We start from the raw sequence: 57,538 nt of genomic DNA on the forward strand, positions 1-57,538 counted from the left end.
GGCGTCGTGTCAGTCAGCATCGACTTCACTGAGCCACCGCTTTCGCGAGCAAGCTCGCTGCCACAGGTATTCACATCGGTCAGAAGTGGAAATTGGTGCTCAACAGCGCCGTGCGTCCCGCCGCCTGATTGGCGAAGTGGGTCGAGAAGGCTTTGTCGTAATAGGTTTCGTCGGTCAGGTTCTGCACGTTGAGTTGCAGGTCGACGTTCTTGGTCAGCTTGTAGGCCGCCATCGCGTCGTAACGCACGTACGAATCGACCATCGTCGTGTTGGCGACACTGCCGTAGACGTCGTCGACGTAGAACGCGCCACCACCGATCGTCAGCTTCGGCGTGACCTGATACGTGGTCCACAGGCTGGCGCTGTTTTTCGGCGTGTTCGGCAGATCGTTGCCGTCGTTGGCGCGACCCAGCGGGCCACCGTCAACCTGTTCGCTGTCCATGAAAGCGTAACCGGCGAACACCTGCCACTTGTCGGTGATCTTGCCGCTGGCCGACAGTTCGAAGCCTTGCACGCGAGTCTTGCCGGCGTTCTCGTACGAACTGGTATCGACTTGCACGCGAGCGTTTTCCTTCTCGGTGCGGAAGATGTCGGCGGTCAGCGACAGGCGATCATTGAGCAGATCCCACTTGGTGCCGATCTCGTAGTTCTTGGTGGTTTCCGGCTCCATGTCGCTGCTCAGCAGGTTGCCGCTGCGATCCGGGGTGCCGCCCAGTGGGTTGCCTTCCTGACCTTCGCCCAAAGTGTTGCCCGGCGGCGTCGCCGAGGTCGCATAAGAGGCGTAGATGCTGCCGTTTTCCGCCGGCTTGTAGACCACGCCGAACTGACCGGTGACGAATTCGCTGGTGTCATCACCCTTGGAGGTGGTGGTCCCTGCGGCGTTGTAAGTTTTGTAGTCAGTGTCGAAGTGGTCGTAGCGCAGGCCCATGTTCACCAGCCACTGCTCGGACAACTCCAGCGTGTCGAACACGTACAGCGCGTAGGTGTCGGCCTGGGTGTCGGTGCCGGCGTAGTTGCGCGAGATCGCACCGTTCCACGGATCGTTCGGATTCGGGTTAGACAGCGAGGTGCAGTTGTAACCGCTGGCAGCGCCGATCAGGCCCGGGTTGCAGTTGGTGGTGACAGCGCTGGTGCGCGGCGTGGTGTCGGTGTTGACGTTGTACGAGGATTTCTCGCTCTGCTCGCGGGTGTATTCGACACCGGTGGAGAAGCTGTTCTTGAAACCGGCCACGTAGAAGGTGCCGAACAGGTCGGTCTGGTTGGTGGTGGTTTCGGTGTTGCTCACCCGCGTGTTGGCCCGACGCCAGACGCTGCCGTTGTTGACGTTGCCCTTGCTGTCGTCCGGCTGGGTGAGAATGTAATCCTGCATGCTGCTGCCGTGGCGCAGGGTGTTCTTGATGGTCAGCGCATCGTTCAGGTCGTGCTCGATGGCGAAGGTCGCGGTGTCGGTGCGGCCCTTGCGGAAGTCGCGATCCAGACCGTAAAAGTTGTCGTGATCGCCACCGGCGTACGGCTTGTCCGGGTTGGACTTGGTGCGTGCGGCCGAACCGCCGGTAGGAATGGTGTACGGGATGCCCGAGTCCGGGGTGTCGTTGCTTTCCAGATGGTAGTAGTCGAGGTTTACACGGGTATCGGTGCCCAGACCGAAGGCCAGCGACGGCGCGATGCCCCAACGGTCGTAATCGACCTTGTCGCGACCGGCGACGTTGCTCTCGTGGCTCATCAGGTTGAGACGGCCAGCGGCGCTGTCGCTGAACTGATAGTTGCCGTCGAGGGTGTAGCGCTGGGTCTGGTCGGAGCCGTAGGTGAAGCCACCGTCGAAGGAGTTGCCCAGATGGGCTTTCTTGCTCACCAGATTAATGCTGCCGCCGGCTGCGCCGCGACCGCCGATCGCCGAGTTCGGGCCTTTGCTGACTTCGATGTTTTCCACGGCGAAGATTTCACGGCTCTGCGAACCGGTGTCGCGCACGCCGTCCAGATAGGTGTCGCCCTGGGCGTCGAAGCCGCGGATGAACGGACGGTCGCCCTGCGGGTTGCCGCCTTCACCAGCACCGAAGGTAATGCCCGGCACGGTACGCAAGGCGTCCTGCATATTCAGCGCGCCGGTGTCCTTGAGCACTTGTTGCGGGATGACGGTGACCGAGCGCGGGGTGTCGACCAGCGGTGCGGTGTACTTGGGCGAGGAGGCTTTTTCGACCTGATAGGAGGTCGAGTCCTGGGCTTCGCCGGTGATGGCGGTGGCGTCCAGGGCAATGGCGTTGCCGGAAGTTTTGCTCTCGGTTTTTTCCGCCGCGAAGACCATCTGCCCAGCCGAGCCGGCGGTGATTGCGACACCGATTGCCGAGGCGAGCAGACGTGGTGAACTGACCGGTAATTGTGCGTTTTGACGTGCCATTTTTATTCCCCTCCCCAAGGATTTGAGGCGGCGGAATATAGGGTAAACAGGTATTCGTATCAATTGCGAAACATTGTTATTCGCATTGAATTTACATTCTTTACAATTTGCCCTTACGGTTTCTGCCCGTTCATTCGTCTTGCGGGTTTTACACGGTCAATAAGAATCAATACCATTGCCGCCTTCTTGCCATCAGGTGACATCGCCATGCTGCTGCACATTCCCGGGCTGTTCGCAAAAGACGAAGTGCAGCGCATCCGCCTGGCCCTGGAGCAAGCGGATTGGGCCGACGGCAAGATCACCGCCGGCTTCCAGTCGGCCAAGGCCAAGCACAATCTGCAACTGCCCGAAGGCCACCCGCTGGCCAAGGAAATCGGCGCGGCGATGCTCGAGCGGCTGTGGAAAAATCCGCTGTTCATGTCTGCTGCATTGCCGCACAAAGTCTTCCCGCCGCTAGTGAACTGCTACACGGCCGGCGGCAGTTTTGATTTCCACATCGACAATGCCGTGCGCCAGCCCAAGGGCAGCATCGAGCGGGTGCGCACCGATTTGTCGGCGACGCTGTTCTTCAGCGAGCCGGAAGATTATGACGGCGGCGAACTGGAGATTCAGGACACCTACGGCACCCAGCGCGTGAAGCTGCCGGCCGGCGACATGGTGTTGTATCCGGGCACCAGTTTGCACAAGGTCAACGCGGTTACACGTGGTGCGCGTTATGCCTCGTTTTTCTGGACGCAAAGCCTGGTGCGCGAAGACAGCCAGCGCGCGTTGCTGTTCGAAATGGACGGGGCGATTCAGCAGCTTACGCAGGACATGCCTGATCACCCTTCGCTGATCCGCCTCACTGGCACTTATCACAACCTGCTGCGGCGTTGGGTCGAGGTATGAGTTTCCAGCTACGCCGCGAGGAAGTCCTCGATGCGGCCGGGTTGGCGGCGATGCTTGAAGAAAGCCCGGCCCGCGCTGCGCAGGCGATTTTGCTGGCGGCGGGCGAGGGTGAGGTTGAAGCGCAGGCGCTGCTTGGGCAGATCCTGCTGGATGGCCAAGGCATCGCCCAGGATCAGCCATTGGCGCTGCGCTGGTTCGCTATTGCCGCCGGTCGCGGGCATCTGATGGCGCGCAACATGCTCGGGCGTTGCCATGAGCATGGTTGGGGATGTGCGGCGGATGCCTCGGTGGCGGCGCAGCATTATCGAATCGCTGCCGAGTCAGGTCTTGATTGGGCGATGTACAACCTGGCCAACTTGCTGGCGACCGGGCGCGGGGTGACGGTTGATCATCAGCAAGCGCTGGCGTTGTATCGGCGCGCGGCTGAGTTGGGCCATGCGAAATCGATGAATCTGCTGGGGCGTTATCTGGAGGAAGGGCAGGTGTGTCCGGCGGATCCGCTGGCGGCGCGCGAGTGGTATCGGCGTTCGGCCGAGGCAGGGGATTTTCGTGGGCAGTTCAGTTATGCCGCGGTGTTGGCGGCGGAGGGTCGGGTTGATGAAGCGGTCGATTGGCTGGAGAAAGCCTTGGCCGCCGGCAATCTGAATTTCCTGCGGGTGGCGAGTCAGACGCTGGCTGATGCGACAGGCTTGCGAATTCAGGCGATGGCTAGTCGGTATGCCGCTCGGTATGCAGAGTTGCAGCGCGGCTGAAACCGCCGAGCCCTCACCCTAGCCCTCTCCCAGGGGGAGAGGGAACCGACCGAGGGATGCTTGGGAGGTACGCCGACCTGCAATGGTTTTGCCGAATCCATAATCGCCAAGGTGGTTCAGGTCGATGTCGGACGGAAGACCACTCGGTCGGCTCCCTCTCCCTCGGGAGAGGGCTGGGGTGAGGGGCTATGGTATCTAGTACAAAAAACCTCCCCAGCCGAACACCCACAAAAAAGCCCACAAATTCGTGGGCTTTTTTCTTGCAGCTTGCAGCTCGAAACTTGCAGCTGCTCCTTAAACGTAAAAGGACTTCAGCGGCGGGAAGCCATTGAACTCGACCGCGCTGTAGCTGGTGGTATACGCACCGGTCGACAACCAGTACAGACGATCACCAATCGCCAGGTTCAGCGGCAGGCCATACTTGTAGTTCTCGTACATGATGTCGGCGCTGTCGCAGGTCGGGCCGGCGATCACGACTTCTTCCATCTCGCCTTTCTTCTCGGTCCAGATCGGGAACTTGATCGCTTCGTCCATGGTTTCGATCAGGCCGGAGAACTTGCCCACATCGGTGTACACCCAGCGCTCGACGGCAGTGCGCGACTTGCGCGCAACCAGTACCACTTCGCTGACCAGAATACCGGCGTTGGCAATCAGCGAACGGCCTGGCTCCAGAATGATTTCCGGCAGGTCGTCACCGAAGTCTTCTTTCAGGAAGCGGATGATCTCTTCGGCGTAGGTTTCCAGGCTGTTGGTGCGGGTGATGTAGTTGGCCGGGAAGCCGCCGCCCATGTTGATCAGCTTCAGGTGAATGCCGTCTTCTTCTTTCAGGCGTTCGAAGATCACTTTGACCTTGGCGATCGCCGCGTCCCAGACGCTGATGTCGCGCTGTTGCGAGCCGACGTGGAACGAGATGCCATACGGCACCAGACCCAGGTCGCGGGCGAGGATCAGCAGGTCCATGGCCATGTCGGTCTGGCAGCCGAACTTGCGCGACAGTGGCCAGTCAGCGGTGGTCGAGCCTTCAGTGAGGATGCGCACATAGACTTTCGAACCCGGTGCAGCCTTGGCGATGTTGCGCAGGTCGGCTTCGGAGTCGGTGGAGAACAGACGCACGCCCTTCTCGTAGAAGTAGCGGATGTCCTTGGATTTCTTGATGGTGTTGCCGTAGCTGATACGGTCCGGGCTGACGCCGCGATCCATGACTTTGTCCAGCTCGTAGATCGAGGCGATATCGAAGCTCGAACCCTTGTCTTTGAGCAGGTCGATGATCTCGACGGCCGGGTTGGCCTTGACCGCGTAGTAGACCTTGGCGAATTCGAAACCGGCGCGCAGGTCATCGTAGGCCTGGGCGATCATCGCGGTGTCGATCACCACGAACGGGGTTTCCTGTTTGTCGGCGAACGCCTTCATTTTGTCGAATGTAGCGCGCGCGAAATAGTCTTCGACCTGGATCGACATGCTGGGTGCTCCTATGGGCAAACTCGTAAAAACAATGGGTGCATGAACGCCCTCCGTATCCCCACTTTGGTTCGCCTACTTCCCAAGGCATTGCCGCCGAAAGCAAAAAGGCCTGGGGGATGTGCAGCTGTCCCTTGGCCTCGCTGTCTCGTCGTCAGTACTTGAGCCGGATGGATCGTTTCCAGCATGGACGTTCGGCGCGAACTTTAGGGCGTGAGGGGCGCGAGATCAACTAAAAATGTCGCGTTTTTGCACGCTTCTGACGTGCGTCGCGTTCATCACTCCTTCTACCCGACCGAGATGACGGGCAGATGTTCCCGACGAATTTTCGAGTGTTAAACATATCTGCACGTTCGTGGCTTTTGTCGGCTAGATCGCAGATAGGTGTGATAGCGGCAACATCGGCGACGTTGGCGTCGAGAGAGGGTGTTGAAGGGGGATTTGGACCTTGAAGAAGCTGAATTGACGACGCTCTTGCAGGAGAGGCTGTTGAGATTCTTTGTCACCCTGCGAAGATCAACCAAATCACGCAATCCTGTGGGAGCGAGCTTGCTCGCGAAGGCATTTTCACAGTCGACATCGTTGTTGACTGACATTTCGCTTTCGCGAGCAAGCTTGCTCCCACAGGGTCTGTATTTTTAGGCGACGACGGTCTCAGCCGGCGAGACGATACTGGTCTTCATCCCCCGCGAACGTCCCGAGCTGAGGTATGCCGCAATCGACTCCTGCGTCACTTCCCCGAGGAATACCCGTTCGGCATCCATCACCGGCAGCCAGGCGCGGTTGAACTCGTACATGCGCGACAGCAGGATGCGCAGGTGCTCGTCGTACGCTGCGGTGGCGTTGAACTCACGAAGGAATTGCGCGCAGGTGCCGGTCTGGCGGTGCAGGTCGCGACGGCGCACGTAACCCAGTGCCTTGTTCTCGGCGCAGGTGACCACCACGTAGCGACGGTCATGTTCGTCCATCAACTCCAGCGCATCGGCCACTGGTGTTTCCGGGCTGACCGACGGCGCGTTGTCAGCCGCGTCTTCGGCTTTCACCAACAGCAGGCGTTTGAGCGTGCTGTCCTGGCCGACGAAGTTGCTGACGAAATCATCCGCCGGATGCGCCAGCAGGGTGTCCGGATGGTCGATCTGCAGCAGCTTGCCGGCGCGGAAAATGGCGATCTTGTCGCCCAGCTTGATCGCTTCGTCGATGTCGTGGCTGACCATGATCACGGTCTTGTTCAGCGCGCGCTGCATCTCGAAGAATTCGTTCTGGATCATCTCGCGGTTGATCGGGTCGACCGCGCCAAACGGTTCGTCCATCAACAGCAGCGGGGCGTCAGCCGCAAGCGCACGAATCACACCGATACGCTGTTGCTGACCACCGGACAATTCACGCGGGTAGCGATGCAGATACTGCTTGGGCTCGAGCTTGATCATGCTCATCAGTTCGCGAGCGCGGTCGTGGCATTTCTGTTTGTCCCAGCCGAGCAGTTTCGGCACCACGACGATGTTCTCTTCGATGGTCATGTTCGGGAACAGGCCGATCTGCTGAATCACGTAGCCGATGTTGCGGCGCAGGGTCACCTCGTCGAGATCGGTGGTGTCTTCGCCGTTGATGAGGATCTTGCCCGAGGTCGGTTTGATCAGGCGGTTGATCATTTTCAGCGTGGTGCTTTTGCCGCAACCCGATGGCCCGAGGAACACGCAGATCTCGCCTTCATTGACGGTCAGGCTTACCGAGTCCACGGCTTTGACATCTTTGCCGTTGCTTTGGAAAGTTTTGCTGAGGTTTTGAAGTTCGATCATTTCAGGAGTCCTTTTGGAGTCAACGAGCGTTGCAGCCATTGGAGAAACAGGTCGGCGAAAATCGCCAGAAGACTGACCAGCAGCGCGCCGACGATAAGCATCGACATGTCACTGCGGCTGATGGAGGCGAGGATCAGCACACCGAGGCCGCCGGCGCCGATGGTCGCGGCGATGGTCATCACGCCGATGTTCATCACCACGGCGGTGCGCACGCCAGCAAGAATCACCGGCACCGCGATCGGCAGTTCAACCATGCGCAGGCGCTGGCCGAAGGTCATGCCGATGCCACGCGCGGCTTCGCGGATGCCCGGCTCAACGCCGGTGAGGGCGAGGTAGGTGTTGCGCATGATCGGCAGCAGCGAATAGAGGAACACGGCGGTGATCGCCGGCAGCGGCCCCAAGCCCTGGCCGAACTTGGAGTAGAACGGCAGCAGCAGGCCGAACAAGGCAATCGACGGCACGGTCAGCAGCACCGTGGCGCTGGCTTGCAGCGGGCCGGCGAGGGTGGGAAAACGCGTCATCAGGATGCCCAGCGGCACGCCGATGACGATGGCCAGGGTCACGGCGATGCCGACCAGAGTGATGTGCTGCCAGGTCAGGTGCATCACCTGCTGCCAGTCGAGATGGGAAAAGGCGTTCAGGAATTCCATGACTTCTCCTCTCTTAATTCAGTGGGTGCTGGCGCAGGAAATCGGCGGCAACGGACGATGGGCTCTCGTGGTCGACGTCGACCCGCGCGTTGAGCTGGCGCATGGTTTCGTCGTCGAACAGTTCGGCCAGCGGCTTGAGTTGTTCGGCCAGTTTCGGGTTGGCGTCCAGCGTGGCCTGACGCACCACGGGAGCGGCGGTGTAGTCGGGGAAGTAATGCTTGTCGTCTTCCAGCAATTTCAGGCCGAAGGCATTGAGGCGGCCATCGGTGGTGTAGACCAGACCGGCAAACACCTGACCGTTGCGTAGCGCGGTGTAGACCAGGCCGGCATCCATCTGGCGGATGTTCTTGCGGGTCAGGTTCATGTCGTAGAGTTTGACCATGCCGTCGAGACCGTCAGAGCGGTTGGCGAACTCGGTATCCAGCGCCACCAGGTGGTTGGTCTTGGCCTCGGCGCGCAGCACTTCGTTGAGCTGGCTGATATTGCCGATCTGCGGGTATTGCTCGGCGACTTTTTTCGGCAAAGCGAGGGCGTAGGTGTTGCTGAACTTCGAAGGCGTCAGCCAGACCAGGCCTTTTTTCGCGTCGAGTTCTTTGACCCGGGCGTAGGACTGCGCGCTGTCGAGTTTCTCGGTGACATGGTTATAGGCCACCAGCGACACGCCGGTGTATTCCCAGAGCAGGTCCAACTGGCCGCTTTCGTGGGCGCTGCGGGCAAGGTTGCTGCCCAGGCCGCCGGTGATCTGCGCGTCGTAGCCTTTGCTGCGCAGGTATTGCGCGGTGATTTCGGCGAGCAGGGTCTGCTCGGTGAAAACCCGGGCGCCGAGGCGGATGACCGGTTTTTCAGCGGCTTGCGCGATTCCTGCGAACAGCAGGACGCAGCCTAAGATCAAGCTAAGTCGTTTCATAAATATTCCTTCGCAAAGCCTTAAGACGGGCGCAGACCGCGTTCCAGCCAGAGACGGCTGGCGAGGGTGACCACGCCATCGAGCAGCAGCGCCAACAGCGCGGTGCACGCAGCGCCGAGCAGCAGTTGCGGCTGATTGTTCAGGGCGATGCCGGGGAAGATCAGGCTGCCGAGGCTGTTGGCGCCGATCAGGAACGCCAGCGGCGCGGTGCCGACGTTGATTGCCAGTGCGACCCGCACGCCACCGACGATGATCGGCACGGCGTTGGGCAATTCGACTTTCCACAGCACTTGGCGCGGGGTCATGCCGATGCCGACTGCGGCTTCTTTCAGCGAGCCCTGCACATTTTTCAGGCCTTCATAGGTGTTGCGCACGATCGGCAACAGCGAGGCGAGGAACAGGGCGAAGATTGCCGGGCCACTGCCGATGCCGAGGATGCCCAGTGCAATCGCGAGCACGGCCAGCGGTGGCACGGTGTTGCCGATATTGAAGATCTGCATGAAGCGTTCGGCGCGGCCGACCATGCTCGGGCGGCTGAGGAAGATACCGGCGGGGATGCCCACGACGAGGGCGGCCAGCATGGAAGCGAGGACGAGAATCAGATGAGCTTGCAGGTAAAACAACAAATCGTCGCGGTAGTGTTCGATCGTGTTGATGCCGATCCAGTGGACCAGCAGGGCCAGGAGCGCGATCACCACCGCACCTCCCATCAGCCCTTTGCCATAGCGGATAGCCACAGGCGGACTCCTTTTTTTGTAGTCGGCGAGCGCAGTCCCGTGTGGCATGCCAAGCCTTGGCTGCCGGGAGCGTCGTTCGCGAAAAGTAGCCGTTTTTCAGAGCCGGCAAAGCGGTCTGAAAGCGAGCCATGAGCGCAGCCTCGTCAGGCTAACTTGCTGATTTTTCAGCCCCTGACGAAAGTTCGTAACAGGTGATGGACGTCTCCGTGCTTTAAAAGGTTCCCATCTGCGGCAGCATTTGGCCACCCTTAATGTGCTCAACGGTTCGGTTATTGCAGCGAGTTGGGCTATAATCGCGGCCCTTTTTTGAATCACCGCCAGGCGATTTCCCATGACCCAACAGGCCGCCGAAGTCGCGAAACGCCGCACTTTCGCCATTATTTCCCACCCCGATGCCGGTAAAACCACGATCACCGAAAAGCTCCTGTTGATGGGCAAGGCGATTGCAGTGGCCGGTACGGTGAAATCCCGTAAATCCGATCGCCATGCGACATCCGACTGGATGGAGATGGAGAAGCAGCGGGGTATTTCCATTACCACGTCGGTCATGCAGTTCCCCTATCGCGAACACATGATCAACCTGCTCGACACCCCGGGCCACGAAGACTTCTCCGAAGACACCTACCGCACCCTGACGGCGGTGGACTCGGCCTTGATGGTGCTCGACGGCGGTAAGGGTGTAGAGCCACGGACGATTGCGCTGATGGACGTCTGCCGTCTGCGTGACACGCCGATCGTCAGCTTCATCAACAAGCTCGACCGTGACATTCGCGACCCGATCGAACTGCTCGACGAAATCGAAGCAGTCCTGAAGATTAAAGCTGCGCCGATCACCTGGCCGATCGGTTGCTACCGCGATTTCAAGGGCGTGTATCACCTGGCCGACGACTACATCATTGTTTACACCGCCGGTCACGGTCACGAGCGCACCGAAACCAAGATCATCGAGAAACTCGACTCCGACGAGGCGCGCGCGCACTTGGGCGATGAGTACGAGCGCTTCATCGAACAGCTGGAACTGGTGCAGGGCGCCTGCCACGAATTCAACCAGCAGGAATTCCTCGACGGCCAGTTGACCCCGGTGTTCTTCGGTACGGCGCTGGGCAACTTCGGTGTCGACCACGTGCTCGATGCTGTCGTCGATTGGGCGCCGCGTCCGCTGGCCCGTGTAGCCAACGAGCGTACTGTCGAGCCGGTGGAAGAGAAGTTCTCGGGCTTCATCTTCAAGATCCAGGCGAACATGGACCCGAAACACCGCGACCGCATTGCCTTCATGCGTATCTGCTCCGGCAAGTACGAAAAAGGCATGAAGATGCGCCACGTGCGTACCGGCAAGGACGTGCGCATCGGCGACGCCCTGACGTTCTTCTCCTCCGAGCGTGAGCAACTGGAAGAGGCGTACGCTGGAGACATCATCGGTCTGCACAACCACGGCACGATCCAGATTGGCGACACCTTCAGCGAAGGCGAAGTCCTCGGTTTCACCGGTATTCCGCACTTCGCCCCGGAACTGTTCCGTCGCGTGCGTCTGCGTGATCCGCTGAAATCCAAGCAGTTGCGTCAGGGCTTGCAGCAGTTGGCGGAAGAGGGCGCGACGCAGGTGTTCTTCCCCGAGCGCAGCAACGACATCATTCTCGGCGCTGTCGGTGTGCTGCAGTTCGATGTGGTCGCCAGCCGTTTGAAAGAGGAATACAAGGTCGAGTGCTCGTATGAGCCGATCACCGTGTATTCGGCGCGCTGGATCGAGTGTGACGACAAGAAGAAGCTTGAGGAATTCTCCAACAAGGCGGTGGAGAACCTCGCGCTGGATGGCGGTGGTCACCTGACTTACCTGGCGCCGACGCGGGTGAATCTGGCGTTGATGGAAGAGCGCTGGCCGGATGTGAAATTCCGCGCGACGCGTGAGCATCATTAAGGTTTGAGGTGTTTTTCTGAAAGCCCCTGAGGTGTCGGCCTTGGGGGCTTTTTTATGGGCTGCCGGTTTTGCTCTTGGCGGCCGTTGGGCCGACCAGGCTGTTGGGGTTTTGGTTGAATATCCGTTGCTGCGGGTGCTGCGGCTGGCGGTTTCGCCCTTACGGCGACTTACTTTTTTACAAGCGCCTAAAAAAGTAAGCAAAAAACGCTTGCTCCTACGTTCGGCCCTCGCAGGCTCGGGTTCCTTCGCTCCGGGATCGATCCGGGCGCAGCGGCTACGGTTTGCTTCGCTGCACCTCCTTCCGCTGTGTTCGACTGCGTCGAACGGTCGCTACGCTCCCACCCCCGAATCAATCCCTCCACTCAGCCTTCCGACGTCGCCGGTGGATCAAGATCAAGAGCACTCGAGCTTGCGCTCATTGTTGAGTGGGGCGGCTTCGCCGCGGGCAGCTGCGCTGCTTTGCGGTTGCATTGTGGGAGCGAGCCTGCTCGCGAAGGCGGCCTGATAGCCGGCCTGTTTCTGAGGAGGTACGCGGTCAAATTGTGGGAGCGAGCCTGCTCGCGAAGGCAATCTGCGAGCCGACGATTTTCTGTTTGATGCACTCAATCCAATTCGGTCGTTGAAGACTGCGAGCCTGAAAAGCAAGGTCAAAAGTTCTCAGCCTGCGACATTTCCTACAGCGTGTGTAGGGCGGTTCCTTTTTCCCGTGTTTTGGATGTGCTGGTATGCGACAACCGCCGTGTTGACCGTTAGTGTTTCAATCCCTGCAAGTCGTTCGAAGAGGTCAATGGAGTGACAAGTCGGCTGAATCCCCTGTTGCTTCTTAAAGGCTATTTCACCCCCATGGCCTGGGTCCTCGCGGCTCTGTTGTTCATCAACCGCCTCAGCGCCATGGTCAAGTTGTTCATGGCGCTGTACCTGCGTCAGGAGCTGGGCCTGGCGATTGAAACCGTGGGCTGGTTGCTTTCGGCCTATGGCGCCGGGTTGCTGGTCGGTTCGATGCTCGGTGGCTGGCTCAGTGATCATGTGCGCACGGCGCGGCTGACGGCGGCGCTGTTTTTCGTTTCGGTGTGGGTGCTGATGCTGTTGGGGCTGGTGACGCAGGTGCCGTGGCTGGCCGGTTTGTTGTTGCTCAGCGGTGTTATCGACGGCGCGATTCGGACGTTGCATCAGCGCCTGATCATGGAGTATTGCGAGGTCGCGCAACGCTCGCGTGCGCAGGCTCTGAGCCGGGTCGCGCGTAATCTGGGCATGGCCGCTGCCGGGGTGGCGGGCGGGGTGTTGGCGCAGGCGGATTTTCGTTGGGTGTTCTTCGCCAGTGCGGCGATGACGATGCTGGCGTTGCTGTGGTTCGTGCGCACGACGTGGCGGCGGCCGGTGCTGGTGGTTGAAGACGAATCGACCGATGGCTCAAGCCTGCCGTATCGCGACAAGCCGTTCCTCTGGCTGCTGGCGGCGACGGCCGTGCTCGGCATTGCATTCGACACGGTCTACAGCACGCTGGGCAATTATCTGCGTGATTACTACCACCTGAGCACCGAAGCGATCGGCTGGCAGTTCGGGCTCAATGCGCTGTTGGTGATCGCTTTGCAGATTCCGCTGTCGCACTCGGTCGAGCGTTGGGGCTCGCGCTGGCAAATGCTCGTCGGCAGTGTGCTGTTGGCCTGCGGATTGGGCATGTTGCCGTTCGGTTCCGGCTTGGCTTTTGTCTGTCTGTCGACACTGATCTGGACGCTGGGCGAGGCCTTGTTCATGCCGCCGTTGAATGTACTGGCGATGCAGTTTGCCCAGAGCGGCAAGAGCGGTCAGTACTTCGGCTTGTTCTTCATGAGCTGGAGCGCCAGCGCGTTGTTGTCGCCGGTGCTCAGCGGTCAGCTCTACGGCGAGTTTGGCGGGCACAGCGTGTGGCTGATGAGTGCGCTGCTGGTGCTCCTCTCGATTCCATTGACCTGGCAGGCCACGCGCGGCGCTTAGCAGTATCGGTTATCGGGGTTATTCGAAAGCAATCTGGCGGTCGATGGCATTTCTGCCTGCGCGGTCGCGTCCTAAGTGGTGAGTCGGGCGGATCGCAACTAGATTTCACATCGAGCCAGTCCGGCAAGCATGTCTTAGCGCAACAGGATGGAGTCGGCCATGAAAAGCAGATTGCTACGGGTTTTGATGTTGTTGAAAGTGATGGTGATGCTATCCCTCGGCACCGCAACGGCATGGGCCGAGTGCGAGGATCACGAATCTCAGGCGTTTAACGGCCAGGAAGGGCATAGCGGCCTGATGCTCGCCAAGTCCGAGTCGGAGCCGGGCGATATGAATCAGGGCGGCAGCGCCGATGACGACGACTCGACCACGGACGATCCGGATACCGATGACCCGGATGACGAAGGCGATAGCCAGACGTAGATCGCCGGGCAAAGAAAAACCCCTTGGGCCTCGACTGATGCGCAATCGAGGTGGAAGGGGTTTTGTTATCGCATAAATTCTTGAATCAACACGAACTCCCTGTGGGAGCGAGCCTGCTCGCGAAAGCGTCATTTCAGTCGACAATGTTGGTGACTGTTACACCGCATTCGCGAGCAGGCTCGCTCCCACATGAGATATTTCGTGGGCCTACGCCGCGCCGTCGAGGAATTGCTCGGCGTAGTGGCAAGCCACCTGCCGATTATCCAGTTCACGCAACAGCGGCTCTTCCGTGGTGCAACGCTCGGTGGCGTACGGGCAGCGTTTGTGGAAAGCACAGCCCGGTGGCGGGTTCAGCGGGTTGGGCAGTTCGCCGACGATCTTGATTTTCGGCTTGTTCGGGTCCGGGTGAATCGTCGGGGTCGCCGACAGCAGGGCCTGGGTGTACGGGTGCAGCGGGCGTTCGTAGATGTCGTTCTTCGGACCCAGTTCCACCGGGCGGCCGAGGTACATCACCATCACGTCATCAGCCACGTGCTGCACCACCGCCAGGTTGTGCGAGATGAACACGTACGCGGTGTTGAACTCCTGCTGCAAATCCATGAACAGGTTCAGCACCTGGGCCTGAATCGACACGTCCAGCGCCGAAGTCGGTTCGTCCGCCACCAGCACTTTCGGTTGCAGCATCATTGCCCGCGCCAGAGCGATACGCTGGCGCTGACCGCCGGAGAACATGTGCGGATAGCGCTGGTAATGCTCAGGGCGCAAGCCGACCTGCTTCATCATCGCCTGGACTTTCTCGCGACGCTCGGTGGCCGACAGCTTGGTGTTGATCAGCAGCGGCTCGGCCAGTTGATCACCGATTTTCTGCCGTGGGTTCAACGACGCGTACGGGCTCTGAAACACCATCTGTACGTCTTTGCGCAGTTGCTTGCGCTCGGCCTTGTCAGCGCCGGCAACTTCCTGACCGGCGATCTGCAGCGAGCCCGACGACGGCTCTTCGATCAGCGTCAGGGCGCGGGCGAGAGTGGATTTGCCACAGCCGGATTCGCCTACCACGGCAAGGGTCTTGCCGGCTTCCAGTTCGAACGACACGCCGTTGAGCGCGCGCACGGTGGCGTGGCCCTTGAACAGGCCACGGGAGACTTCGTAGTGACGGGTCAGGTCGCGAGCGGTAAGTACGACGGCCATTACGCCACCTCCTGGTTCAGCGGGTAGAAGCAGCGGGCGAGGCTGTTGGCTTTCGGATCAAGGCCCGGACGCTGGGTGCGGCAGTTGTCCTGCACGTACGGGCAGCGCGGCGACAGCAGGCAACCCTGCGGACGGTCATAACGGCCCGGGACGATGCCCGGCAGAGTCGACAGACGCGAGGCGCCGAGGCTGTGCTCGGGAATCGCCTTGAGCAGCGCTTCGCTGTACGGGTGCGCCGGGATGTCGAACAGTTGCGGCACCTGACCGACTTCCACCGCCTGGCCGGCATACATCACGCAGACACGCTGGGCGGTTTCCGCCACGACCGCGAGGTCGTGAGTGATCAACACCAGGCCCATGTTCTGCTCTTTCTGCAACGCCAGCAGCAGATCCATGATCTGCGCCTGGATCGTCACGTCCAGCGCGGTGGTCGGTTCGTCGGCGATCAACAGTTTCGGCTCGCCGGCAATCGCCATGGCGATCGCGACACGCTGGCTCATACCGCCCGACAGTTGATGCGGGTAGGCGTCCATGCGGCTGGCGGCGCCCGGGATCTCGACTTTTTCCAGCAGTTCGATGGCACGCTTGCGCGCTTGCTTGCCGGACATTTTCAGGTGCAGGCGCAGCACTTCCTCAATCTGGAAACCGACGGTGTAGCTCGGGTTCAGCGCGGTCATCGGGTCCTGGAAGACCATCGACAGGTCTTTGCCGACGATCTGCCGACGCTGACGATTGCTCAGCTTGAGCATGTCCTTGCCGTCGAAGCTGAGCGAGTCGGCGGTGACGATGCCGGGGTGCTCGATCAGGCCCATCAGCGCCATCATGGTCACGGATTTACCCGAACCCGACTCGCCAACGATGGCCAGCACTTCGCCTTTGTCGACTTTCAGGTCGAGGCCGTCGACCACCGGGGTCGCGGTCTTGTCGCCGAAGCGGACGTTGAGATTCTTGATTTCTAGCAGTGACATTTGAATCTCCTCAGGCGGCGTTCTTGAGTTTCGGGTCCAGCGCATCGCGCAGGCCGTCGCCCATCAAGTTGATTGCCAGCACGCTGAGCAAAATGGTCAGACCAGGCAGACTTACTACCCACCAGGCGCGTTCGATGTAGTCGCGGGCCGAGGCCAGCATGGTGCCCCACTCAGGGGTTGGCGGTTGTACGCCGAGGCCGAGGAAGCCCAGTGCGGCGGCATCGAGAATCGCCGAAGAGAAGCTCAGGGTTGCCTGCACGATCAGCGGCGCCATGCAGTTGGGCAGCACGGTGATGAACATCAGGCGCGGCAGACCGGCACCGGCCAGACGCGCGGCGGTGACGTAGTCGCGGTTCAGTTCGCCCATGACGGCAGCACGGGTCAGACGCACGTAGGACGGCAGGGAAACCACAGCAATCGCGATCACGGTGTTGATCAGGCCAGGGCCGAGGATGGCGACGATTGCCACGGCCAGCAGCAGCGATGGCAGGGCCAGCATGATGTCCATCAGACGCATGATGGTCGGGCCGACCACTTTCGGGAAGAAACCGGCGAACAGACCCAGCAGGATCCCCGGAATCAACGACATCACCACCGACGACAAGCCGATCAGCAACGACAGGCGCGAACCCTGTATCAGACGCGACAGCAGGTCACGGCCGAGTTCGTCGGTGCCGAGCAGGAACTGCATCTGCCCGCCTTCGAGCCACGCCGGCGGCGTCAGCAGGAAGTCACGGTATTGCTCGCTCGGGTTATGCGGCGCGACCCACGGCGCGAAGATCGCGCAGAAAATGATCAGCAGCATGAACAGCAGGCCGGCAACGGCGCCCTTGTTCTTCGAGAACGCTTGCCAGAATTCTTTGTACGGCGACGGGTACAGCAGGCTTTGATCCACGGCGGACGTGGCGGTGGCTACTGAGGATGTTGGAGTGCTCATGGGTATTGACCTCAGCGCTGATGACGGATGCGTGGGTTGGCAAAGCCGTAGAGGATGTCCACCACGAAGTTGACCAGAATCACCAGGCAGGCGATTAACAGGATGCCGTTTTGCACCACCGGATAGTCCCGGGCGCCGATGGCTTCGATCAGCCATTTACCGATGCCGGGCCAGGAGAAGATGGTTTCGGTCAGGACCGCACCGGCCAGCAGCGTGCCGACCTGCAGGCCGACCACGGTCAGCACCGGAATCAGCGCATTGCGCAGACCGTGCACGAACACCACGCGCGACGGCGACAGGCCCTTGGCCTTGGCGGTGCGGATGTAGTCCTCGCGCAGCACTTCGAGCATCGACGAACGGGTCATCCGCGCGATCACTGCCAGCGGGATGGTGCCGAGCACGATGGCCGGCAGGATCAGGTGATGCAGAGCGTCGAAGAACGCGCCGACGTCATCGGCCAGCAGCGTGTCGATCAGCATGAAGCCGGTTTTCGGCTCGATGTCATACAGCAGGTCGATGCGCCCGGAGACCGGGGTCCAGCCCAGGCTCACCGAGAAGAACATGATCAGGATCAGGCCCCACCAGAAGATCGGCATCGAATAGCCCGCGAGGGAGATGCCCATCACCCCGTGGTCGAACAGCGATCCTCGTTTGAGTGCCGCGATCACCCCGGCCAGAAGCCCGAGGATGCCAGCGAACAGCAGGGCGGCCATGGACAGTTCCAGGGTCGCCGGGAAAAGAGAGGTGAACTCGGTCCACACACTTTCACGGGTACGCAACGACTCACCGAGATCGCCTTGAGCCAGTTTGCCGATGTAGTCCAGATACTGGGCATACAGCGGCTTGTTCAGCCCCAGGCGTTCCATTGCCTGAGCGTGCATTTCGGGGTCGACCCGACGTTCGCCCATCATCACTTCCACGGGGTCGCCCGGAATCATGCGAATCAACGCGAAAGTCAGCAAGGTGATGCCGAAAAACGTGGGGATCAACAACCCCAGTCGGCGGGCAATAAAACTAAACATCTTGTGTGGTACCTCATCAGCCGGTTAGGCGTGCCCGGTGTTCCATAGGTCAGGAGCACCGGGCGTTTCTTATCTACTTCACCTGGGTGGTGGCGAAGTTATTAGTGGTGAGAGGGCTGATGTGGTAGCCCTCTACATTGTTGCGCATTGCAGTGAACATCCGAGTATGGGCCATGCTGATCCATGGCTGATCCTGATTAAACAGCACTTGAGCCTGTTCGTAGAGCGCGGCGCGTTCAGCCGGATCTACTTTAGCCCGCGCTTCATCCAGCAGTGCCTGGAATTTCTCGTTGCACCAGCGTGCGTAGTTTTCGCCGTTCTTGGCGGCCTCGCAACTGAGCATAGGCGTCAGGAAGTTATCCGGGTCGCCGTTGTCGCCCGCCCATCCGGCCGAGACCATGTCGTGCTCGCCGGCCTTGGCGCGCTTGAGCATCTCGCCCCATTCCATCACGCGGATGTCGATCTTGATCCCGACTTTCGCCAGGTCAGCCTGCATCATCTGCGCGCCGAGCATCGGGTTGGGGTTGGTCGGACCGCCGCCGTTACGGGTGAACAGGGTGAAGGTAGTGCCTTCCGGAACCCCGGCTTCCTTGAGCAGGGCACGTGCCTTGTCGAGGTCGCGTGGCGGGTTCTTCAGATCATGGTTGTAGCCGAGCAGGGTCGGCGGGTACGGGTTGACCGCCACCGACGCGTTGCCCTTGCCGAACAGCGCGTTGACGTAGGCTTCCTTGTCGAACGCGATGTCGATGGCTTTGCGCACGCGTACGTCGCTCATGTACTTGTGCTGGGTGTTCATGGCGATGTACGAAACGGTCATCGCGTCCAGCTCGTCGACTTTCAGCTTGCTGTCTTTCTTGATGCTCGGGATGTCATCCGGTTTCGGATACAGCGCGACCTGGCACTCGTTGGCCTTGAGCTTTTGCAGGCGCACGTTGTTGTCGGTGGCGATCGCCAGGATCAACGCGTCGGCCGGCGGCTTGCCACGGAAATAATCCGGGTTGGCCTTGAAGCGCACCTGCGCATCCTTGGCGTAGCGCTGGAAGATGAACGGGCCGGTGCCGATCGGCTTGTTGTTCAGATCGCCAGTCTTGTTGGCCTTGAGCAACTGGTCGGCGTATTCGGCCGGGTAGATCGACGAGAAGGCCATGGCGATGTCGGCCAGGAACGGCGCTTCGCGGCGGGTCAGGGTGAACTTGACCGTGTTGTCGTCGACTTTTTCTACGCTTTTGAGCAGTTCCTTGAAGCCCATGCTTTCAAAGTACGGGAAGCCCACGCTCGACAGTTTGTGCCACGGGTGATTCGGGTCCAGTTGACGCTGGAAGCTCCAGACCACGTCGTCGGCGTTCATGTCGCGGGTCGGCTTGAAATATTCGGTGGTGTGAAACTTGACGCCTTTGCGCAGGTGGAACGTGTAGGTCAGGCCGTCTTCGCTGATGTCCCAAGACTCGGCGAGCGCCGGGATCACTTCGGTGGTGCCGGGCTTGAAATCGGCCAGGCGATTGAAGATGGTTTCGGCCACAGCGTCCGCCGTGACTGCAGTTGTGTACTGGACCATATCGAAGCCTTCCGGGCTGGCTTCGGTGCAGACCACCAAGGGTTTGGCCGAGGCGCCGACAGCGACACTCAGCAACGCAGCCGCGATGGCCGCACGTAGGGGAAGCATTTTCATCGATAACCCTCTGCAATCGGTTGAAGACAGAAAACCGAACGGCCGACTCATCATGAGTCAGCCGTCGGTTGGCGTTTTTACAGAATGTTGAACGGGATGGTGGTTACGAGGCGGAACTCGTTGATGTTGCCGTCAGCCTGATGCTCGCTGGCGCGGTGCGTGGTGTACGTCGCGCGAATCGCAGTGGCTTTGAGCGGGCCGCTTTGCACAGCGTAGGAAGCCCCGACACCGTATTCATAATGAGACTCGCCATCCATCAGGCTCAGGTCGCCGCGCTTGGCGCCCGGATCGGTGTAGGCGGTGCCGCGGTAGTGAGTACCGTCGATGCCCCAACCGCGTGCCTGGTAGATGTTGAACTTCAGGCCTGGCACCCCGTATTCGGCCATGTTGATGCCGTAGGCGATCTGGAACGACTTCTCGTTCGGGCCGTTGAAGTCCGACAGCAGGGAGTTGGCCAGGTAGATGCCGTTGGTTTCGTGCAGGTAGTCGAAGTACTCGTTACCGTTAACTTCCTGATACGAGAACGTCAGGCTGTGGGCCTGGTGAGTCAGACCCAGCGACAGCGAGTAGGTATCGTTGTCGATGTTGCCCATCAGCTTTTTGCCTTCGTCGACGGTCTTGTAGTAGTTCAGACCGGTGGTCAGGCTCAGCACCTGGCTGTCACCCAGTTCGTGGGTTGCGCCGAAGTAGTACTGGTTCCAGAAGTCTTCCACGTTGGAACCGTAAAAGCTGGTTTTCAGGCTCTTGAACGGTTGGTAGTTGACGCCGGCAACGTAAACCTTGTCGGTCTCCACGCCAGTGGCTGAATACTCGGTGCGAAATTTCGACAGGCTCTGCTCGGTACGCGGCGATACGCGGTCGAAACCGCCCAGGTCGAACGACAGGTTGTTGAATTCCTCGCTGTGCAGGCTGATACCTTCAAAGCTCGAAGGCAGCGGTCGGTTGCCGATGACATCAACGATCGGCGTGCTGAAGTTCTGGCGGCCGGCAGTCAGGGTAGTGTTCGACACGCGGAACTTGACGTTGGCCAGACCCAGTTTGCTCCACTGGTCAACGGCGTCGCCGTCGGAATCCGCCAGAGTACGGTTGGAGCCGCCGGCGATGTCCTTGCGATCACGATCCAGCACAATGGCGTTGTAAGCGGCGACTTCGGTGCTCACGCCCACGGTGCCTTGGGTGAAGCCCGAGGTGTAGTTGACGATGGTGCCTTGCACCCAGTTGATTCGGCGTGGCGTCGGAGTGCGAACGGTAGGCGTGGTGTTCTTGTCGCTGTTTTTCACGTAGCTGAAACGGTCGTCGCGACGACGCAATTCGTTGGCATACCAGTTACGGGTTGTACCGCCCAGGCTTTGTCCATCGATAAAGCCTTTGGCCTCGCTTTGGGCGCTGCTGCCGGCCAATGTGGTAGGGACGAACTCCTGACTTGCAGGTTCGGCGTACGCGGTAGCAGTGATGCTGCTGATGGCCAGGGCCAGTATCGCGGTGCTGCTCAGTTTCATGGGTGAAGCTCCTTTACTTTCTTTTTATCCCGGCTTTTTTTGGTATGCCGGTTATTGGTTTAGAACTCGTTCACACATCGCAAACGTTTGCAAAAAGCCGGATGGGCGAATTTCGGCAAAGCGCTTGCGTGAGGGAAGTAGACGGCTCCCCTCAGCATTGCGGCTAATCGGTTGGTTTAATCGATACTGACACCCGAGAACACGTTGCGGCCGAACGGGCTGACTTTGAATCCTTCGACCCGGGTGCTTAACGGCTGGTTGACCGTCGAGTGGGCGACAGGCGTGATCGGCACTTGCTGTTTAAGCAATTGCTGGGCCTGTTTATAAAGCACGGTGCGCTGGTCGCGGTCGGTGACGACCTTGGCCTGTTTGATCAGCTTGTCGTAAGCCGGATCGCACCACATGGAGTAGTTGTTGCCGCCGATGGCGTCACAGCTGTACAGCGTGCCCAGCCAGTTGTCCGGATCCCCATTGTCACCGGTCCAGCCGATCAGGCTGACGTCGTGCTCGCCGTTCTTGGTGCGCTTGATGTACTCGCCCCATTCGTAGCTGACGATCTTCACTTTCAGACCGATCTTGGCCCAGTCGGACTGGAGCATTTCGGCCATCAGCTTGGCGTTCGGGTTGTATGGACGCTGCACCGGCATCGCCCACAGGGTGATCTCGGTGCCTTCTTTCACGCCGGCGGCCTTGAGCAGTTCCTTGGCTTTTTCCGGGTTGTAGGCGGCGTCCTTGATGGTGTCGTCGTAGGACCACTGGGTCGGTGGCATGGCGTTGACGGCCAGTTGGCCGGCGCCTTGATAAACAGCGTTGAGAATTCCCTGTTTATTCACCGCCATGTCCAGCGCCTGACGCACTTCCAGTTGATCGAACGGCTTGTGGCGGACGTTGTAGGCGATGTAGCCGAGGTTGAAGCCCGGCTTGGAAATCAGTTGCAGTTTCGGGTCGGCCTTCAGCGCTTCAACATCGGCAGGGCGCGGGTGCAGGGTGATCTGGCACTCGTTGGCCTTGAGCTTCTGCACACGTACCGACGCGTCGGTGTTGATGGCGAAAATCAGGTTCTTCAGCTTGACCCGGCTCGGATCCCAGTACTGCGGGTTACCGGTGTAACGGATGTTCGAGTCTTTCTGGTAGCTCTTGAACACGAACGGCCCGGTGCCGATCGGCTTCTGGTTGATGTCGCTCGGCTTGCCGTCGGCCAGCAGCTTGTCGGCGTATTCGGCAGACAGAATCGAAGCGAAGCTCATCGCGATGTTCTGGATGAACGCGGCGTCGACGCTGTTGAGCGTGAACTCCACGGTCAGCGGCCCGGTCTTCTCGACCTTGGCGATGTTCTTGTTCAGGCTCATCCCGTTGAAGTACGGAAACTCGGTGGGATAGGCCTTGCGGAATGGCTGTTGCGCATCGAGCATGCGAGTGAACGTGAACACGACATCGTCAGCGTTGAAATCGCGGCTCGGCTTGAAGTAAGGGGTTGTATGAAATTTCACGCCTTCACGCAGGTGAAAGGTGTATTTCAGGCCATCTTCGGAAATGTCCCACTTGGTCGCCAGGCCCGGTACGACATTGGTCGCGCCTTTTTCGAACTCGACGAGGCGGTTGTACAGCGGCTCGGCGGCGTCGTTGTCGGTGGCCGTCGTGTACTGCGCGGTATCGAAACCCGCCGGGCTGCCTTCCGAGCAGAACACCAGGCTGTCGCTGGCGGCGTAGCTTGCAGACGTGGCGGCCAACAGGCCGGCGCCCAACAGTGCGGAAAAAACCAAGGTATGGCGCATGACGCTCCCTCTTTTTTTAGTGTTATGCAATGCACCTGGATCCCGATCCCGGGACTTTCTGGTCGCATTGAGCTCAATCCAAATACGTACGGCAAAACCGGTGGCCCACGCAGACACTGGTCAGTACGCGACGGTAGGCACCGTGCCTCTGGCAGTAAATACGTAATTGCCTTAATGCTCGTAGGAAAAGTCGACGCGCCTATACCGAAGCAATCATCTGCGGCGGATTTGGGTGTAGGCCTTTTCCTTTTTTCCCGGTAGATAAAGCAACGGCGACGTCAGAAACGCCGCCGTTGCAATGTCTTACTTGCTGACGCTGACGCCGTAGAAGGAATTCAGGCCAAATGGGCTGATCTTGAAATCCTGCACGTTGGCGCGCATGGGTTGATACACCGTCGAGTGAGCGATAGGTGTCATTGGAACTGCATCTTTGAGGACGTGTTGCGCCTGTTTGTACAGCTCGGTGCGCTTGCCCTGGTCAGTAGTGCGTTTGGCTTCTTTCACCAGGCCGTCGAACTTCTTGTCGCACCACTTGGAGAAGTTGTTGCCGCTCAGCGAGTCGCAGCCGAACAGAACGTTGAGCCAGTTGTCCGGATCACCATTGTCACCGCTCCAGCCAATGATCATGGCCTGGTTCTCGCCACCTTTGGAACGCTTGATGTACTCGCCCCATTCGTAGCTGGTGATCTTCACTTTCAAGCCGATCTTGGCCCAGTCGGACTGGAGCATTTCAGCCATCAGTTTGGCGTTCGGGTTGTACGGACGCTGCACCGGCATCGCCCACAGGACGATCTCGGTACCTTCCTTGACGCCGGCTTCCTTGAGCAGCTGTTTGGCTTTCTCAGGGTCGTACTTGGCATCCTTGATGGTGGTGTCGTAGGACCACTGGGTCGGCGGCATGGCGTTGACGGCCAGTTGGCCGGCGCCCTGATAAACCGAATCGATGATCTGCGGCTTGTTCACGGCCATGTCCAGCGCCTGACGCACGCGCAGGTCAGCCAGTGGGTTGGCCTCGTTGCTGCCCTTGACCTTGTCCATCACGTTGTAGGCGATGTAGCCCAGGTTGAAGCCGGCCTGATCCGGCATCTTCAGCGACTTGTCTTCTTTCAGCGCTTTCAGATCGGCCGGACGCGGGAACAGGGTGACCTGGCACTCGTTCTTTTTCAGCTTCTGGATACGCACCGACGGGTCGGTGGTGATGGCGAAGATCAGGTTGTCGATCTTCACGTCTTCAGGTTTCCAGTAATCCTTGTTGCCGGTGTAACGGATGTTCGAGTCTTTCTGGTAGCTCTTGAACACAAACGGGCCGGTGCCGATCGGCTTCTGGTTGATGTCGGCGGCTTTGCCATCCTTGAGCAGTTGGGCCGCGTATTCGGCGGACTGCACGGAAGCGAAGCTCATGGCCATGTTCTGGATGAACGCGGCGTCGACTTCTTTCAGAGTGAACTTGACGGTGTGGTCGTCGACTTTATCGATCTTGGTGATGTTGGTGTCCATCCCCATGTCGGTGAAGTACGGGAATTCGGTCGGGTACGCCTTACGGAACGGGTCGTCCTTGTTGATCATGCGGTTGAAGGTAAACAGCACGTCGTCGGCGTTGAATTCACGAGTCGGCTTGAAATACGGGGTGGTGTGGAACTTGACGCCTTCACGCAGGTGGAAGGTGTAAGTCAGGCCATCGTCGGAAATGTCCCACTTGGTCGCCAGGCCAGGAATCACGGCGGTGCCGCCGCGCTCGAACTGGGTCAGGCGGTTGAACATGGTTTCGGCTGAGGCGTCGAAGTCGGTTCCGGTGGTGTACTGGCCTGGATCAAAACCGGCCGGGCTCCCTTCGGAGCAGAACACCAGGTTAGTCGCAGCGGTGGCGAAAGGTGCGGAGGCTAACAAGCCTGCGCCGACTAGAAACGGAATGACCGCGTGTTTAAGCATGTTGGCCTCATGATTTGTTGTCATTTTTTAGTTGTGAGGTACGACCTCGTGAGTCGTGCCTGCGGATACTTATGCAGGCCCCATACCCAATGCAAGATCCAGAGCGGTCGGCGGCGTTAAACGGTGGCACGAACGTACCTTAATGTCGCATCCGTATAACTTTTGACGCATTTGACCGTTTGCGGGTGGTTTTTAAGGTGCATTCGGGGCACTGAAATGGTGCGCTGGAGGTGTCGGGTGCGCTTGGGTGGGGCTTGGTGTTACTTATTTATACCCTTGGGGATGGGCGGGGTTGAGGGGTTTTTGGGGTGGCTTAGGGTGGGGTGGATTGGGGCAGGGATTGGGGAGTTTTACTTGGTGCAACTGGGTGTTTCGATTGGTGGCACCTTGGCGGCCTGTGGGCCGACCAGGCTCTTGGGGTTTTGGGTGTATATCCGTTACTGCGGGTGTTGCGGATTACGGTTCCGCCCTTACGGCGGGTCACCTTTTTCAAACGCCAAAAAGGTAACCCAAAAGGCTTGCTCCTACGTTCGGCCCTCGCAGGCTCGGGTTCCTTCGCTCCGGGACTGATCCGGGCGCAGCGGCTCCGGTTTGCTTCGCTGCACCTCCTTCCGCTGTGTCTGGCTGCGCCAGACGGTCGCTGCGCTCCCACACCCGGATCAATCCCTCCACTCAGCCTTCCGACGTCGCCGGTGGATCAAGATCAAAAGCGGTACTCGAGCTTGCGCTCATTGTGGAGTGGGGCGGCTTCGCCGCGGGCAGCTGCGCTGCTTTGCCTTGGCTTTTGTAGGAGTGAGCCTGCTCGCGATGCGGCACGTCCAGGCCCCCGAGGACTTGAGTTTGTTTAATTCCGATGCCAAATAACCCGAACCTTCCCACAAGGTTTTCAGGTTGTCCGTCGGACGTCCGCTCTCTAGGCTTGGGTCGTCGCTGGTTGTTCAGCGATCGGGTGTGAGAACCCGACATTCATAGTCATTCAGTGCCCAGATCCGCATAATTGCCGCCAGCAAGTTTGCTGCCTGCAAGTGCGTTATGGCGGCTCTGTGCGGGCGGGCTTATGTCCGGCCGGGTGCCTATGACCGGTTTTCTCACCCCGCACAAAGCTGCCACCTCTTCGCCGTGTGAGAAACGGCATCGAGATGGCTCAACCTCATAGGTGAAGCGCATGAGCAAACCAGTCCCCGACCCACCCGAAGAAACCACAACCCCCCTTGAAGCCGCGCTGCGCGCCGACGATCTCGCGAAAAACCGCGAAGCCATCAAGCGTGCCCTCGATTTCTATCTCTGCCCGCCACCCGGCAAACCCCATCCGCCCGGCACGATGTTTCTGGTCCAGCCCGACATCGACACTGAAAGCCTGCTGGCTCACGCCTGTGAATCCCTTGCTTCAGCCAATACGCTGGCCAGCGATTTCGCCGATCAGCTTGGTAGGCCGCAGCGCAATACGGCGCTGGCGATTCAGCAGATCATCATGCTGGCGGAGCTGGCGGTGAATCGGGCGCTGGATCGGGTTGATCCGCGTACGTAATCAGTCAGGGCCACCGCGTTATCGTTTTTCGCGGGCAAGTCCGCTCCCACAGGGTTATATGCGATTTCAAGACACTACAAAACCTGTGGGAGCTGGCTTGCCAGCGATAGCGGTGGATCATTCACTACAAAACCCAGGCACAAAAAAAACCGGCAACCATTACTGATTGCCGGTCCTTCATTCAGCCAAGCTCAAATCACTGCATCAACACTTCAATCGAGCCATCAGCGGTCATGCTGACCTGGCTGGTGCCGGCTTCAACTTCCGGGGTCACCGGCGCGGAATCCATGGCTGCGGCTTTCATCATCATCGGCGCGCGCAGGTACGGTTGTGGGTAACCGTTGCTGTTGAGGTTCAGGTTGACGATTTTGTAGCCCTTGCCGCCCAGGGCGTCGGTGGCCAGTTGCGCGCGGGTCTTGAACGCGGTGACGGCTTCTTTGAGCAACTGGTCTTCGCTGGCCTTGCGGGTCGGGTCGGCGATGGCGAAGTCCATGCCGCCCATTTTCAGGTCGGTCAGTAACTCGCCGGTGAGTTTGGACAGGGCGGCGAAGTCGGTGCTTTCCAGGCGCAGTTCGGCGCGTTCGCGCCAGCCGGTGATCTTCTGGCCTTTGGTGTCGTAGATCGGATAACTGTTGCGGCTGCCCGTGCGCAGGGTGATGTCTTTGACTTGTTTGGCCTGGGCGGTGGCCTTGTTCATGGTGGTGCTGATGGCGGCGGCGAGTTTGGCCGGGTCGGTGTTCTGCTCTTCGGTGTAGAGCGTCACGATCATCTGGTCGCGGGCCACTTCCTGGCTGACTTCGGCGCGCAGGGAAATCTGGTTGTAGTGCAGCTCATCGGCGGCCAGAACCGGGAGGCTGGCGACGCTGCCGACGGTCAGGGCGAGGAGGGCGGCGCTGCGGCGAAATGTGTGCATGAAGGCTCCTTGAATGAGGCGCAGGTGATGAGTCGCGGCCTGCGTGAACCATCAGACTCTAACTTCTATGATCCGGTTCGCCCAGTTACAACTTCTATACAGATGCCTGCGCGCAGTGGGGAGTGCTTCTGTGGCGAGGGGATTTATCCCCGTTCGGCTGCGCAGCAGTCGCAAATCCGGCTGATGCGGTATGTCTGGTTAAATGAGGTCGCATGATTTGGGGGCGGCTCCGCCACCCAGTGGGGATAAATCCCCTCGCCACAATTGATCTCCAATAGCCCTCGGAATCTTCTTCAACTCAGATGAATTCTCCATCGTCGCCATGTGGTCGTTTGCCGCACTTTCGCCTCTGAACCCCGCGCCTTGGTTATACTCCGTGCGATCCGCCTGGAGCGCTCATCAGGAGAGCTCATGCTCGCCCCCGTACAACTGACTTCCGCCACTCGCCAGAACCTCTGGCGGCTGACTTTCATCCGCACCCTGGTGCTCGCCGCGCAGGCCGGGTCCGTGGGCCTGGCCTACTGGCTGCAATTGTTGCCATTGCCGTGGGTGCAACTGGCGATGACCCTGGGCTGTTCGATTCTGCTCTGCGTGTTCACTGCCGTGCGCCTGCGCACATCGTGGCCGGTGACCGAGCTCGAATACGCGCTGCAACTGGCCTGCGATCTGGTGATCCACAGTGCGCTGCTGTATTTCTCCGGCGGTTCGACCAACCCCTTCGTTTCTTATTATCTGGTGCCGCTGACCATCGCGGCGGTGACCTTGCCGTGGCGTTATTCGGTGATTCTGTCGGGCATCGCGCTGGCGCTGTACACGCTGATGCTGACGCGTTTCTATCCGCTGGAAACCCTACCGGTCGCCCGTGAGAATCTGCAGATCTACGGCATGTGGCTGAGCTTTGCCCTGGCTGCTGCGGTCATCACGTTTTTCGCCGCGCGTATGGCTGAAGAGCTGCGCCGGCAGGAAGAATTGCGCGCGATTCGCCGCGAAGAAGGCCTGCGCGATCAGCAGCTGCTCGCCGTTGCGACCCAGGCCGCCGGTGCTGCGCATGAATTGGGCACACCGCTGGCGACCATGAGCGTGCTGCTCAAGGAAATGCAGCAGGATCACCCCGATGCGTTGCTGCAGGACGATCTGAAAGTGCTGCAGGATCAGGTCAAGCTGTGCAAGGAAACCTTGCAGCAACTGGTCCGCGCCGCCGAGGCCAACCGGCGTCTGGCGGTGGAGATGCAGGACGTCACCGACTGGCTCGACGAGGCGTTGAACCGTTGGCACCTGATGCGCCCGGAAGCCAGTTACCGCTTCCAGCGTCTCGGCCAGGGTGCGGTGCCGCGCATGGCGCCGCCGCCGGATCTGACCCAGGCTTTGCTGAATCTGCTCAACAATGCAGCCGACGCCTGCCCGGAAAATCTCCAGGTGACGCTGGACTGGGACGCAGAGACTTTGACGATCAGCATTCGCGACCACGGCGCCGGTGTGCCGCTGGCCATCGCCGAGCAGATCGGCAAGCCGTTTTTTACCACCAAGGGCAAAGGTTTCGGCCTGGGCCTGTTTTTGAGCAAGGCCAGCGTGACACGCGCCGGCGGCTCAGTGAAACTCTATAGTCATGAGGAAGGCGGCACGCTCACCGAGCTGCGCCTGCCCCACGGCGCCCGAGGAGACCAACATGAGTGACGAAATCCAAGTCGAAGGCGAAGAACTGCCGCATCTGCTGCTGGTCGACGACGACGCGACCTTCACCCGCGTCATGGCCCGCGCCATGGCCCGCCGCGGCTTTCGCGTCAGCACTGCCGGTTCTGCGGAAGAAGGCCTGACCATCGCCCAGGCCGATCTGCCTGATTACGCCGCGCTGGACCTGAAAATGGATGGCGACTCCGGTCTGGTCCTGCTGCCCAAGCTGCTGGAACTCGATCCGGAAATGCGCGTGGTGATCCTCACCGGTTATTCGAGCATTGCCACGGCAGTCGAGGCGATCAAGCGTGGCGCCTGCAACTACCTGTGCAAACCCGCCGATGCCGACGACGTGCTGGCCGCGCTGCTGTCCGAGCATGCCGACCTCGACAGTCTGGTGCCGGAAAACCCGATGTCGGTCGATCGCCTGCAATGGGAGCACATCCAGCGCGTGCTCACCGAGCACGAAGGCAACATTTCCGCCACGGCCCGCGCGCTGGGCATGCACCGCCGCACCTTGCAGCGCAAATTGCAGAAGCGTCCGGTTCGTCGCTGAACCTGCGCTGAACGACTATCGCCAGCCCTCGCGATAAAACGCGCCGATCATCTATGATCGGCGCGTGTCCGTTCTTTTTACTATCGAGCCTTATCCATGAATCAGAACGCTGAATATTCCGCGGTCAACGATGCTGTGCGCGGGCAGTTTTTTCGCAAAGTCTGGGCGATGACCACGCCTTACTGGCGCAGCGAAGAGAAGGGCAAGGCCTGGACGTTGCTGATTGCCGTAATTGCGCTGACGCTGTTCAGCGTAGCGATCTCGGTGTGGATCAACAGTTGGTACAAGGATTTCTACAACGCCTTGCAGAGAAAGGATGAAGCCGCGTTCTGGCAGTTGATCCTGTATTTCTGCGGCATCGCGACGGTGGCGATTCTCGGCGCGGTGTATCGGTTGTATCTGACGCAGATGCTGACGATTCGCTGGCGGGCGTGGCTGACCGAAAAGCACTTCAAGCGCTGGCTCGACCACAAGAATTACTATCAGCTGGAGCAGGGCGGTTATACCGATAACCCCGACCAGCGGATTTCCGAAGACCTCAACACTTACACCGCCAACACCCTGAGCCTGGGCCTCGGGCTGCTGCGCACGATTGTCAGTCTGGTGTCGTTCTCGATCATTTTGTGGGGAGTGTCGGGCAGTATCGAAGTGTTCGGCATCGAGATTCCCGGCTACATGTTCTGGTGTGCGCTGTTGTATGCAGCGGTCGGCAGTTGGCTGACGCATTTGATCGGTCGCCGTCTGATCGGTCTGAACAACAAGCAACAACGCTTCGAAGCAGACCTGCGTTTTTCCATGGTGCGCGTGCGTGAGAACGCGGAAAGCATCGCCTTGTACAACGGCGAACCGAATGAGAACCGCCGCCTGAGCAACCGCTTCGGGCTGGTCTGGCACAATTTCTGGGACATCATGCGCGTGTCCAAGCGCCTGACGTTCTTCACCTCCGGCTACGGTCAGATCGCAATCATTTTCCCGTTTGTCGTCGCCGCACCGCGCTATCTGTCCGGCAAGATCGAACTGGGCGAGCTGATGCAAATCAACTCGGCGTTCGGCAACGTGCAGGAGAATTTCAGCTGGTTCATCACTGCGTATTCGGACTTGGCCGCTTGGCGCGCCACCTGTGATCGTCTGCTGAGTTTCCGTCAGGCCATGAGCGACAACGAACAACGCACCCCGGCCATCGACGTGCAGAATCAGGGCAGCGACTTGCAGGTGCACAACCTCGGCCTGGATCTGGCCGATGGTCGTCACCTGCTGACCGACGCCGACATGACCGTTGAGCCGGGTGAGCGCGTGATGCTCAGCGGCCGTTCCGGCAGCGGCAAGTCGACACTGCTGCGGGCGATGGGACATTTGTGGCCGGCGGGGCACGGCAATATTCGTTTACCGGCGGCGCGCTATCTGTTCTTGCCGCAGAAGCCTTATCTGCCGATCGGCACATTGCGTGAAGCGCTGAGTTATCCACAGCCGGGCGATACTTACGCGCCGGAGCGTTATGCACAGGTGCTGGAAACCTGTCGTCTGCCGCACTTGGTCGGGCGGCTGGATGAAGCCAATCACTGGCAGCGCATGCTCTCGCCGGGCGAGCAACAACGCCTGGCCTTCGCCCGCGCGCTCCTTTATGCACCGCAATGGCTGTACATGGACGAGGCTACATCGGCGATGGATGAAGAGGATGAGGCGACCTTGTATCAAGCGTTGATTGACGAGATTCCGGGTCTGAGCATCGTCAGCGTCGGTCACCGAAGCAGTTTGAAACGATTCCATCCACGGCATGTGCGGATCGACAGCGGTCGTCTGGTCGAACAGGCCATAACTGTCTGAACACTCACCTGTGGGAGCGAGCCTGCTCGCGAAGGGGCCATCTTGGTCGACGAATCTGTCGTCTGAACCACCGCTTTCGCGAGCAGGCTCGCTCCCACATTGGGGTAATGTGATCTGCCCGGTGATCGTACAACTCGCTTGAGCTATGATGGCGCCAAGCCGAACTTTCGAGACAAGATGCAGACCATGGAAAAGCTGATCGACACCCCGCGCCTCCCCCGCAAGCGCCGCAGCCTCGCCCAGGAATTGGTGACGGTGTTGAGCGAGCAGATCCGTGATGGCCTGCTCAAGCGTGGCGACAAATTGCCCACCGAGTCGGCGATCATGGAAGCCCATGGTGTCAGCCGCACCGTGGTGCGCGAGGCGATTTCCCGTTTGCAGGCTGCCGGTCAGGTGGAAACCCGCCATGGCATCGGCACTTTCGTTCTCGACACACCGAGCCCGAGCGGTTTCCGCATCGACCCGGCCACTGTCGTCACTCTGCGTGACGTCCTGGCGATTCTCGAATTGCGCATCAGCCTCGAAGTCGAATCCGCCGGCCTCGCCGCGCAACGTCGCAGTGCCGAGCAACTGGCAACCATGCGCGCCGCCCTCGACGCCCTGAACGAAAGCGCCTCGCACGCCAGCGATGCGGTGTCTTCAGACTTCGCTTTCCATCTGGAAATCGCCCTGTCCACCGGCAACCGCTACTTCACCGACATCATGACGCACCTGGGCACCAGCATCATTCCACGTACGCGGCTGAACTCGGCGCGGCTGGCCCACGATGATCAACAGCACTACATGAGCCGCCTGAGCCGCGAGCACGAGGAAATCTACGACGCGATTGCCCGTCAGGATTCCGATGCTGCCCGCGCCGCAATGCGGTTGCACCTGACCAACAGCCGCGAAAGACTGCGCCAGGCCCATGAAGAGGCGCAGGCGCAGCGAAACTGAGCATTACGCCTCTATGCGCAGCCTCAGCGGCAGCGAGTACGGCTCCATACTCGACTCATCGCGAAACTTGTAACGCAGCTCCACTTCGCGGTTCAGGTACGGTTGAAGCGCCTCTTTCGGCAGATGCACCTCGATGTCGAGCAGCTTTTCCATTTCATCCTCGGCGTCGTCCCAGGCGCCGGTGTCCACCTCATCACCTTCCCATTCGGGTTCTTCTCCATCGCTGCCGAGAATCGCGTAGACGCTCCAGTTTGCTGCGAAATCGCTGGAATCCGGGACCTGCACGGTGAGGATCTCCGGCAGTTGCGAGAGCTGAAGTGTCACGCAGTCGTCTTGCGCAGGGGCGATGTGGGTGAGGGTGGGGGCGGCAAAATGCATCGACATAGCGGCTTCCTTTGAGTGGTCCGCCACGATCCTTCGTGGCAGTCGACGTACTTTACGAGCCGCTGGTCCTCTCAGAATTAAACGAATCCAGACCAGATATTTCCGCGAGAAAATGCTTCAAGGACGGGCCTTCCAGCGATTTCCAGAAGTATAGACAGCGATTTTGTCGGACAAAAAAGCCCTGCCAACGATGAAATGCAGTTGACGGTTATTTTTTAAGTTGTACGATGACCTACAACTTCGGCGAAGGCTGAACGGTCCACTCACAATAAAACGTTGCTACCAGGGTGTTCGAATAATGAATCCACAAGAACTGAAGTCCATCCTCTCTGCCGGCCTGCTGTCTTTCCCGGTGACCGATTTCAACGCGCAGGGCGATTTCAACCGCGCGGGCTACATCAAACGCCTGGAATGGCTGGCTCCGTATGGCGCTTCGGCTCTGTTCGCCGCCGGTGGCACCGGTGAGTTCTTCTCCCTGGCCGCCAGCGAATACTCGGAAATCATCAAGACTGCCGTCGACACCTGCGCAACCAGCGTGCCGATCCTGGCCGGCGTCGGTGGTTCGACCCGCCAGGCCATCGAATACGCTCAGGAAGCCGAGCGTCTGGGCGCCAAAGGCCTGTTGCTGCTGCCGCACTACCTGACCGAAGCGAGCCAGGACGGTGTTGCCGCCCACGTTGAAGCCGTGTGCAAATCGGTGAAGATCGGTGTGGTCGTCTACAACCGCAACGTTTGCCGCCTCAACGCGCCGCTGCTGGAACGTCTGGCCGAGCGCTGCCCGAACCTGATCGGCTACAAGGATGGCCTGGGCGATATCGAGTTGATGGTGTCGATCCGTCGCCGCCTCGGTGATCGCTTCAGCTACCTGGGTGGTTTGCCGACCGCTGAAGTCTACGCCGCTGCCTACAAGGCGTTGGGCGTGCCGGTCTACTCCTCGGCGGTGTTCAACTTCATCCCGAAAACCGCGATGGACTTCTACCACGCGATCGCTCGCGAAGATCACGCCACCGTCGGCAAGATCATCGACGACTTCTTCCTGCCGTACCTGGACATCCGCAACCGCAAGGCCGGTTACGCCGTGAGCATCGTCAAGGCAGGTGCAAAAATCGCCGGCTATGACGCAGGTCCGGTGCGTGCGCCGCTGACCGACCTGACCGGCGAAGAGTACGAAATGCTCGCCGCGCTGATCGACAAGCAAGGCGCGCAATAAACGAGAAAAGCGAGGCCGCTGAGCAATCAGCGGCTTTTTGCGTGAAGGCTTTTAGAGTTGAGGGCTGCCCTGTGACAACTGCAAAACGCTACGACAACTACATCAATGGCGAATGGGTCGCCGGTGCCGATTATTCGGCCAACATCAACCCGTCCGAACTCAGCGACACCATCGGCGACTACGCCAAGGCTGACCTGACCCAGGTCAACGCCGCCATCGACGCTGCCCGCGCTGCGTTCCCGGCGTACTCCACGTCGGGCATTCAGGCCCGTCACGATTCGCTGGATAAAGTCGGCAGCGAGATCCTCGCCCGTCGCGAAGAGCTCGGCACGCTGTTGGCCCGTGAAGAGGGCAAGACCCTGCCGGAAGCGATCGGTGAAGTGACCCGCGCCGGCAATATTTTCAAGTTCTTCGCCGGTGAATGCCTGCGCCTGTCCGGTGACTACGTGCCGTCGGTTCGCCCGGGCGTCAACGTCGAAGTCACCCGCGAAGCGCTGGGCGTGGTCGGTCTGATCACCCCGTGGAACTTCCCGATTGCCATCCCCGCGTGGAAAATTGCTCCGGCCCTGGCCTATGGCAACTGCGTCGTACTCAAGCCTGCCGATCTGGTGCCGGGCTGCGCCTGGGCGCTGGCCGAAATTATTTCCCGCGCGGGCTTCCCGGCCGGTGTGTTCAACCTGGTAATGGGCAGCGGTCGCGTGGTTGGCGAGGCGTTGGTCAACAGCCCGAAAGTCGACGGCATCAGCTTCACCGGTTCGGTGGGCGTGGGTCGTCAGATCGCGGTCAACTGCGTTTCGCGCCAGGCCAAGGTGCAGCTGGAAATGGGCGGCAAGAACCCGCAGATCATTCTCGACGACGCCGACCTCAAGCAAGCGGTCGAGCTGTCGGTGCAGAGCGCGTTCTACTCCACCGGCCAGCGCTGCACGGCGTCGAGCCGTCTGATCGTTACCGCCGGCATTCACGACAAGTTCGTTGAAGCGATGGCCGAGCGCATGAAGTCGATCAAGGTCGGCCACGCGCTGAAAGCCGGCACCGACATAGGTCCGGTGGTTTCCCAGGCGCAGCTTGAACAGGACATGAAGTACATCGACATCGGCCAGTCCGAAGGTGCACGTCTGGTCAGCGGCGGTGGTGTGGTGACTTGCGACACCGAGGGCTACTTCCTCGCGCCAACCCTGTTCGCCGACAGTGAAGCGTCGATGCGTATCAGCCGCGAAGAGATCTTCGGCCCAGTGGCCAACATCGTTCGCGTGGCCGATTACGAAGCTGCGCTGGCAATGGCCAACGACACCGAATTCGGCTTGTCGGCCGGCATCGCCACCACCTCGCTGAAGTACGCCAACCACTTCAAGCGCCACTCCCAGGCCGGGATGGTGATGGTCAACCTGCCGACCGCCGGTGTGGATTACCACGTACCGTTCGGCGGGCGTAAAGGCTCGTCCTACGGCTCCCGTGAGCAGGGCCGCTATGCACAAGAGTTCTACACGGTCGTGAAGACTGCCTACATCGGTTCCTGATACACGCAATACCTGTGGGAGCTGGCTTGCCAGCGATTCAGGCAACGCGGTGCTGCAGGCACGCCGCGCTGATGCCATCGCTGGCAAGCCAGCTCCCACAAAGACCAAAGAATGTTTTACCCGCATAAAAATAATCAGTGGGAGTACATCTGCATGCAATCCTCCAAGCCGACTCACGTCCGCTATTTGATCCTGCTCATGCTGTTTCTGGTGACCACGATCAATTACGCCGACCGTGCCACGATCGCCATTGCCGGCTCCAGCCTGCAAAAGGACCTTGGCATTGACGCCGTCACCCTCGGCTACATCTTCTCCGCATTCGGTTGGGCCTACGTCGCCGGGCAAATTCCCGGTGGCTGGCTGCTCGATCGCTTCGGCTCGAAAAAAGTCTATGCCCTGAGCATTTTCACCTGGTCGCTGTTCACCGTGCTGCAAGGCTTCGTCGGTGAATTCGGCATGTCCACGGCAGTGGTTGCGCTGTTCATGCTGCGTTTCCTGGTGGGCCTGGCGGAAGCGCCATCGTTCCCCGGCAACGCGCGCATCGTGGCGGCGTGGTTCCCGACCGCTGAACGCGGCACCGCTTCGGCGATCTTCAACTCGGCGCAATACTTTGCCACCGTGTTGTTTGCGCCGTTGATGGGCTGGATCGTCTACAGCTTCGGCTGGGAGCACGTGTTCATCGTCATGGGTATCCTCGGTATCGTGTTCTCGCTGGTGTGGCTGAGAGTCATCTACAGCCCGCGCGAACACCCACGGGTCAACGAGGCCGAGTTCAAGCACATCGCTGACAACGGCGGCATGGTCGACATGGATCAGAAGGGCAAGAAGTCCGACGGTCCGAAGTGGGATTACATCCGTCAGCTGCTGACCAACCGCATGATGCTGGGCGTGTATCTGGGCCAGTACTGCATCAACGGCATCACCTATTTCTTCCTGACCTGGTTCCCGGTGTATCTGGTGCAAGAGCGTGGCATGACCATTCTCAAGGCCGGTTTCATCGCTTCGTTGCCGGCGATCTGCGGCTTCATCGGCGGCGTGCTTGGCGGGGTGATTTCCGATTACCTGCTGCGCAAGGGCCATTCGCTGACTTTCGCTCGCAAGGCGCCGATCATCGCCGGTCTGCTGGTGTCGAGCAGCATCGTCGCGTGCAACTATGTTGACGTGGAATGGATGGTGGTGGGCTTCATGGCGCTGGCATTCTTCGGCAAAGGCGTTGGCGCACTGGGCTGGGCGGTGGTTTCCGACACTTCGCCGAAACAGATCGCCGGTCTGAGCGGTGGCTTGTTCAACACCTTCGGCAACATCGCTTCGATCACCACGCCGATCGTGATCGGCTACATCATCAGCTCCACCGGCTCGTTCAAGTGGGCGCTGGTGTTTGTCGGCGCCAACGCACTGGTCGCGGTGTTCAGCTATCTGGTGATTGTCGGCCCGATCAAGCGTGTGGTGTTGAAAGAGCCGCCAGCCAAGGGCGGCAATGAAGCCACCGGCAATTTGTCTCAAGCGCATTCCTGAGGAGCGGCGTCATGCAGTTGATTGAACATTCCGACTCGCCGCGCTACATCCGCCTGCACGAGCGGGACAACGTTGTAGTGGTGGTCAACGATCAGGGCGTACCGGCCGGTACCGAGTTCGCCGACGGCCTGGTCACCCTGGATTTCGTACCGCAGAGCCACAAGGTCACCCTGGAGGATATTCCCGAAGGCGGCCCGGTGATTCGTTATGGGCAGATCATTGGCTATGCCTTGCAGCCGATCCGTCGTGGCAGTTGGGTCAAGGAAGATCAACTGCGCATGCCGACCGCGCCGCCGCTGGACAGCTTGCCGCTGTCCACCGATGTGCCGGATGCGCAGGCACCGCTGGAAGGCTTCACGTTCGAGGGTTATCGCAACGCCGACGGCACCGTCGGCACGCGCAACATTCTCGGCATCACCACCACCGTGCAGTGCGTCACCGGCGTGCTCGATCATGCGGTCAAGCGCATCAAGGAAGAGTTGTTGCCGAAGTACCCGCACGTCGATGACGTGGTGGCACTGACCCACAGTTATGGCTGCGGTGTGGCGATTACCGCCACCGACGCCTATATCCCGATTCGTACCGTGCGCAATCTGGCGCGCAACCCGAACCTGGGCGGCGAGGCGCTGGTGATCGGTCTGGGCTGCGAGAAATTGCAGGCCGGGCAGGTGATGCATGAGGACGATGCCTCGGTGGATCTCAGCGATCCGTGGCTGTACCGCTTGCAGGATTCCAGTCACGGTTTTACCGAAATGATCGAACAGATCATGGAACTGGCCGAAGTGCGTTTGAAGAAACTCGACCAGCGCCGCCGCGAAACCGTGCCGGCCTCCGAGCTGATTCTCGGTATGCAGTGCGGCGGCAGCGACGCGTTCTCCGGCATCACCGCCAACCCGGCGCTGGGTTATGCCTCAGACTTGCTGTTGCGCGCGGGGGCGACGGTGATGTTTTCCGAAGTCACCGAAGTGCGCGATGCGATCTACCTGCTGACGTCGCGGGCGCAAACGCAAACCGTCGCCGAAGAGCTGGTGCGCGAGATGGACTGGTACGACCGTTACCTGGCCAAGGGCGAAGCCGATCGCAGCGCCAACACCACGCCGGGCAACAAGAAGGGCGGGTTGTCGAACATTGTCGAGAAGTCGCTGGGCTCGATCGTCAAGTCCGGCAGCAGCGCGATCAATGGCGTGCTCGGCCCGGGCGAGCGTTTCAAGCACAAGGGCCTGATTTTCTGCGCGACGCCGGCCAGTGATTTTGTCTGCGGTACGCTGCAACTGGCGGCGGGGATGAACCTGCACGTGTTCACCACCGGTCGCGGCACGCCTTACGGGCTGGCCATGGCGCCGGTGGTCAAGGTATCGACGCGGACTGAACTGGCGCAGCGCTGGCCGGATCTGATCGACATTGATGCCGGACGCATTGCCACCGGGCGCGCGACCATCGAAGAACTGGGCTGGGAGTTGTTTCACTATTACCTGGATGTTGCCAGTGGCAAGCAACAGACCTGGGCGGAGAAGCACAAGCTGCATAACGACATCACCTTGTTCAACCCGGCGCCGATTACCTGATCGTTTCATGGAAGATCAAAAGCCCCTCACCCCAGCCCTCTCCCGGAGGGAGAGGGGGCCGACCGAGTTGTTTTGCGCTATACATCGACCTGACAAATCGGGTCGATTATGGATTCGACGATGTCATTTCAGGTCGGTGGATTGTTTAAATATCCCCTGATCGGTTCCCTCTCCCTTTGGGAGAGGGCTAGGGTGAGGGGCTTTTGCTTTATCATTGCCCCCCTGACTAAGCTCACCCAAGGCTCCCCGGCATGCTGGCAATCTTTCTTGAAACCCTGAACATCACCGCGCCGGTGTTTGCCATGCTGTTTCTCGGTGTGCTGCTCAAGCGCATCGACTGGATCAACGACAACTTCATCCACACCGCCTCGTCGCTGGTGTTCAACGTGACCATGCCGGCGCTGCTGTTCCTCGGCATCCTCCACGCCGACCTGCACGCCGCACTGCAACCCTCGCTACTCATCTACTTTTCCCTCGCGACCCTGGTGAGTTTCGCCGTGGCCTGGGGCTGGGCGATTTTCAAGTGTCCGCGTGAGGATCGCGGCATCTACACCCAAGGCGCGTTTCGCGGCAACAACGGCGTGATAGGTCTGGCGCTGGCGGCGAGCATGTACGGCGATTACGGCATTTCCCTCGGGGCGATTCTCGCGGCGCTGGTGATCCTGTTCTACAACACGCTGTCGACCATCGTGCTGGCGGTATACAGCCCGGTGATCAAGTCCGATCCGTGGAGCATCTGCAAAAGCGTGTTCAGCAACCCGCTGATCATCAGCGTGATTTCGGCAGCGCCGTTCGCCTATTTCAAGATCGGTTTGCCGGGCTGGCTGGAGACCTCCGGCCAGTATCTGGCGCAGACCACTTTGCCGCTGGCGCTGATCTGTATCGGCGGCACGCTGTCACTGGCGGCGCTGCGCAAGAGCGGCAAGATGGCGCTCAGCTCCAGCCTGGTGAAGATGGTCGGTCTGCCGTTACTGGCAACCGTGGGCGCGTGGTTGTGGGGCTTTCGCGGGGCGGAACTGGGGATTCTGTTTCTTTACTTCGGTAGCCCGACGGCGGCGGCGAGTTTCGTCATGGCCCGGGCGGCGCAGGGCAATCATGAGCTGGCAGCGGCGATCATCGTGATGACCACGTTGATGGCGGCGATTACCACCAATGTCGGGATCTTTGTGTTGCAGTGGGGTGGGTGGATCTGACCAAGGATTTGCAGTGTCTGTCAGGGCCTCTTCGCGAGCAGGCTCGCTCCCACATTTGAAATGCATTCCAGATGTGGGAGCGAGCCTGCTCGCGAAAGCTATTTCAGCACTGAATCACTCAGGTTTCTGGTAGGTATCAATCACTTCCTGCGCCGCGCGAAACGCATCGATCGCCGCTGGCACGCCGGCATACACCGCGCAATGCAGCAGCGCTTCGCGAATCTCTTCCACGCTGCAGCCATTGTTCAGGGCACCGCGCACGTGGCCCTTCAACTCCTGCGGACACTTCAACGCGGTCAGCGCGGCGAGGGTGATCAGGCTGCGGGTTTTCAGCGACAAACCTTCGCGATTCCACACGCCACCCCAGGCGTGTTCATTGACGAAATCCTGCAACGGCTGGGTGAACTCGGTGGCGTTGCCCAGGGCGCGATCAACGAACGCATCGCCCATGACCTGACGACGGATTTCAACCCCGGACTGCTTCGACTCGCTCATGGCACATCTCTCTTGTGGTGTTGGCGACGCCAGGCGCGGATCGACGTGAACAGCAGAAACGTCAGCAGCGCCGGCAGGACATAAAACAGCATCAAGCGCTCGAGTTTGCCGGCCAGCGGCATGCCGGTGGTGAACGACACCACATGCAGCCCGTAGACCAGATACAAACCGAGCAGCAGCAAGCCTTCGGCCCGGGTCACGCGATAGCCCGAGTAAAACACTGGCAGGCACAGCGCCGCGACGCCGAGCATCACCGGCAAGTCGAAATCCAGCGCATTCGGGGAAACGGAAAGCGGCGTCGGTGCGAGTAGGGCGGTCAGCCCGAGCACCCCGAGCAGGTTGAACAGGTTGGCGCCGATCACGTTGCCCACGGCAATGTCGCGCTGCCCGCGCAACGCAGCGATCAGCGAAGTCGCCAGCTCCGGCAGCGAAGTGCCGACCGCGACCACGGTCAGACCGATGACCCGTTCGGACAGGCCCAAGTCAGTGGCCACGACCACGGCGGCGCCGAGCAGCAAACGCCCGGCGAACACCAGCATGGCCAGGCCAGCGAGAATCATCAGCACACTGATCAGCCAGGATTGCTGCGTATCCTTCGGGCGTTCGGTATGGGGGCGGGTCGAGTGTCGCGACTGGCGGAACAACAAGCCAAGGTACAGCGCCAACGCCCCGAGCAGCAGGACGCCGTCGAAACGCCCGAGATCTTTATTCCAAGCGAGGATGAATACCAGCAGGCTGGCGCCGATCATCAGCGGGATATCCAGGCGCACCAGTTGCCGCGACACGCGCAGGGGGATGATCAGTGCCGAGAGGCCAAGGGTTACGAGGATGTTGAAGATGCCGCTGCCGACCACGCTGCCGACGGCGATGTCCGGGTTGTCGGTCAACGCCGCTTGCAGGCTCACGGCCATTTGCGGGGCGCTGCTGCCGAGGGCGACGATGGTCAGGCCGATGATCAGCGGACGCACATGCAGGCGCTCGGCCAGACGCACGGCGGCGCGCACCATCAGCTCGGCGCCGATGATCAAAAGAACCAGGCCACTGAACAATTCGACGACGTTGATCAGCGGCAGATCGGCTAGTCCGAAAATGGTCGGCGCTCCATCAGTCCAGGGCCTGCACGCGAACCCGTGCGGTGCCGCTGCGCAGCATGCCGATTTCATCGGCGGCCTCGCGCGACAGATCGATCAGCCGGCCACGGGTGTGCGGGCCACGGTCATTGATGCGGACCACGACTGATTCATCATTTTTCAGGTTGGTGACCTTCACTCGCGTGCCGAACGGCAACTGGCGGTGGGCGGCGGTCAGGGAATGCTGGTTGAACGCTTCGCCGCTGGCGGTGCGTTTACCGTGATGTTTGGCTCCATAGTAGGAGGCGACGCCGGTCTGGTCGTAACCGTGCGGGTCGATGGTGTCGGTACTGGCGCAACCGGCCAGCAGGGAGAGCAGGGCGCTGCTCAGCAACAGACGCTTCATTCAAAGGTATCCCGGATCAAATGTAGGAGTGACCTGTGGCGAGGGGATTTATCCCCGTTGGACTGCGCAGCAGTCCCAAAACTGAGAACTCGATTTATCTGGTGCAAATCAAGCTCAGCAATTGGGGCCGCTTCGCGGCCCAACGGGGATAAATCCCCTCGCCACAGGTCCCTTCCACAGGGGATGGAGCCAGGCTTTGGATCTGGCTCCATTGGTGGTCAGCCTTCGAGCTTGCTTTTCAGCAGTTCGTTCACCTGCTGCGGGTTGGCCTTGCCTTTCGAGGCTTTCATGGCCTGGCCGACGAAGAAGCCGAACATCTTGCCGCGTTTGGCTTCGTCTGCCGCGCGGTACTGTTCGACCTGTTCGGCGTTGGCCGCGAGCATTTCATCGAGCACGGCGGAGATCGCGCCGGTGTCGGTGACTTGCTTGAGGCCGCGCTTCTCGATGATCTCGTCAGCACTGCCTTCGCCGTTGGCCATCGCTTCGAACACCACCTTGGCGATCTTGCCGGAGATGGTGTTGTCCTTGATGCGCTGCAGCATGCCGCCCAGTTGCTCGGCGGAGACTGGCGAGTCTTCGATGTCCAGGCCCTGCTTGTTGAGCAGGCTGCCCAACTCGACCATCACCCAGTTCGCCGCCAGTTTCGCGTCGCCACCGATGGCTGCGACTTTCTCGAAGTAATTCGCCTGTTCACGGCTGGTGGCCAGCACGTTGGCGTCGTAGGCCGACAGACCGAACTGGCTCTGGAAGCGTTCGCGCTTTTGCGGTGGCAGTTCCGGCAGGGTCGCTCGCACTTCACCGAGGAACGACTCTTCGATGACCACCGGCAGCAGGTCCGGATCGGGGAAGTAACGGTAGTCGTTGGCTTCCTCTTTCGAACGCATCGGACGGGTCTCGTCCTTGTTCGGATCGTACAGGCGGGTCTGCTGGATCACTTTGCCGCCGTCTTCGATCAGCTCGATCTGGCGCTGGATCTCGGAGTTGATCGCCTTCTCGATGAAGCGGAACGAGTTGACGTTCTTGATCTCGCAGCGAGTGCCGAACTCGACCTGGCCTTTCGGGCGTACCGAGACGTTGCAGTCGCAACGCAGCGAGCCTTCGGCCATGTTGCCGTCGCAGATGCCCAGGTAGCGCACCAGCGCGTGGATCGCCTTGACGTAAGCCACGGCTTCCTTGGCGCTGCGCATGTCCGGCTCGGAAACGATTTCCAGCAGCGGCGTGCCGGCACGGTTCAGGTCGATGCCGGTGGCACCGTTGAATTCTTCGTGCAGGCTCTTGCCGGCGTCTTCTTCCAGGTGCGCGCGGGTGATGCCGACGCGTTTGACCGTGCCGTCTTCCAGGGCGATGTCCAGGTGGCCTTTGCCAACGATCGGCAATTCCATCTGGCTGATCTGATAGCCCTTCGGCAGATCCGGGTAGAAGTAGTTCTTGCGGGCGAACACGTTGTGCTGGCCGATCTCGGCGTCAATCGCCAGACCGAACATCACCGCCATGCGCACCGCTTCCTGGTTGAGCACCGGCAGCACACCGGGCATGCCCAGGTCGATCAGGCTGGCCTGGGTGTTCGGCTCGGAACCGAAGGTGGTGGAACTACCGGAAAAGATTTTCGACCGGGTGGTGAGCTGAGTGTGAATCTCCAGCCCGATCACGACTTCCCATTGCATGTGTGTCTCCTCAGAAGCCGGTTGGGGTGCGGGTGTGCCAGTCAGTGTTGAGCTGATACTGGTGCGCAACGTTGAGCAAACGGCCTTCCTGGAAGTACGGCGCGAGCAACTGCACGCCCACCGGCAGACCGTCGACAAAACCGGCCGGCATCGACAGGCCCGGCAGGCCGGCGAGGTTGGCGGTGATGGTGTAGACGTCTTCCAGATAGGCAGCGACCGGGTCGCTGTTCTTGGCGCCAAGCTTCCAGGCCGGGTTCGGCGTGGTCGGGCCGAGGATGATGTCGACTTCATTGAAGGCAGCCATGAAATCGTTCTTCACCAGACGACGAATCTTCTGCGCTTTCAGGTAGTAGGCGTCGTAGTAACCGGCGGACAGCGCGTAGGCACCGACCATGATCCGGCGCTGTACTTCCGCGCCGAAGCCTTCGCCACGGGAGCGTTTGTACAGGTCGATGAGGTTTTCCGGGTTCTCGCAGCGATGGCCGAAACGCACGCCGTCGAAACGCGACAGGTTGGAAGACGCTTCTGCCGGGGCGATCACGTAGTAGGCCGGAATGGCGTGCTGCATGTTCGGCAGGCTGATTTCCTTGATCACCGCACCGAGCTTCTGCAACTGCTGGATGCTGTTCTGGATCAGCTCGGCAATGCGCGGGTCGAGACCGGCGCTGAAGTATTCCTTCGGCACGCCGATGCGCAGGCCTTGCAGCGACTCGCCGAGGCTGGCGGAGTAATCCGGAACCGGCTCATCGATGCTGGTGGAGTCGTTCGGGTCGAAGCCGGCCATGCCTTGCAGCAGAATCGCGCAATCTTCGGCCGTGCGCGCCAACGGGCCGCCCTGATCAAGGCTGGACGCGTAGGCAATCATGCCCCAGCGCGAAACGCGACCGTAGGTCGGCTTCAAACCGGTGAGGTTGGTGAATGCTGCCGGCTGGCGGATCGAACCGCCGGTGTCGGTTGCGGTGGCGGCAGGCAGCAGGCGAGCGGCCACGGCGGCGGCCGAGCCACCGGACGAACCGCCCGGCACGTGTTCCAGGTTCCACGGGTTTTTCACTGCGCCGTACCAGCTCGACTCGTTGGCCGAACCCATGGCGAATTCGTCCATGTTGGTCTTGCCCAGGGTCACGGCGCCGGCAGCGGCCAGTTTCGCAACGACAGTGGCGTCATACGGGGCTTTGAAGTTGTCGAGCATCTTCGAGCCGCAGCTGGTGCGTATGCCCTGGGTGCAGAACAGATCCTTGTGGGCGATCGGCGCGCCGAGCAGGGCGCCGCTCTCACCGCTGGCCCGGCGTGCATCGGCGGCTTTCGCCTGCTCGATGGCCAGATCCTCGGTGAGGCTGATGAAACTGTTGAGCTGCGGATCGAGCTGGGTAATACGCGCCAGCAGGACTTTGGTCAGCTCTTCGGAGGAAAACTTTTTATCGGCGAGACCGCGGGCGATCTCGGCCAGAGTCATTTGATGCATTGCAGGCTCTTTCCCTTTAGTCGATGACTTTCGGAACCAGATACAGGCCGTTTTCGACCGCTGGTGCGATGGACTGGTAGGCCTCGCGATTATTCGTCTCGGTCACCACGTCGGCGCGCAGGCGCTGACTGGCTTCCAGGGGGTGGGCCAGCGGCTCGATACCGTCGGTATCAACGGCCTGCATTTCGTCGACCAGCCCGAGAATGCTGTTGAGGGCGGAAGTAATGTGCGGAAGATCGGCATCGTTGAGGCCAAGGCAGGCCAGATGCGCGATTTTTTCCACGTCGGAGCGTTCTAGCGCCATCGGGATTCTCCAGTGGAAAACAGAACGGACGGCGTCCGTGTGTTAGATTGTCGGAACACTACCGCACTTCTACGGTCATAAGGCCGCGATTGTGGGGCTTGGTGCACAGAAAAGCGGCCAATTTAACATATTGGCGCCTTGCCCAAAATCCCTGTCGTTGTTAGAGTTTGCCGCACTTTTTTACCCACGCGTTGCCTAGGGTCCCTTTCCCATGTTCAAGAAACTGCGTGGCATGTTTTCCAGCGATCTTTCCATTGACCTGGGCACTGCCAACACCCTTATTTACGTGCGCGAGCGCGGTATCGTCCTGAATGAGCCATCGGTTGTGGCCATTCGGACACACGGTAACCAGAAAAGTGTCGTCGCTGTCGGCACCGAGGCCAAGCGCATGCTCGGCCGTACGCCGGGCAACATTGCTGCCATTCGTCCGATGAAGGACGGCGTGATCGCCGACTTCAGCGTCTGCGAAAAGATGCTGCAGTACTTTATCAACAAGGTTCACGAAAACAGTTTCCTGCAGCCCAGCCCTCGTGTGCTGATCTGCGTTCCATGCAAGTCCACCCAGGTTGAGCGTCGCGCCATCCGTGAATCGGCCCTTGGCGCCGGTGCCCGTGAAGTGTTCCTGATCGAAGAGCCGATGGCTGCTGCGATCGGTGCCGGCCTGCCGGTTGAAGAAGCGCGCGGTTCGATGGTCGTGGACATCGGTGGTGGTACCACTGAGATCGCCCTGATCTCCCTGAACGGTGTGGTCTACGCCGAATCCGTTCGTGTCGGCGGCGACCGTTTCGACGAAGCGATCATCACCTACGTGCGCCGCAACTACGGCAGCCTGATCGGTGAATCCACCGCTGAGCGCATCAAGCAGGAAATCGGTACGGCCTACCCGGGCGGCGAAGTACGCGAAGTCGATGTTCGCGGTCGCAACCTGGCCGAAGGCGTTCCACGCGCATTCACCCTGAACTCCAACGAAGTGCTTGAGGCTCTGCAAGAGTCGCTGGCCACCATCGTTCAGGCGGTGAAAAGCGCGCTGGAGCAATCGCCGCCGGAACTGGCTTCCGACATCGCCGAGCGTGGCCTGGTGCTGACTGGTGGTGGCGCGCTGCTGCGTGACCTCGACAAGTTGCTGGCTCAGGAAACCGGTCTGCCGGTGATCGTTGCCGAAGATCCGCTGACTTGCGTTGCTCGCGGCGGTGGCCGTGCGCTGGAAATGATGGATAAGCACACCATGGATCTGCTTTCGAGCGAATAAGCTTCGAATGCAATACGTGGGTGAACGCACAGGCAGCACTTTGCAGTGCTGCCTGTTGGCGTTTATCTTCTGTCAGTCTTCATCCAGGCCGGTTTGATGCCGTATGAATAAACAGAACATTTGCCTGGGAGGAGCGGCTTATTAAACCGCTTTTCACCAAAGGCCCTTCGTTGGGCGTGCGCCTGTTGGTGCTGGCCGTGCTCGCGGTCGCACTGATGGTGGTCGATGCACGTTTCGACCTGCTCAAGCCCGCGCGCAAGCAAGCGTCGCTGGTGCTCATGGATGCCTACTGGATCACTGACCTGCCCGGCCGCTTGTGGGAAGGGGTCGCCAGTCAGTTCGGCAGCCGCACCGAGCTCGTCGCCGAAAACGAAAAACTCAAGACCGAAAACCTGCTGTTGCAGGGGCGCATGCAAAAGCTCGCGGCCCTGACCGAGCAGAACGTTCGGCTGCGCGAGTTGCTCAATTCCTCCGCACTGGTCAATGAAAAGGTCGAAGTGGCCGAGTTGATCGGCATGGACCCCAACCCCTTCACCCATCGCATCATCATCAACAAAGGTGAGCGCGACGGCGTGGTGCTCGGTCAACCGGTGCTCGATGCACGCGGGCTGATGGGCCAGGTGGTTGAATTGATGCCGTACACCTCGCGTGTCCTGCTGCTGACCGACACCACCCATAGCATTCCCGTGCAGGTGAACCGTAACGGTTTGCGCGCGATTGCCAGCGGCACCGGCAACCCAGAACGGCTGGAATTGCGTCATGTCGCCGACACGGCGGACATCAAGGAGGGCGATCTGCTGGTCAGCTCCGGCCTCGGCCAGCGATTCCCCGCTGGTTATCCGGTGGCCACGGTCAAGGAAGTCATCCACGATTCCGGCCAACCGTTTGCCATTGTCCGCGCCGTGCCGACTGCCGCCCTGAACCGCAGCCGCTACCTGCTGCTGGTGTTCAGCGACAGCCGCACTGCCGAGGAACGCGCCAATGACGCGGCCCAGGCGCAGGAACAGCTCGATGCCCACGGCGGCGGCCCGATGTTGCCGGCCAGCGTGCCGAAACCGTTGATCACGCCTGCCACGCCGTCGACCGCTACCGCAGCGCCGGCCGCTGAAGCAGCGGCGCCTGCCACCACGCCTGCCAAGCCTGCCGCGAGCAAACCGCCCGCTGCCGCTCCGGCCGCTGCCAAACCGCCGGCCGCGAGCAAACCACCGGCGAAACCGCCAGCGACTACCGGGGGACGAGAATAATGGTCGGCGCGAAAAAATCCGGAAACGGCTGGATGATCTGGTTGACGTTCTTCGTCGGCATCCTGCTCAGCGTATCGCCGTTGCCAATCTTCATGGAAATCCTTCGCCCGCTGTGGCTGGCCTTGCTCGTGACGTTTTGGGCGCTGTACATGCCGCACACGGTCGGCATGGTCACGGCGTTCTGTCTGGGGCTGGCCGAAGATGTCCTGCAGGGCGACTTGCTCGGACAGAACGCGCTGATCCTGACCCTGATTACTTTCCTCGTGTTGTCATTGCAGCAGCGCCTGCGCATGTTCCCGATGTGGCAGCAATGCCTGGTGATCCTGGTGATCTTCGGCCTCGCACAATTGGCGCAACTGTGGCTCAGCGCTCTGACCGGCAACCGTCAGCCAACCCTGGCGCTGGTCTTGCCGGCGCTGGTCAGTGCCTTGCTCTGGCCGTGGGTCAGCTTCGCCCTTCGCGGGATGTGCCGACGCTACAGAATCTATTGAGCCGGTGAAGCAGGGCACTGAACAGGGAGATGTTTTGATGAAACTGCTTTACCTCGCCTCCGGCTCACCGCGCCGCCGTGAATTGCTCACGCAGATCGGCGTGCAGTTCTCCGCCATCAGCGCGGACATCGACGAAACCCCGCTTCCTGAAGAATCCCCTTCGGCCTATGTCGAACGCCTTGCGCGTGGCAAGGCTGAGGCCGGTCGCCGTTCGGTCGTCTCTGATCAGCCGTTCTGCGTGCTTGGCGCCGACACCGCTGTGGTGCTCGACGGCAAAATACTTGGCAAACCGGTGGACGAAGCCGACGCATGCGCCATGCTGATGATGTTGTCCGGCAGCGAACACGAAGTGCTGACCGCCATCGCCGTGCTTGAAGGTGAGCGCTGCGAGTCGCGGGTAGTGCGCAGTCGCGTGCGTTTTCGCAGCATCAGCCGCGAAGAGGCCGGCGCCTACTGGGCCAGTGGCGAACCGCGCGACAAGGCCGGCGGCTATGGCATTCAGGGCCTGGGTGCGGTGTTTGTCGCCGGGCTCGACGGCAGCTACTCGGCGGTGGTCGGCTTGCCGTTGTGCGAAACCTGCGAGGTGTTGGGCCATTTCGGCATACCCTGTTGGCAAAACCTGAACACGCCCTGAGCGTCGTACGAATCCAGATGCGGCCACTATCGTGAACATGCCTGAACGAGATCCTGCCATGAGTGAAGAGATTCTGATCAACATCACGCCGATGGAGTCGCGCGTGGCGGTGGTCGAAAACGGTGTGCTGCAAGAAGTCCACGTCGAGCGCACGCAGAAACGCGGGATCGTCGGCAACATCTATAAAGGCAAGATCGTTCGTGTGCTGCCGGGCATGCAGGCGGCATTTGTTGACATCGGCCTCGATCGTGCGGCTTTCATTCACGCCGCCGAAATCTCCCTGCGTGAAGGACCGGCGGTGGAAAGCATCAGTTCGCTGGTGCACGAAGGCCAAAGTCTGGTGGTGCAAGTCACCAAAGACCCGATCGGCTCCAAAGGCGCACGCCTGACCACACAACTGTCGATTCCTTCGCGTTATCTGGTGTACATGCCGCGTACCGCTCATGTCGGTATTTCCCTGAAGATCGAAGACGAAGCCGAGCGCGAGCGCCTCAAGCAGGTGGTCAGTGATTGCGTGGCCAAAGAAGGCATCAAGGAGGCCGGCGGCTTCATTCTGCGCACAGCCGCTGAAGGCGCGGGCGCTGATGAAATCCTCATGGACATCCGCTACCTGCGGCGCCTCTGGGACCAGATCAACGAGCAGATCAAGACCATCGCCGCGCCGAGCGTGATCTACGAAGACCTCGGCCTGGCCCTGCGCACCCTGCGTGATCTGGTCAACCCGAAGATCGAGAAGATCCGCATCGACTCCCGGGAAACCTTCCAGAAAACCACGCAATTCGTCGCCGAACTGATGCCGGAAATCGCCGATCGTCTGGAACACTATCCGGGCGAGCGGCCGATCTTCGATCTGTACGGTGTCGAAGACGAAATCCAGCGCGCGCTGGAGCGCAAGGTACCGCTGAAATCCGGCGGCTATCTGGTGATCGATCCGGCGGAAGCCATGACCACCATCGACGTCAACACCGGGGCGTTCGTCGGTCATCGCAACCTCGAAGAAACCATTTTCAAGACCAATCTCGAAGCGGCCACGGCGATTGCCCGGCAGATGCGCCTGCGCAACCTCGGCGGGATCATCATCATCGACTTCATCGACATGGAAGATGAAGAGCACCAGCGTCAGGTCCTGCGCACTCTGGAGAAACAGCTGGAGCGCGACCACGCCAAGACCAACATCATCGGCATTACCGAGCTGGGCCTGGTGCAGATGACCCGCAAGCGCACCCGCGAAAGCCTTGAGCAGGTACTGTGCGAACCGTGCAGCAGTTGCCAGGGACGGGGCAAACTGAAAACCGCCGAAACCATCTGTTACGAGATCTTCCGCGAGATTCTGCGCGAGGCCCGGGCCTATCAGGCCGAGGGTTATCGGGTGCTGGCCAACCAGAAAGTAGTCGATCGTCTGCTCGATGAAGAGTCCGGTAACGTCGCCGAGCTTGAAGGCTTTATCGGCCGCACCATACGCTTCCAGGTGGAAACCATGTATTCCCAGGAACAATATGACGTGGTGCTGCTCTGAAGCCCTGCATCACCACTCATTCAACGCGGCTGGCCTCAGCTTTTCGCAGTATTTTTGCCATGGGAGCCAACTGACATGGAGCGTCTGACACGCATTCTGGCCGCACTCACCCGCTGGGGGCTGGCCCTGTGCGCGTTGGTTCTGGTGTTGATGGCGTTGTACGTCAGCCTCGGCCGCGAGCTGACGCCACTGGTGGCCGAATACCGCGCCGACATCGAAGACAAGGCCAGCGCCGCCCTCGGCATGCCTTTGCAAATCGGTGAGCTGGAAGGCAACTGGAGCGGTTTCGCGCCGATCCTGCTGGCCCACGACGTGATGGTCGGCGACGGCGCCAACGCGCTGCGCCTCGACCGCGTGCGGGTGGTGCCGGATATGTGGGGCAGCGTGCTCGCCCGCGAAGTGCGCCTCGCGCATATCGAACTCAACGGTTTGAAGATCAGCCTCAAGGAAGCTGAAGACGGCACTTGGGCGCTGGAAGGGCTGCCGGTGCAGAAGGATCAACCGTTCGATGCGGTGCAACTGTTCCAGCGCTCGCAGATGATCAGGCAATTGTCGGTGCTCGACAGCCAGGTGACCCTGCAACCGCTCGACCACCCGCCCATGACGCTCACCTATGTCGGTCTGAATCTGCGTACCGGCGCCAGCCGCCAGCGTCTCGACGCGCGTCTGACCTTGCCCGATGGCCAGCCTGTCGCGCTGAGCCTGCGCAGCCAGTTGCGTCCTGATCAGTGGCAGAACAGCGCCATCGAGGGTTATGCCAGCCTGCCGCAGAGCGACTGGGCGAAATGGCTGCCCGAGCGCCTGACCCAGCAATGGAATTTTTCCGAGATCAAGGCCGGCGGCGAACTCTGGGTCGATTGGGCCGAAGGCGCATTGCAAAGCGCCGCGTTGCGCCTGAATGCGCCGCAAGTGACCGGTGCCTACGCCGAGCGCAAGCCGATCCAGATCAACAATCTGGCGCTCAACGCCTATTACCGCAACACCGCCGAGGGCGCGAAGGTCACTCTTGATTCACTGGCCATGAGCTTCGGCGACACCCGCTGGGAATCCCATGTGCAGGTGCAGCAGACCCGCGCCAGCGCCAAGGCTGAAGAGCTCTGGCATCTGCAGGCCGATCGCCTCGATCTGACCCCGATCACGCCGCTGCTCAATGCGTTGGGGCCGTTGCCGCAAAGCTTCGCCACAGTGGTCGAGCGTTTGAAGGTAACCGGCGGTCTGCGCAACGTCCTGCTGGATTTCCGTCCGACCGCCACCGATGGCAGCAAATTCGGCTTTGCCGCCAACCTCGACAATGTCGGTTTCGATGCCTACCACGGCGCTCCGGCGGCGCGCAATGTCAGTGGCAGCCTGAGTGGCAACCTCGACGGCGGCGAGTTGCGCCTCGACAGCAAGGACTTCGTCCTGCACCTCGATCCGATTTTCGCCAAGCCATGGCAATACCTGCAAGCCAATGCGCGGCTGACGTGGAAGCTCGACAAGGATGGCTTCACCCTGATTGCGCCGTACCTCAAAGTGCTGGGCGAGGAGGGCAAGATTGCCGGCGACTTCCTCATCCGCCTGCACTTCGACCATAGCCAGGAAGACTACATGGACCTGCGCGTCGGCCTGGTCGATGGCGACGGTCGCTATACCGCGAAATATCTGCCGGCGGTGTTGAGCCCGGCGCTTGATGAGTGGCTGCGCACGGCGATCCTCAAAGGCGCGGTGGATCAGGGTTTCTTCCAGTATCAGGGCTCGCTGAGCAAGAACGCCGGCGAGGCTGATCGCAGCATCAGCCTGTTCTTCAAAGTGCATGACGCCGAACTGGCCTTTCAGCCGGGCTGGCCGCACGTGAGCAAGGTCAGCGGTGACGTGTTCATCGAGGACAGCGGCGTGCGCATCTGGGCCAGCAAGGGCCAGTTGCTCGATACGCAAGTCAGCGATGTCTTCGTCAATATTCCTCATGTACCGGCCGGGCAGAACTCGCATTTGTTTCTTGATGGCGCATTTGCCGGTGGCCTGGGCGATGGCTTGAAAATTCTTCAGGACGCGCCTATCGGCACTGGCGAAACCTTTGCCGGTTGGGAGGGCGCAGGTGATCTGAATGGCAAGCTCAAACTGGACATTCCGCTGGCCAAGGGCGAGCAGCCGAAAATCCTCGTCGATTTCAAAACCGCCAACGCGCGGCTGAAACTGGCCGACCCGAAACTGGAACTGAGCCAGCTCAAGGGCGATTTCCGCTTCGACAGCAATAAAGGCCTCAGCGGCCAGAACATCTCTGCACGGGCCTTCGATAAACCGGTCACTGCGCAGATATTCGCCGACGGCAGCCCCAATCAGATCAAGACTCGCGTCGCCGCATCTGGACAGGTTGAAGTCAAAAAGCTCACCGACTGGCTGGGCGTGACCCAGCCGTTGCCGGTGTCCGGGACGATTCCGTATCAGTTGCAGCTGAATCTTTCCGGGGCCGACAGTCAGTTGCTGGTCAGCTCCAGCCTCAAAGGCGTGGCAGTGGATTTGCCGGCGCCGTTCGGCATGGCCGCCGATGTCGGGCGCGACACGGTGTTCCGCATGACCTTGCAAGGGCAGGAGCGGCGTTACTGGTTCAATTACGATCAACTGGCCAATTTCACCTTTGCCGCGCCGCCGAGCAATTTCGCCGATGGCCGTGGCGAACTGTTTCTCGGCGCTGGCGAAGCGGTGTTGCCGGGCGCCAAGGGCCTGCGCATTCGAGGGGTGCTGTCGGAACTGGACGTCGCGCCGTGGCAGGATCTGGCCAGCAAGTACGCTGGCGGGGATCCGGGCGGCAGCGCCAAGCAACTGCTGAGCAGTGCTGACATCAAGGTCGGCAAGTTGACAGCGTTCGGTACCACGCTGGATCAGGCTTCGGTGCAGATCAATCGCAAGCCAGGCGCGTGGAACCTGGCGCTCGACAGCCAACAGGCCAAGGGCAGCGCCAGCCTGCCGGACGCCAACGGCGTGCCGATTGCGGTGAATCTGCAATACGTGAAACTGCCGGCGCCGGACCCGGCGGTGCAGGCTGACGAGAACGCGCCGGATCCATTGGCGTCGGTCGACCCGACGAAAATCCCGGCGCTGGATATCACCCTCAATCAATTGTTCCTCGGCCCCGATCTGGTGGGTGGCTGGTCGCTGAAAGTGCGGCCGACGGCCAAGGGCATCGCTCTGAACAACCTCGACATGGGCCTCAAGGGCATCCTCCTGCAAGGCAACGGCGGCTGGGAAGGCGCGCCGGGGGCGACCAGCAGTTGGTACAAGGGCCGCATTGGCGGCAAGAATCTGGCCGACGTGCTCAAAGGCTGGGGCTTCGCGCCAAGCGTCACCAGTGAAGAATTCCACATGGATGTCGATGGCCGCTGGCCGGGCTCGCCGGCGTGGCTGGCGACCAAGCGCTTCTCCGGCACCCTCGATGCCTCGCTGAACAAAGGCCAGTTCGTTGAAGTGGAAGGCGGTGCTCAGGCGCTGCGGGTGTTCGGCCTGCTCAACTTCAACTCGATCGGCCGGCGCCTGCGTCTGGACTTCTCCGACCTGTTCGGAAAAGGCCTGAGCTACGACCGGGTCAAAGGTCTGCTGGTGGCGAACAATGGTGTCTACGTGACACGTGAGCCGATTCGCCTGACCGGGCCTTCGAGCAACCTGGAATTGGACGGCACGCTGGATCTGGTCGGTGACAAGGTCGATGCGAAATTGCTGGTGACGTTGCCGGTGACCAACAACCTGCCGATCGCCGCGCTGCTCGTCGGCGCACCGGCGGTCGGCGGCGCGCTGTTCCTCATCGACAAGCTGATCGGCGACCGCGTGGCGCGCTTCGCCAGCGTCAAGTACACCGTCAAAGGCCCATGGAAAGAGCCGAAAATCACCTTCGACAAGCCTTTTTGAACGGCCCGGCCTTGAAGCGATGGAGTAGCATGGCCAAATACCTCTTTGGGAGTTCGCCATGTCTTTAGCGGTGATTCAAATGGTCAGCCAGAGTGACGTGCCGGCCAATCTGGCCCAAGCCCGACGCCTGCTTGAACAGGCCGCCGCCGGCGGAGCGAAGCTCGCGGTGCTGCCGGAGAACTTCGCCGCCATGGGCCGTCGCGACGTCGCCGATATCGGCCGCGCCGAGGCCTTGGGCGAAGGGCCGATCCTGCCCTGGTTGAAACAGACCGCCCGCGACCTCACCTTATGGATAGTCGCCGGTACATTGCCGTTGCCACCGTTGGGTCAACCCACGGCCAAAGCCAATGCCTGCTCGTTGTTGATCAATGAATACGGCGAGATCGTCGCGCGCTATGACAAGCTGCATCTGTTCGATGTCGATGTCGCCGACAATCGCGGCCGGTACCGTGAATCCGATGACTATGCTTATGGCGGTAATGTAGTGGTGGCGGATACGCCGGTGGGGCGAGTCGGTCTGAGCGTGTGTTACGACTTGCGTTTCCCGGAGCTGTACAGTGAATTGCGTGCCGCCGGTGCCGAATTGATTACCGCACCGTCGGCCTTTACGGCCGTAACCGGCGCCGCGCATTGGGATGTACTGATCCGCGCGCGGGCCATCGAAACACAGTGTTATATCCTCGCTGCCGCACAGGGCGGCAGTCATCCGGGGCCACGCGAGACCTTCGGGCATGCGGCGATTGTCGACCCGTGGGGGCGTGTGCTGGCCCAGCAGGATCAAGGCGAGGCGGTGTTGCTGGCCGCCCGCGACAGCGATGAACAAGCGTCCATCCGGGCGCGCATGCCGGTGACGCGTCATCGGCGGTTTTTCTCGCAGGGCGCCCAGCGGCCTGCTTCAGAACACGAATTTAAGGCGTAAACCTATGAGCGAGTTGTTGTCCTCAGTCAGTGATCACCTGTTGGCACCCGGCGGTGTCACGATCGAGAGCCTGCAAGGCGTGCTCGGCGATCTGGCCGGGCCGGGCATTGATGCCGCCGACCTGTATTTCCAGGGCCAGATCTCCGAGTCATGGGCGCTGGAAGACGGCATCGTCAAGGAAGGCAGCTTCAATCTCGACCAAGGTGTCGGCGTGCGCGCACAGTCCGGGGAGAAGACCGGTTTTGCCTACAGCAACGCGATCACTCTCGAAGCCCTCGGTGCAGCGGCCCGCGCCGCGCGTTCGATCTCCCGCGCCGGGCAGAACGGCACCGTGCAGGCATTCACCAGCCAGGACGTCGCGCAACTGTACGCGCCGGATAACCCGCTGGAAGTGCTCAGCCGCGCCGAGAAAGTCGAGTTGCTCAAACGCATCGACGTCGCCACCCGCGCGCTCGACCCACGGATTCAGCAAGTCAGCGTGAGCATGGCCGGGGTTTGGGAGCGGATTCTGGTGGCCTCGACCGACGGCGGCCTGGCCGCCGATGTGCGTCCGCTGGTGCGTTTCAACGTAAGCGTCATCGTCGAACAGAATGGCCGTCGCGAACGCGGCGGGCACGGCGGCGGTGGGCGTACCGATTACCGCTACTTCCTCGCCGAAGACCGCGCCATGGGTTATGCCCGCGAGGCGCTGCGCCAAGCTCTGGTCAATCTGGAAGCGATTCCGGCGCCGGCCGGTACCTTGCCGGTGGTGCTCGGCTCTGGCTGGTCCGGGGTGCTGCTGCACGAAGCGGTCGGCCATGGCCTGGAAGGCGATTTCAACCGCAAGGGCAGCTCGGCCTACAGTGGGCGCATGGGCGAAATGGTTGCCTCCAAACTTTGCACCATCGTCGATGACGGCACCTTGAGCGGCCGTCGCGGTTCGCTCAGCGTCGATGACGAAGGCACCCCGACCGAGTGCACCACGCTGATCGAAAACGGCGTACTCAAGGGCTATATGCAAGACAAGCTCAATGCGCGCCTGATGGGCGTGGCCCGCACCGGTAACGGTCGTCGCGAATCCTATGCGCATCTGCCGATGCCCCGCATGACCAACACCTACATGCTCGGTGGCGAAAGTGATCCGGCGGAAATCATCGCTTCGGTGAAGAAGGGCATCTACTGCGCCAACCTCGGCGGCGGTCAGGTCGATATCACCAGCGGCAAGTTCGTGTTCTCCACCAGCGAGGCTTATCTGATCGAGGACGGCAAGATTACTGCCCCGGTCAAAGGCGCGACATTGATCGGCAACGGTCCCGAGGCGATGAGCCGGGTGTCGATGGTCGGTAACGATCTGGCGCTGGACAGCGGTGTGGGTACGTGCGGCAAGGATGGGCAGTCGGTGCCGGTGGGTGTCGGCCAGCCAACGCTGAAAATCGATGCGATTACCGTGGGTGGCACGGGCGCATAAGAGAGGCGGGGCTTTCGGGTGGCGCGCAGGACGGCCACCCGGTGACGATTATCAACGCAGGCCGCGTTGAGTCTCGTCCAGCTCCCGAATGTATTTGAAGATCTTGCGGCTCGAAGCAGGCGGTTTGTTTTGCGCAACCTCATGCTGGGCCTGACGGATCAGGGAACGCAATTGCTGGCGATCGGCGTCCGGGTACTCGATGACGAATTTCTCCAGCACGGCGTCATCGCCCGCGATCAGGCGGTCACGCCAGCGTTCCAGATTATGGAAACGCTCGTTGTACTGGCGAGTGGAGGCATCGAGTTGATCGAGCAGAGTCAGAATCGCGTCAGTGTCCTGGTCGCGCATCAGTTTGCCGATGAACTGCAAATGCCGTTTACGCGCGATGTTCGCGGTGTGCTTGGGCGCATCGGCCAATGCCCGGCGCAAAGCGTCGGTCAACGGCAGTTTGGCGACCAGATCAGGCTTGAGTGTGGTCAGGCGCTCGCCGAGGTCAACCAGCGCATGCAACTCGCGTTTGACCTGAGATTTGCTTTTTTCTCCCGTATCGAGGGAGTCGTCGTAAGAATCAACCATGGTGGCAGTCCGCAAAGAAACGCCGCCATGATAACCAGTCGGGGGCCGCTTGTCCGGCCCGGTCGCTCGATGACCCCAGCCGAAAGCAGAATTTGAGTGGAGATGAGCATGAGTGCAGTTCAAAGCGTCGGCCCGCAGGCATTGCCGGCACTGCAAGAACAGGTCGAGCAGATCATCGCCGAAGCCAAGCGCCAGGGCGCCAGCGCCTGTGAAGTCGCGGTGTCGCTGGAGCAGGGGCTGTCGACCTCGGTGCGTCAGCGCGAGGTCGAAACCGTTGAATTCAACCGTGATCAGGGTTTTGGCATCACCCTGTACGTGGGCCAGCGCAAAGGTTCGGCCAGCACCTCGGCCACCGGGCCGGAGGCGATTCGTGAAACCGTCGCAGCAGCACTGGCCATCGCCAAGCACACTTCCGAAGATGAAGCCTCGGGCCTCGCCGACGCCGCACTGATGGCCAGGGATGTGCAGGATTTCGACCTGTTCCACGA

47 protein-coding genes and 1 pseudogene (1 of these 48 cut by a window edge) are annotated in these 57,538 nt (G+C 60.6%); 25 read left to right on the forward strand and 23 right to left on the reverse strand.

The features are described from left to right. Positions 1–79: 79 nt before the first annotated feature. The gene (locus QMX86_RS02405) at positions 80–2,395 is read right to left on the reverse strand and encodes a TonB-dependent siderophore receptor (protein ID WP_282386342.1); all 2,316 of its coding nucleotides are present in this window, start codon (positions 2,393–2,395) and stop codon (positions 80–82) included. A gap of 207 nt (positions 2,396–2,602) precedes the next feature. Between QMX86_RS02405 and QMX86_RS02410 the strand changes: the two genes are divergently transcribed. Beyond that, positions 2,603–3,283, forward strand: coding sequence for a Fe2+-dependent dioxygenase (locus QMX86_RS02410; protein ID WP_122880548.1), 681 nt, complete (start codon positions 2,603–2,605; stop codon positions 3,281–3,283). Then, positions 3,280–4,035 carry a tetratricopeptide repeat protein gene (locus tag QMX86_RS02415; protein WP_110646622.1) on the forward strand — a complete coding sequence of 252 codons (756 nt, stop codon included), beginning with the start codon at positions 3,280–3,282 and terminating at the stop codon, positions 4,033–4,035. Before QMX86_RS02410 ends, QMX86_RS02415 begins: the two co-directional genes overlap by 4 nt. A 294-nt stretch (positions 4,036–4,329) precedes the next feature. On the opposite strand, the gene QMX86_RS02420 is transcribed toward QMX86_RS02415, so the two are convergent. The 5 genes from QMX86_RS02420 to QMX86_RS02440 form a co-directional block, all read right to left on the reverse strand. Continuing rightward, the gene (locus QMX86_RS02420) at positions 4,330–5,493 is read right to left on the reverse strand and encodes a type III PLP-dependent enzyme (RefSeq protein WP_016771733.1); all 1,164 of its coding nucleotides are present in this window, start codon (positions 5,491–5,493) and stop codon (positions 4,330–4,332) included. 638 nt (positions 5,494–6,131) lie between these two features. Then, positions 6,132–7,289: an ABC transporter ATP-binding protein gene (locus tag QMX86_RS02425; protein ID WP_016771732.1), complete on the reverse strand. Its 1,158-nt coding sequence runs from the start codon at positions 7,287–7,289 to the stop codon at positions 6,132–6,134. Next, positions 7,286–7,939: an ABC transporter permease gene (locus QMX86_RS02430; RefSeq protein ID WP_039759484.1), complete on the reverse strand. Its 654-nt coding sequence runs from the start codon at positions 7,937–7,939 to the stop codon at positions 7,286–7,288. The genes QMX86_RS02425 and QMX86_RS02430 overlap by 4 nt, the downstream gene beginning before the upstream one ends. A gap of 13 nt (positions 7,940–7,952) precedes the next feature. Then, positions 7,953–8,846: a glycine betaine ABC transporter substrate-binding protein gene (locus tag QMX86_RS02435; RefSeq protein WP_016771730.1), complete on the reverse strand. Its 894-nt coding sequence runs from the start codon at positions 8,844–8,846 to the stop codon at positions 7,953–7,955. A 20-nt stretch (positions 8,847–8,866) separates the two neighbouring features. After that, positions 8,867–9,556, reverse strand: coding sequence for an ABC transporter permease (locus QMX86_RS02440; RefSeq protein ID WP_166554532.1), 690 nt, complete (start codon positions 9,554–9,556; stop codon positions 8,867–8,869). Positions 9,557–9,914: 358 nt separating this feature from the next. Between QMX86_RS02440 and QMX86_RS02445 the strand changes: the two genes are divergently transcribed. From QMX86_RS02445 to QMX86_RS02460, 4 genes and pseudogenes are all read left to right on the forward strand, one after another. Then, positions 9,915–11,498: a peptide chain release factor 3 gene (locus QMX86_RS02445; RefSeq protein ID WP_016771727.1), complete on the forward strand. Its 1,584-nt coding sequence runs from the start codon at positions 9,915–9,917 to the stop codon at positions 11,496–11,498. 843 nt (positions 11,499–12,341) lie between these two features. After that, the gene (locus QMX86_RS02450) at positions 12,342–13,472 is read left to right on the forward strand and encodes an MFS transporter (RefSeq protein ID WP_282386348.1); all 1,131 of its coding nucleotides are present in this window, start codon (positions 12,342–12,344) and stop codon (positions 13,470–13,472) included. A 159-nt stretch (positions 13,473–13,631) separates the two neighbouring features. Then, positions 13,632–13,895 (forward strand): hypothetical protein, encoded by a 264-nt coding sequence (locus QMX86_RS02455; RefSeq protein ID WP_122707561.1) that lies wholly within the window; start codon positions 13,632–13,634, stop codon positions 13,893–13,895. A gap of 62 nt (positions 13,896–13,957) precedes the next feature. Then, positions 13,958–14,083, forward strand: a pseudogene (locus tag QMX86_RS02460) (metal ABC transporter ATP-binding protein); the annotation flags it as partial. 19 nt (positions 14,084–14,102) lie between these two features. Here QMX86_RS02460 and QMX86_RS02465 read toward each other — a convergent pair. The 8 genes from QMX86_RS02465 to QMX86_RS02500 all read right to left on the reverse strand — a co-directional run bounded on the left by QMX86_RS02465 (position 14,103) and on the right by QMX86_RS02500 (position 24,882). After that, positions 14,103–15,083 carry a peptide ABC transporter ATP-binding protein gene (locus QMX86_RS02465; protein ID WP_016771723.1) on the reverse strand — a complete coding sequence of 327 codons (981 nt, stop codon included), beginning with the start codon at positions 15,081–15,083 and terminating at the stop codon, positions 14,103–14,105. Then, positions 15,083–16,051 carry an ABC transporter ATP-binding protein gene (locus QMX86_RS02470; protein WP_016771722.1) on the reverse strand — a complete coding sequence of 323 codons (969 nt, stop codon included), beginning with the start codon at positions 16,049–16,051 and terminating at the stop codon, positions 15,083–15,085. The genes QMX86_RS02465 and QMX86_RS02470 overlap by 1 nt, the downstream gene beginning before the upstream one ends. Positions 16,052–16,061: 10 nt before the next feature. Then, the gene (locus QMX86_RS02475) at positions 16,062–16,988 is read right to left on the reverse strand and encodes an ABC transporter permease subunit (protein WP_016771721.1); all 927 of its coding nucleotides are present in this window, start codon (positions 16,986–16,988) and stop codon (positions 16,062–16,064) included. Between the two features lie 11 nt (positions 16,989–16,999). Then, positions 17,000–18,010, reverse strand: coding sequence for an ABC transporter permease subunit (locus QMX86_RS02480; protein ID WP_016771720.1), 1,011 nt, complete (start codon positions 18,008–18,010; stop codon positions 17,000–17,002). A 73-nt stretch (positions 18,011–18,083) separates the two neighbouring features. After that, positions 18,084–19,679: an ABC transporter substrate-binding protein gene (locus QMX86_RS02485; protein ID WP_024011590.1), complete on the reverse strand. Its 1,596-nt coding sequence runs from the start codon at positions 19,677–19,679 to the stop codon at positions 18,084–18,086. Between the two features lie 77 nt (positions 19,680–19,756). Next, positions 19,757–21,178 carry an OprD family porin gene (locus QMX86_RS02490; RefSeq protein WP_273527903.1) on the reverse strand — a complete coding sequence of 474 codons (1,422 nt, stop codon included), beginning with the start codon at positions 21,176–21,178 and terminating at the stop codon, positions 19,757–19,759. A gap of 176 nt (positions 21,179–21,354) precedes the next feature. Continuing rightward, entirely contained in the window at positions 21,355–22,953 is a 1,599-nt protein-coding gene (locus tag QMX86_RS02495) for an ABC transporter substrate-binding protein (RefSeq protein ID WP_282385754.1), read from the reverse strand. A 303-nt stretch (positions 22,954–23,256) separates the two neighbouring features. Next, positions 23,257–24,882 (reverse strand): ABC transporter substrate-binding protein, encoded by a 1,626-nt coding sequence (locus tag QMX86_RS02500; protein ID WP_016771716.1) that lies wholly within the window; start codon positions 24,880–24,882, stop codon positions 23,257–23,259. A gap of 1,165 nt (positions 24,883–26,047) precedes the next feature. Between QMX86_RS02500 and QMX86_RS02505 the strand changes: the two genes are divergently transcribed. Continuing rightward, on the forward strand, positions 26,048–26,410 hold the full coding sequence (locus QMX86_RS02505; protein ID WP_282385757.1) for a DUF6124 family protein: 363 nt from the start codon (positions 26,048–26,050) through the stop codon (positions 26,408–26,410). A 196-nt stretch (positions 26,411–26,606) separates the two neighbouring features. Here the strand turns inward: QMX86_RS02505 and QMX86_RS02510 are convergent, their stop codons facing one another. Further along, the gene (locus tag QMX86_RS02510) at positions 26,607–27,323 is read right to left on the reverse strand and encodes an SIMPL domain-containing protein (RefSeq protein WP_122707553.1); all 717 of its coding nucleotides are present in this window, start codon (positions 27,321–27,323) and stop codon (positions 26,607–26,609) included. 411 nt (positions 27,324–27,734) lie between these two features. On the opposite strand from QMX86_RS02510, the gene QMX86_RS02515 reads away from it, so the two are divergent. The 4 genes from QMX86_RS02515 (at position 27,735) to QMX86_RS02530 (ending at position 32,310) form a co-directional block, all read left to right on the forward strand. Next, positions 27,735–28,997, forward strand: a complete 1,263-nt coding sequence (locus QMX86_RS02515; RefSeq protein WP_016771713.1) for an ATP-binding protein — start codon at positions 27,735–27,737, stop codon at positions 28,995–28,997. Continuing rightward, the gene (locus QMX86_RS02520; protein ID WP_003221630.1) at positions 28,990–29,550 is read left to right on the forward strand and encodes a response regulator transcription factor; all 561 of its coding nucleotides are present in this window, start codon (positions 28,990–28,992) and stop codon (positions 29,548–29,550) included. Before QMX86_RS02515 ends, QMX86_RS02520 begins: the two co-directional genes overlap by 8 nt. Before the next feature lie 96 nt (positions 29,551–29,646). Further along, the gene (locus QMX86_RS02525) at positions 29,647–31,374 is read left to right on the forward strand and encodes an ABC transporter ATP-binding protein/permease (protein ID WP_073473815.1); all 1,728 of its coding nucleotides are present in this window, start codon (positions 29,647–29,649) and stop codon (positions 31,372–31,374) included. A 186-nt stretch (positions 31,375–31,560) separates the two neighbouring features. Beyond that, on the forward strand, positions 31,561–32,310 hold the full coding sequence (locus QMX86_RS02530; RefSeq protein ID WP_282387634.1) for a FadR/GntR family transcriptional regulator: 750 nt from the start codon (positions 31,561–31,563) through the stop codon (positions 32,308–32,310). 3 nt (positions 32,311–32,313) lie between these two features. On the opposite strand, the gene QMX86_RS02535 is transcribed toward QMX86_RS02530, so the two are convergent. Next, positions 32,314–32,694 carry a hypothetical protein gene (locus QMX86_RS02535; RefSeq protein ID WP_282387635.1) on the reverse strand — a complete coding sequence of 127 codons (381 nt, stop codon included), beginning with the start codon at positions 32,692–32,694 and terminating at the stop codon, positions 32,314–32,316. Positions 32,695–32,992: 298 nt separating this feature from the next. Here QMX86_RS02535 and kdgD point away from each other — a divergent pair, with 298 nt between their 5' ends. The 5 genes from kdgD to QMX86_RS02560 all read left to right on the forward strand — a co-directional run bounded on the left by kdgD (position 32,993) and on the right by QMX86_RS02560 (position 39,694). Beyond that, positions 32,993–33,904: a 5-dehydro-4-deoxyglucarate dehydratase gene (gene kdgD / locus QMX86_RS02540; protein WP_016771708.1), complete on the forward strand. Its 912-nt coding sequence runs from the start codon at positions 32,993–32,995 to the stop codon at positions 33,902–33,904. Between the two features lie 71 nt (positions 33,905–33,975). Beyond that, a complete protein-coding gene (locus QMX86_RS02545) occupies positions 33,976–35,421 on the forward strand; it encodes an aldehyde dehydrogenase family protein (RefSeq protein ID WP_073473811.1) in 1,446 nt (481 codons plus the stop codon). Positions 35,422–35,574: 153 nt separating this feature from the next. Further along, positions 35,575–36,936 carry an MFS transporter gene (locus tag QMX86_RS02550; protein ID WP_071174407.1) on the forward strand — a complete coding sequence of 454 codons (1,362 nt, stop codon included), beginning with the start codon at positions 35,575–35,577 and terminating at the stop codon, positions 36,934–36,936. Between the two features lie 11 nt (positions 36,937–36,947). After that, the gene (garD, locus tag QMX86_RS02555) at positions 36,948–38,501 is read left to right on the forward strand and encodes a galactarate dehydratase (protein ID WP_016771706.1); all 1,554 of its coding nucleotides are present in this window, start codon (positions 36,948–36,950) and stop codon (positions 38,499–38,501) included. Positions 38,502–38,752: 251 nt separating this feature from the next. Continuing rightward, positions 38,753–39,694 carry an AEC family transporter gene (locus tag QMX86_RS02560; RefSeq protein ID WP_016770674.1) on the forward strand — a complete coding sequence of 314 codons (942 nt, stop codon included), beginning with the start codon at positions 38,753–38,755 and terminating at the stop codon, positions 39,692–39,694. 114 nt (positions 39,695–39,808) lie between these two features. Here QMX86_RS02560 and QMX86_RS02565 read toward each other — a convergent pair whose 3' ends face one another. From QMX86_RS02565 to gatC, 6 genes are all read right to left on the reverse strand, one after another. Beyond that, entirely contained in the window at positions 39,809–40,189 is a 381-nt protein-coding gene (locus tag QMX86_RS02565) for a carboxymuconolactone decarboxylase family protein (protein WP_073473805.1), read from the reverse strand. After that, entirely contained in the window at positions 40,186–41,262 is a 1,077-nt protein-coding gene (locus tag QMX86_RS02570) for a calcium/sodium antiporter (protein WP_177433961.1), read from the reverse strand. Before QMX86_RS02570 ends, QMX86_RS02565 begins: the two co-directional genes overlap by 4 nt. A gap of 31 nt (positions 41,263–41,293) precedes the next feature. Next, complete coding sequence (locus QMX86_RS02575; RefSeq protein WP_024011604.1) at positions 41,294–41,665, reverse strand: septal ring lytic transglycosylase RlpA family protein; 372 nt, start codon at positions 41,663–41,665, stop codon at positions 41,294–41,296. Positions 41,666–41,883: 218 nt separating this feature from the next. Beyond that, positions 41,884–43,329, reverse strand: a complete 1,446-nt coding sequence (gatB, locus tag QMX86_RS02580; protein WP_130928876.1) for an Asp-tRNA(Asn)/Glu-tRNA(Gln) amidotransferase subunit GatB — start codon at positions 43,327–43,329, stop codon at positions 41,884–41,886. 10 nt (positions 43,330–43,339) lie between these two features. Beyond that, positions 43,340–44,791, reverse strand: coding sequence for an Asp-tRNA(Asn)/Glu-tRNA(Gln) amidotransferase subunit GatA (gene gatA, locus QMX86_RS02585; RefSeq protein ID WP_130928875.1), 1,452 nt, complete (start codon positions 44,789–44,791; stop codon positions 43,340–43,342). A gap of 16 nt (positions 44,792–44,807) precedes the next feature. Continuing rightward, on the reverse strand, positions 44,808–45,095 hold the full coding sequence (gene gatC, locus QMX86_RS02590) for an Asp-tRNA(Asn)/Glu-tRNA(Gln) amidotransferase subunit GatC (RefSeq protein ID WP_024011606.1): 288 nt from the start codon (positions 45,093–45,095) through the stop codon (positions 44,808–44,810). A gap of 211 nt (positions 45,096–45,306) precedes the next feature. Here gatC and mreB point away from each other — a divergent pair, with 211 nt between their 5' ends. The 8 genes from mreB (at position 45,307) to tldD (ending at position 56,474) form a co-directional block, all read left to right on the forward strand. Next, entirely contained in the window at positions 45,307–46,344 is a 1,038-nt protein-coding gene (mreB, locus tag QMX86_RS02595; protein WP_002555108.1) for a rod shape-determining protein MreB, read from the forward strand. 140 nt (positions 46,345–46,484) lie between these two features. Beyond that, complete coding sequence (gene mreC / locus QMX86_RS02600) at positions 46,485–47,588, forward strand: rod shape-determining protein MreC (RefSeq protein ID WP_282383933.1); 1,104 nt, start codon at positions 46,485–46,487, stop codon at positions 47,586–47,588. Further along, on the forward strand, positions 47,588–48,079 hold the full coding sequence (mreD, locus tag QMX86_RS02605) for a rod shape-determining protein MreD (RefSeq protein WP_024011608.1): 492 nt from the start codon (positions 47,588–47,590) through the stop codon (positions 48,077–48,079). The genes mreC and mreD overlap by 1 nt, the downstream gene beginning before the upstream one ends. Before the next feature lie 37 nt (positions 48,080–48,116). Then, on the forward strand, positions 48,117–48,713 hold the full coding sequence (locus QMX86_RS02610) for a Maf family protein (RefSeq protein ID WP_125927110.1): 597 nt from the start codon (positions 48,117–48,119) through the stop codon (positions 48,711–48,713). A 58-nt stretch (positions 48,714–48,771) separates the two neighbouring features. After that, on the forward strand, positions 48,772–50,229 hold the full coding sequence (gene rng / locus QMX86_RS02615) for a ribonuclease G (RefSeq protein WP_016771696.1): 1,458 nt from the start codon (positions 48,772–48,774) through the stop codon (positions 50,227–50,229). Positions 50,230–50,304: 75 nt separating this feature from the next. Continuing rightward, on the forward strand, positions 50,305–54,108 hold the full coding sequence (locus QMX86_RS02620) for a YhdP family protein (RefSeq protein ID WP_282383899.1): 3,804 nt from the start codon (positions 50,305–50,307) through the stop codon (positions 54,106–54,108). Between the two features lie 58 nt (positions 54,109–54,166). Beyond that, positions 54,167–55,027, forward strand: a complete 861-nt coding sequence (locus QMX86_RS02625; RefSeq protein ID WP_073473797.1) for a carbon-nitrogen hydrolase family protein — start codon at positions 54,167–54,169, stop codon at positions 55,025–55,027. Positions 55,028–55,031: 4 nt separating this feature from the next. After that, positions 55,032–56,474 carry a metalloprotease TldD gene (gene tldD / locus QMX86_RS02630; protein WP_016771693.1) on the forward strand — a complete coding sequence of 481 codons (1,443 nt, stop codon included), beginning with the start codon at positions 55,032–55,034 and terminating at the stop codon, positions 56,472–56,474. A gap of 51 nt (positions 56,475–56,525) precedes the next feature. On the opposite strand, the gene yjgA is transcribed toward tldD, so the two are convergent. Further along, positions 56,526–57,050 carry a ribosome biogenesis factor YjgA gene (gene yjgA, locus QMX86_RS02635; RefSeq protein WP_016771692.1) on the reverse strand — a complete coding sequence of 175 codons (525 nt, stop codon included), beginning with the start codon at positions 57,048–57,050 and terminating at the stop codon, positions 56,526–56,528. Positions 57,051–57,152: 102 nt separating this feature from the next. Here yjgA and pmbA point away from each other — a divergent pair, with 102 nt between their 5' ends. Further along, positions 57,153–57,538 carry the 5' end (the start) of a metalloprotease PmbA gene (gene pmbA, locus QMX86_RS02640; RefSeq protein WP_172834015.1) on the forward strand. Its footprint extends 967 nt past the window's final position, so 386 of the gene's 1,353 nt are visible here — the first part of the coding sequence; the start codon lies at positions 57,153–57,155; its stop codon lies off the right edge, out of view.

The organism is Pseudomonas sp. PS01270 (assembly GCF_029959775.1).
GTDB lineage: Bacteria > Pseudomonadota > Gammaproteobacteria > Pseudomonadales > Pseudomonadaceae > Aquipseudomonas > Aquipseudomonas atacamensis.

What these genes read in the sequence shown, in the direction of transcription:
- QMX86_RS02405 (WP_282386342.1), bottom strand. Translation starts at nt 2,395, where the DNA reads ATGGCACGTCAAAACGCACAATTACCGGTCAGTTCACCACGTCTGCTC.
- QMX86_RS02410 (WP_122880548.1), top strand. Translation starts at nt 2,603, where the DNA reads ATGCTGCTGCACATTCCCGGGCTGTTCGCAAAAGACGAAGTGCAGCGC.
- QMX86_RS02415 (WP_110646622.1), top strand. Translation starts at nt 3,280, where the DNA reads ATGAGTTTCCAGCTACGCCGCGAGGAAGTCCTCGATGCGGCCGGGTTG.
- QMX86_RS02420 (WP_016771733.1), bottom strand. Translation starts at nt 5,493, where the DNA reads ATGTCGATCCAGGTCGAAGACTATTTCGCGCGCGCTACATTCGACAAA.
- QMX86_RS02425 (WP_016771732.1), bottom strand. Translation starts at nt 7,289, where the DNA reads ATGATCGAACTTCAAAACCTCAGCAAAACTTTCCAAAGCAACGGCAAA.
- QMX86_RS02430 (WP_039759484.1), bottom strand. Translation starts at nt 7,939, where the DNA reads ATGGAATTCCTGAACGCCTTTTCCCATCTCGACTGGCAGCAGGTGATG.
- QMX86_RS02435 (WP_016771730.1), bottom strand. Translation starts at nt 8,846, where the DNA reads ATGAAACGACTTAGCTTGATCTTAGGCTGCGTCCTGCTGTTCGCAGGA.
- QMX86_RS02440 (WP_166554532.1), bottom strand. Translation starts at nt 9,556, where the DNA reads ATGGGAGGTGCGGTGGTGATCGCGCTCCTGGCCCTGCTGGTCCACTGG.
- QMX86_RS02445 (WP_016771727.1), top strand. Translation starts at nt 9,915, where the DNA reads ATGACCCAACAGGCCGCCGAAGTCGCGAAACGCCGCACTTTCGCCATT.
- QMX86_RS02450 (WP_282386348.1), top strand. Translation starts at nt 12,342, where the DNA reads ATGGCCTGGGTCCTCGCGGCTCTGTTGTTCATCAACCGCCTCAGCGCC.
- QMX86_RS02455 (WP_122707561.1), top strand. Translation starts at nt 13,632, where the DNA reads ATGAAAAGCAGATTGCTACGGGTTTTGATGTTGTTGAAAGTGATGGTG.
- QMX86_RS02465 (WP_016771723.1), bottom strand. Translation starts at nt 15,083, where the DNA reads ATGGCCGTCGTACTTACCGCTCGCGACCTGACCCGTCACTACGAAGTC.
- QMX86_RS02470 (WP_016771722.1), bottom strand. Translation starts at nt 16,051, where the DNA reads ATGTCACTGCTAGAAATCAAGAATCTCAACGTCCGCTTCGGCGACAAG.
- QMX86_RS02475 (WP_016771721.1), bottom strand. Translation starts at nt 16,988, where the DNA reads ATGAGCACTCCAACATCCTCAGTAGCCACCGCCACGTCCGCCGTGGAT.
- QMX86_RS02480 (WP_016771720.1), bottom strand. Translation starts at nt 18,010, where the DNA reads ATGTTTAGTTTTATTGCCCGCCGACTGGGGTTGTTGATCCCCACGTTT.
- QMX86_RS02485 (WP_024011590.1), bottom strand. Translation starts at nt 19,679, where the DNA reads ATGAAAATGCTTCCCCTACGTGCGGCCATCGCGGCTGCGTTGCTGAGT.
- QMX86_RS02490 (WP_273527903.1), bottom strand. Translation starts at nt 21,178, where the DNA reads ATGAAACTGAGCAGCACCGCGATACTGGCCCTGGCCATCAGCAGCATC.
- QMX86_RS02495 (WP_282385754.1), bottom strand. Translation starts at nt 22,953, where the DNA reads ATGCGCCATACCTTGGTTTTTTCCGCACTGTTGGGCGCCGGCCTGTTG.
- QMX86_RS02500 (WP_016771716.1), bottom strand. Translation starts at nt 24,882, where the DNA reads ATGCTTAAACACGCGGTCATTCCGTTTCTAGTCGGCGCAGGCTTGTTA.
- QMX86_RS02505 (WP_282385757.1), top strand. Translation starts at nt 26,048, where the DNA reads ATGAGCAAACCAGTCCCCGACCCACCCGAAGAAACCACAACCCCCCTT.
- QMX86_RS02510 (WP_122707553.1), bottom strand. Translation starts at nt 27,323, where the DNA reads ATGCACACATTTCGCCGCAGCGCCGCCCTCCTCGCCCTGACCGTCGGC.
- QMX86_RS02515 (WP_016771713.1), top strand. Translation starts at nt 27,735, where the DNA reads ATGCTCGCCCCCGTACAACTGACTTCCGCCACTCGCCAGAACCTCTGG.
- QMX86_RS02520 (WP_003221630.1), top strand. Translation starts at nt 28,990, where the DNA reads ATGAGTGACGAAATCCAAGTCGAAGGCGAAGAACTGCCGCATCTGCTG.
- QMX86_RS02525 (WP_073473815.1), top strand. Translation starts at nt 29,647, where the DNA reads ATGAATCAGAACGCTGAATATTCCGCGGTCAACGATGCTGTGCGCGGG.
- QMX86_RS02530 (WP_282387634.1), top strand. Translation starts at nt 31,561, where the DNA reads ATGGAAAAGCTGATCGACACCCCGCGCCTCCCCCGCAAGCGCCGCAGC.
- QMX86_RS02535 (WP_282387635.1), bottom strand. Translation starts at nt 32,694, where the DNA reads ATGTCGATGCATTTTGCCGCCCCCACCCTCACCCACATCGCCCCTGCG.
- kdgD (WP_016771708.1), top strand. Translation starts at nt 32,993, where the DNA reads ATGAATCCACAAGAACTGAAGTCCATCCTCTCTGCCGGCCTGCTGTCT.
- QMX86_RS02550 (WP_071174407.1), top strand. Translation starts at nt 35,575, where the DNA reads ATGCAATCCTCCAAGCCGACTCACGTCCGCTATTTGATCCTGCTCATG.
- garD (WP_016771706.1), top strand. Translation starts at nt 36,948, where the DNA reads ATGCAGTTGATTGAACATTCCGACTCGCCGCGCTACATCCGCCTGCAC.
- QMX86_RS02560 (WP_016770674.1), top strand. Translation starts at nt 38,753, where the DNA reads ATGCTGGCAATCTTTCTTGAAACCCTGAACATCACCGCGCCGGTGTTT.
- QMX86_RS02565 (WP_073473805.1), bottom strand. Translation starts at nt 40,189, where the DNA reads ATGAGCGAGTCGAAGCAGTCCGGGGTTGAAATCCGTCGTCAGGTCATG.
- QMX86_RS02575 (WP_024011604.1), bottom strand. Translation starts at nt 41,665, where the DNA reads ATGAAGCGTCTGTTGCTGAGCAGCGCCCTGCTCTCCCTGCTGGCCGGT.
- gatB (WP_130928876.1), bottom strand. Translation starts at nt 43,329, where the DNA reads ATGCAATGGGAAGTCGTGATCGGGCTGGAGATTCACACTCAGCTCACC.
- gatA (WP_130928875.1), bottom strand. Translation starts at nt 44,791, where the DNA reads ATGCATCAAATGACTCTGGCCGAGATCGCCCGCGGTCTCGCCGATAAA.
- gatC (WP_024011606.1), bottom strand. Translation starts at nt 45,095, where the DNA reads ATGGCGCTAGAACGCTCCGACGTGGAAAAAATCGCGCATCTGGCCTGC.
- mreB (WP_002555108.1), top strand. Translation starts at nt 45,307, where the DNA reads ATGTTCAAGAAACTGCGTGGCATGTTTTCCAGCGATCTTTCCATTGAC.
- mreD (WP_024011608.1), top strand. Translation starts at nt 47,588, where the DNA reads ATGGTCGGCGCGAAAAAATCCGGAAACGGCTGGATGATCTGGTTGACG.
- QMX86_RS02610 (WP_125927110.1), top strand. Translation starts at nt 48,117, where the DNA reads ATGAAACTGCTTTACCTCGCCTCCGGCTCACCGCGCCGCCGTGAATTG.
- rng (WP_016771696.1), top strand. Translation starts at nt 48,772, where the DNA reads ATGAGTGAAGAGATTCTGATCAACATCACGCCGATGGAGTCGCGCGTG.
- QMX86_RS02620 (WP_282383899.1), top strand. Translation starts at nt 50,305, where the DNA reads ATGGAGCGTCTGACACGCATTCTGGCCGCACTCACCCGCTGGGGGCTG.
- QMX86_RS02625 (WP_073473797.1), top strand. Translation starts at nt 54,167, where the DNA reads ATGTCTTTAGCGGTGATTCAAATGGTCAGCCAGAGTGACGTGCCGGCC.
- tldD (WP_016771693.1), top strand. Translation starts at nt 55,032, where the DNA reads ATGAGCGAGTTGTTGTCCTCAGTCAGTGATCACCTGTTGGCACCCGGC.
- yjgA (WP_016771692.1), bottom strand. Translation starts at nt 57,050, where the DNA reads ATGGTTGATTCTTACGACGACTCCCTCGATACGGGAGAAAAAAGCAAA.